Raw genomic sequence first — 57671 nt, forward strand, 5'->3', positions numbered from 1 at the left:
CGCGAGGCCCGAAGGTCCCCCGCTTTCCCCCGTAGGGCGTATGCGGTATTAGCATGAGTTTCCCCATGTTGTCCCCCACTACCAGGTAGATTCCTACGCGTTACTCACCCGTCCGCCGCTCTACTCAACCCCGAAGGGCCTTTCGCGCTCGACTTGCATGTGTTAGGCCTGCCGCCAGCGTTCAATCTGAGCCATGATCAAACTCTTCAGTTTAATCTTTTACCTCTACCCAAAGGGCAAGAGGGGTCATTTACGTGGTTACCCCACGGCAACAACCAAATCTCGGCTCAGACACTCGAAAATCAAGAATTCGTAATGAATCAATGAGTCACTTGTGTCTGATAATAGTCGTAGCTATTACCTCAACAAGTGCCCACACATCTGTCTTCGTCTACTTGTTAATCAGCCCCTGATCGCCAGGATTCAGGGTGTCAATCAGGTCGCTTTTCGCTGAGCGGCTTAGCCGCTCTCCCTGACTGAGGACGCGCATTATACGGATCGTTTCGGATGCCGCAAGCACTTTTTGTAAAAAACTTTCAGGCTTCTTACAAACCCGGAAGAGTTCGAAAACCGCTTCCGGGAGCGCCTTAACGCGAGGGGCGCATTCTACGCAAAACCGACCCGCGCGCAAGGGTGTTTGCAAAAAATATTTCAGACTTTTGCCGCCCGGCGCCAACCTCGCTGTAAGCGCCAAACCAGAAGCAGCCCCACCACTACAATATAGACCAAAGCCTCGCCCACGTCGGAGCGGGCCTGCCACAGCAGGTGCAGACAGGCCAGCACCGCGGCCGGGTAGATCAGCCGGTGCAATCGTTGCCAGTTGCGTCGGAGGCGACGCTGCCAGTTGCGGGTCGAGGTGACGGCCAGCGGCACTAACAACAGCCAGGCGGCAAAGCCCACAGTAATGTAGGGGCGCTCTGCCAGCTCCTCCACCAGGATCGCAGGTGACCAGCCCAGGTAGAAATGCCCGAAGGCCAACAGATGGACACAGGCATAGAAAAACGCGTAGAGCCCCAGCATGCGCCGGAGGCGCATCACCCAGGCTTTGCCGCTCCACTGCCGCAGCGGCGACACCAGCAAGGTGAGTGCGAGCAGACGCAGCGACCACTCGCCGGTCTGCAGCATGATGCGCTTGGCCGGATCCGGCCCCAGTCCGCCGCCAACGGCCTGCCACAACAGCAGCGCAAAGGGCACCAAACAGAGAACAAATACCGCCAGGCGGCCGAGGCGCTCGGACATCAATACAGCTTGCGCAGATCCATACCGCGATACAGACCGGCTACCTGCTCCTCATAGCCGTTGAACATGCGTGTCGGGATGCGATTGGGGTTGAACAGCGTCGAGGGCAACCGTCGCTCGTACTTCTGGCTCCAGCGCGGGTGGTCGACATCCGGGTTGACGTTGGCGTAGAACCCGTACTCCTGCGGTGCCAATTCCTGCCAGGAGGTCTCTGGCTGCCGGTCCAGCAACCGGATGCTGACGATGGACTTGATACTCTTGAAGCCGTACTTCCAGGGCGCCACCAGGCGCAACGGTGCGCCGTTCTGTTCAGGCAGTGTTTTGCCATAAAGTCCAACCGCCATCAGCGTCAACGGATGCATCGCCTCATCCAGGCGCAGCCCCTCGCGGTAGGGCCAGTCAATAATGCTGGTCAGAGAGCGGGTCCCGCGCATCTCCTCCGGGCGGTACAGGGTGCGAAACTCGACGAACCTGGCTTCGCTGCGCGGCTCAAAACGCTTGAGCAGGTCAGCCAGCGGGAACCCCACCCAGGGAATCACCATGGACCAGGCCTCCACGCAGCGCAGCCGGTAGACTCGCTCCTCAAGATCAAAGCTGCCGAGTATGTCTTCCAGATGCAAGGTACCGGGCTTGTTTACCAGGCCGCCAACATCGACCGCCCAGGGATCGACGCTCATCTCATCCGCGTAGCGGGCGGGGTCGCTCTTGTCGGTACCAAATTCGTAGAAGTTGTTGTAGCCACTGACATGCTCGTATGGGGTGAGGCTGTCGTCGGCGGCAAGCGGCTGGTCGGTTGCGCTGTACTCGAGTGCAGTTCTTTCCTGCTCCGCTGCGGCGCTGCCCGGCATCGATGCCCCCAGCGCCAGCGCTGCCCCCCCGAGCCCGGCGGCCCGCATCAGGTCGCGGCGCCGAAGGTACACCGACTCAGGCGTAATCTCACTCGATGGAATGGGCGGACAAATCGTACGCTGGGACATGGCGGCAACTCCTTAACGACCCGGTTATCGTTCCCTGACTCCGGCTAATGCGGCGCGTCACGGCAACACCCTGTCTTGTCAGAGGGCTGCAAGGGAAGAAGGTTCCCGCTCTAGTGCCCGGAAGTACGGCGCTGGCGCCAGTTGCGCACCTGCATCACCGGCCCCGAACAGGCGTAGGCCAGGAAGGCCAGCAGGAATACCAGAGGCGGATCGAGGGTCACCAGTCCGAACACGATGACCACCAGCACGATCACCACGAAGGGTACCCGGCCGCGAAAATCCACCCCTTTGAAACTGTAATAGGGGAAGTTGGCGATCATCAGGAAGCCGACAGCGGCTGTGAGGACACCCACCAGCACCGACACTTCCACAGGCAGTGCGGCGCCAACCCAGCCCTGATCATGACAGACCCAGACTGTGCTCGCGATAATGGCAGCGGCTGCCGGACTGGCGAGGCCGGTGAAGTAGTTCTTGTCCGCGGTATCGATCCGGGTATTGAAGCGGGCCAGGCGCAGAGCGGCACAGGCCACGTAGATAAAAGCGGCACTCCAGCCGAACTTGCCGAGGTCTCCCAAAGCCCAGCTGAACATGACCAGCGCTGGCGCCACGCCGAACGACACCATATCCGCGAGACTGTCGTACTCGGCACCGAACTTGCTGGTGGTGTGGGTAAGTCGCGCAATCCGCCCGTCCAGACCATCCAGCACACCGGCGGCGAAGATGGCAATGGCGGCGCTTTCGAAATCTCCACGCATGGCGGCGATGACTGCGTAGAAACCGGCAAACAGGGCGCCGGTGGTGAACAGGTTGGGCAGCAGGTAGATGCCCTGGCGACGCACGGTACGGCCGTTTTCCGATACCTCTTCCTCGTGCTCATCGACCAGCAGGTCGAGAGAGGGAGCAACGCCTGGGGCCGCGACGTCCGGTGCTTCAACATCCTGGTCCGGTGGTTCGTGCTGAGTCATGGTGGCTCCGCCATTCAAAGGGCCGACAGTGTATCAAACTGCCGGCGCAAAAGTGCTGGCGGCGACATCCCAGAAGGCCTTCACCCGCGGATCCTCCAGCGACGCCCGCGGTGCGCACAGCCCGATACCGAGGGCGGGCAGCGGTCGCCACACCGGCATGGCACTGACGCGCCCCGCCAGGCCACTGGTGCGTACTACCAGCTCCGGGGCAATACCCACGCCAAGACCCAGCCCGACCATCGCCACCACTGCCTCGTGACCGGCGACCTGGGCGTACATATTCGGCTGGATACCCTGCTCTTCAAACCACTGCTCCAGCATATCCCGTGTCGTTCCGCGCTCCGGGAAAATAAAGGGCAGGCGGCTCCAGTCAAACTCCGGCGCCGCACTATCTCCACTGACCGCCAGGCGACGCACCGCGCAGTCCGCCGCAGGCATACACACCAGCATCGGGCTCTCCAGCAACTGCAGGTAGCTCACCCGGCGGGGAAGACTGGTGGGTCGACCGGTCACCGCCAGGTCGTGCTGACCACTGAGCACATTGTCGACAGCGTCGGCCGGATCCCCGGTATGAAGCTGAATATCCACCCCGGGATGCCGGCTGCGAAAGGCCTCCAGAATCGGCGCCAGAATGCTGTAGGTAGCGGTGACCGAGCAGTACAGGCTCACCTCGCCAACCAGTTCCTCACCGGCCCCCAGCTGGCGCCGGGTTCTGTCCCAGTCGGCAACCGCGCGACGCGCGTAGTCGCGGAAATCGCGCCCCGCCGGCGTCAGTTGCACGGTGCGCTTGTCCCGCGCCAGCAAGCGGTGCCCCAGCAACTCCTCCAGCCGCTGAATACTGCGGCTGACGGCACTGACACTGAGATGCAACTGCCCGGCGCTGCGACTAAAGTTAAGGGTGTCTGCCACAGACAGGAATACCTGCAGGCTGCGTATATCCATCGGCGAGGATTTCACTGCCAGAATTTATTGCAATATACGCAATACTGTTTTCTATATATAGCGTTTTACGCAAATAAAGATTTGGCGTATCGTGCCCACCTTTCCAACTCCCAATACCAGAGGTAATACCATGGGCCAGAACTACTTCAACACCCTGCCACTGCGCCTGCAGCTCGAGGAACTGGGCAAATGCCGTTTTATGGATCGCAGTGAGTTTGCCGACGGTGTGGAAATCCTGCGCGGCAAGAAAATCGTCATCGTCGGCTGTGGCGCGCAGGGGCTCAACCAGGGCCTCAACCTGCGCGACAGCGGCCTGGACGTAGCCTACGCCCTGCGCGAGACGGCTATCAGCGAGCAGCGTCAGTCCTGGAAAAACGCCACCGAGAATGGTTTCACTGTCGGCACCTACGAGGACCTGATCCCCACCGCCGACGTGGTGATGAACCTCACCCCCGACAAGCAGCACACCAGTGTCGTCAACGCTGTCATGCCGCTGATGAAGGAAGGCGCCTGCCTGGACTACGCCCACGGCTTTAACCTGGTGGAAGAAGGCATGCAGATCCGCAAGGACATCACTGTGGTGATGATGTGCCCCAAATGCCCCGGCACCGAGGTGCGCGAGGAGTACAAGCGCGGCTTCGGCGTGCCCACCCTGATCGCCGTACACCGTGAAAACGACCCCAATGGCAATGGCCTGGACATCGCCAAGGCCCTGGCCGCCGGTACCGGCGGTCACCGCGCCGGTGTACTGGAGTCATCCCCCATCGCGGAAGTGAAATCCGACCTGATGGGCGAACAGACCATTCTCTGCGGCATGCTGCAGACCGGCTCCATCCTGTGCTACGACAAGATGGTGGAAAAAGGAATCGACTCTGCTTACGCCTCAAAGCTGATCCAGTACGGCTGGGAAACGGTCACCGAGGGCCTCAAGCACGGCGGCATCACCAACATGATGGATCGCCTGTCCAACCCGGCCAAGGTGCGCGCCTTCCACCTGGCCGAGGAACTCAAGGGCATCATGCGCGCCCTGTACGAGAAACATCAGGACGACATTATGTCGGGCCACTTCTCCACCACCATGATGGAAGACTGGGCCAACGACGACGCCAACCTGCTCAAGTGGCGCGGCGCCACTGCAGATACCGCCTTTGAACAGTCCACCAACACCGACGCCGATATTTCCGAGCAGGAATACTACGACCACGGCATCCTCATGGTGGCCATGGTTAAGGCTGGTGTGGAACTGGCCTACGAGACCATGGTGGCTGCCGGCATCAAGGCCGAGTCCGCCTACTATGAGTCACTGCACGAAACGCCGCTGATCGCCAACACCATCGCGCGCAAGAAACTCTACGAAATGAATGTGGTGATCTCCGACACCGCGGAATACGGCTGCTACCTGTTCGATCACGCCTGTCGCCCGCTGCTGAAAGATTTCATGGCGGGTGTCGAAACCGATGTGATCGGCAAAGGCATCGCTGGCGACAACGGCGTCGACAATCAGGAACTAATCGCCGTCAACGAAGCCATTCGCAACCATCCGGTCGAAGTCGTGGGCAAAAGGCTGCGCGGCTACATGACGGCCATGAAGCGCATCCTCTAGGCGGCGCTATACTCGACCAACAGGGGCCTGCGGGCCCCTTTTTCGTTCCCGGATGGGCAAGCAGGCTATCGCCGACCAGGCGCGCACCCACCTGTGTGCTGGCGGGCTGGGGATTTGCTCAGGCATGCGTTAACCTTGCCGCTTTTCAGCCTGTGGAGTAGACATGCGTTTTTCACTGACTCAATGCGCCCTTGCCGGCGGATTCATACTCGCCACCAGCGTCAGCGCCCTGGCTGCGGACAACCTTCAGCGCGCCAGGGAACTGACCGCAAACTATCTGCTGGTCGACACCCATATCGACGTTCCCTATCGCCTGCACGATCACTGGGAGGACGTGACCCAGGCCACCGAGAAGGGCGAGTTTGATTACCCCCGGGCGGTCGCCGGGGGCCTCAATCTGCCCTTTATGTCTATCTACACGCCGCCCTCGGCTGAGCTGGATGGCAGCGCCTACAACCTTGCCAACAACCTGATCGACCAGGTGGAGGCCATCGTGGCCCGGGCGCCGGACAAATTCGGCATCGCCGCCACACCGGCAGAAGCCGAGCAGCAAGTAGCTGCCGGTAAAATCGCTATGGCCCTGGGCATGGAAAACGGCGCCCCCATCGCCGGCGATCTGGACAAGTTGCGACATTTTCGTAAGCGCGGTGTCAGCTACATCACCCTCGCCCACGGCCTGTCGAATCACATCAGCGACTCATCCTACGATGACATTCGCTTCTGGAACGGGCTCAGCCCATTCGGCGCGGAGCTGGTGCAGGCCATGAACCGGCTCGGCGTGATGGTGGACATTTCCCACCTGTCCGATGCCGCCGCGGCACAGGCCATCGCCCTCAGTACAGTGCCGGTGATCGCCTCGCACTCCTCCATGCGCAAATTCACCCCCGATTTCGAACGCAACCTGGACGACAAGCTGACGAAAGCCCTGGCCGAGCGCGATGGCGTGGTGCTGATCAACTTCGGCTCCAGCTTCATCACCCGGGAAGCCAATGCCTACTTCAAAACCTACGGCGAAGCCGCCGATGCCTATGCCGAGCGCTACGGTGTTGATGAACATGCCTCAGAGATGGAGGCCTTCGAGGCCGACTACCGCAGCAAGCAGGCCTTCCCCTTCGCCACCGTCAGTGACGTGGCGGATCACATCGACCATGTGGTCAAGATCGCCGGGATAGACCATGTCGGTCTCGGCTCGGACTTTGATGGCGTGGGCGACAGCCTGCCTGTGGGGCTCAAGGATGTATCCACCTACCCCAACCTGGTCGCAGAGTTGCTGGATCGTCGCTACAGTGAAGCGGATATCGAGAAATTGCTCGGGGGCAATTTGATGCGGGTCTGGGAGGCGGTTGTCGCCGGCGCCACAGCGCCTGTCAATTGATGCCACGGGCATTAACGGTGCAAGCCCTCGCCGCCGGCCAGGCCGCGCGGCGAGTGAATGCAGGACCTGGCACCGTCGCGAGTGCCAGACGGCCTGGCAGCACCCGCAGCAAGTACCGGGCTACCTAACCAGGCAGGGTGACGTTCAGCTCCAGTACCGAGCAGTTGCCGTTCTCGTCGACCTGCACGTGCACGTCGTCCTGCTCAACCGGCACGTATTTGCGGATCACTTCGAGGATTTCCTGCTGCATGCGCGGCAGGTAGTCCGGCTGGTTGCGCTGGCCCCGCTCGTGGGCAACGATGACCTGCAATCGCTCCTTGGCGGTGGACGCAGAGCGGGGGCTCTGTTTGCTGCGGAAGTAATCGAGAAGACTCATCCTCGCCCTCCTCCCAGCAGCCGCTTGAGGAAGCCCTGCTTTTGCTCGTCAAGAAAACGGTGGGCGCGATCTTCACCAAGCAGGCGATCAACCGCATCGCTGTAGGCCTGTCCGGCCTGGGCATCGGCGTTGAGAATGACCGGCTCGCCCTGGTTGGAGGCCTTGAGCACATCCTGCGATTCCGGGATCACACCAAGCAGGGGGATCGCGAGGATTTCCTCGACGTCCGCCACACTCAGCATTTCGCCAGCGCTGACCCGCGCCGGGTTATAGCGGGTGACCAGCAGGTGCTCCTTTACCGGCTCCTGGCCTTCGCGGGCACGCAGGGATTTGCTCTGCAGGATACCCAGGATACGGTCGGAATCGCGCACCGACGAAACCTCCGGATTGGTCACAACGATGGCTTCGTCAGCGAAGTACAGGGCCATCTGGGCGCCCTTCTCGATGCCCGCAGGTGAATCGCAAACAATGTAGTCGAAACGCTCCTTGAGCTCTTCCAGTACCTTGCTCACGCCCTCTTCGGTCAGGGCGTCCTTGTCGCGGGTCTGGGAGGCCGGAAGGATGAACAGGCCCTCGGTACGCTTGTCCTTGATCAGGGCCTGGTTAAGCGTTGCCTCGCCATTGATCACATTGACGAAGTCGTACACCACCCGGCGCTCACAGCCCATGATGAGATCCAGGTTACGCAGGCCGACGTCGAAGTCGATAATGACGGTGCTGTGGCCGCGCTGGGCCAGGCCGGTGCCAATGGCGGCGCTGCTGGTGGTTTTACCGACCCCACCCTTGCCGGAGGTCACTACGATGATTCTTGCCACAAAATGGCTCCTGTAGATGTTGGAAAAAGTTAGGGGGTTGCTTACAGCGCAGAAACACTCAGTACATCGCCATCCAGGGCTACCTGGGCCGGCTTGCGCAGCACAGTGTCGCCGAGGGCATCACTGAGCAGAAAATGGCCAGCCACCGAAATCAGCTCGGCATCCATATGCTGGCAGAAAATACGGGCGCTGGCGTCGCCGTGCACCCCGGCCAGGGCGCGCCCGCGCAGGGGGCCGTAAATATGGATGTTGCCGTCGGCCAGGACTTCCGCCCCCTCAGACACCGGCGCCAGTACAATCAGGTCACCGCCTTCCGCGTAAATTTGCTGGCCCGAACGGACCGGGCGAGTAATGGTACGGGTGGGTCGGCCAGCGGTCACAGGCTGCTGCTCGGTATGCACCTCCAAATCGGGTGCAGGCTCCTCTGCCGGCACTTCAATGGAACGCCCGCGGCCGCCACCCGGCGGCAGCACTGCCAGGCCGGTCTGGGCCGCCTTGTCCTGGAGGCCCTCCGGCACAGCGCGGAAAGCGATAGGTCGCAATCCCTGGTCGCGACAGTGATCGAGCATGCCGGCCAGGTTAACCGCGTCGCTTTCTGCCCGCAGGGACTCCAGGCTGATGACAACGGGCGAGCCCTGAAACAGTCCCGGCGCGCGGGCAACTCGCTCCGAGAGCAGGGAGGGGAAAGCCTCTGAATCGTATTGATGGAGTTCGAGAACAACAACAGTGACGGTACTGCCCTTCAGCAGGAAGTCGGGGGTGCTCATACAGCGCAGAACTACTTCTTTTACAGCAGATGAAGGCAGCCATTATGGGGCGGCTCTGGCAGGAGTCAACAATCATCAGCCAGTGCGAATCACCGCAGCCACCCGGTCGGGGCAGGCTGGACTACACTGGAGCCAAAGCGCCGGCAATTGACCGCTGTGCAAAAAATGATCAGGGGGATGGATTTGACCAGTACGCTACGCACAGCACTGAAGATGGTTGTCGCTTACGCGGTAGCCGGGACCCTGTGGATCGCCCTGTCTGACGCCGCACTACAGGAACTGGCGGGGAGCGATGTCGAGCAGCTCAGTCGCCTGCAAAGTTACAAGGGCTGGTTCTTCATCGCCCTCACCTCGGCACTTCTCTTCCTTCTCAGCTACTATTTTCTCCGCCAGATCACCCGGCTGCAGGAGCTAGATCCGCAAACCAACCTGCCTCGCCACGCCCTGTTTCTCACCCACCTCGACGATGTGCTACAGGCGCCTGACGGCTCCATACGCCCCTTCCTTGTTTTGTTCCTCGACATTGATCGCTTCAACGACCTGACCGCCCGCATTGGCCGCGAACCGGCCGACGACTTCACTATCCGCTTTGGAGAAGCACTGCGCGCCGGGCACAGCGCCGACACATTGCTTTCGCGCCTAGGTTCCGACGAATTTGCCGTAGCCATCCCGCTCGACAACAGTGGCCGGCCGCACAAGTACCACACTACACGCCTGCGCGCCCTGTTCAACCGGGCCGCCCGGGAGGCCGGGCTCGAAGTCAGCTGCTCGATCGGCGCCGCTCTTGCGCCTGACGATGGCCAGGAGGCGTCAGCCCTGCTGGCCGCCGCCGGCAAGGCACTGCGCGCATCGCGGCCTCTCGGTGCCGACCAGATCAGCTACTTCAATGAACAGTGGGACAAACTGGAGAAGAACCGGCGCTCGCTTCTGCAGGACCTGCGCCGCGCCATCGACAACGGTGACCTGCAGGTACACTACCAGCCGCAGCTACACCTCGAGCGCCAGCGCATCAGTGGCTGCGAAGTGCTGGTGCGCTGGCACTGTCCGGAGCGCGGCACTGTGCCGCCGGATGAATTCATACCGCTTGCGGAGGAGCACCGCCTGATCGCCCCGCTCACCAAGCAGGTGATACTTAAATCCTGCACCGAACTGGGCGAGGTGGATCTGCTGGGTTCGACGCTGGACAGAGTATCGGTCAATATATCTGCTCAGGAGTTTACTGATCGCGACTTCCTGCCCCAGATGCAGGCCTTGCTGGGAGACCTGAGCTCGCTACGCCCCTACCTGCAACTGGAAATCACCGAGCGCGCCGCGCTGCTGGATATGAAGCGCAGCATTCATTACATCCGCAGCCTGCGCGAACAGGGCCTGCGCTTCTCCATCGATGATTTCGGTACTGGCTACTCAGGCCTGTCGATGCTGCGCGACCTGCCTGTCGACGAGTTGAAAATCGACCGCAGTTTTATTGTCGACCTGAACTCCCAGCCTCGCAGTGCCGCCATTGTTAGCGCCGTCGTCGGATTGGCCGATGTTTTTGGGCTGTCAGTGGTGGCCGAGGGGGTGGAAACCGACGGGCAACTGGAAGCCCTGCGGCGCTGTCGTTGCGAGGAGGTCCAGGGCTACTTGATAGCCCCGCCGCTGGATATCCAGAGGTTTCAGGCATTTCTCACCGGGCACTCCCTGCAGCATCCGGCCCGGGCCTGATACGAGGCCCGGCCCCAGGCATTCGATTCTGCGCCCGCAAAGGCTTTCGCAAAGCGCGCTACGGCGCCTCACCGGCATAGGGGTCAGCGCCGCCAGCGGCGATCCAGCTGTCCAGCTCCGACTCCAGCACCGGCAAGGGCACCGAGCGCAGCCCCAGGATCACGTCGTGGAAATAGCGCTGGTCAAAGTCAGCCCCCAGGGCCTCTTCCGCCTCCGCCCGCTTGCGACGTATCAGCATCTCCCCAAGTTTGTAGGCCAGCGCCTGTCCGGGCCAGGAGATATAGCGGTCCACCTCTGTCGTAACCTCGTGGGTGGACAGCGCCGTACGCTCGCCCAGGTAGGCCAGGGCCTGTTCACGAGTCCAGCCGAAGTAGTGTACGCCGGTGTCGATGACCAGACGACAGGCACGCCACATTTCATAGGACAGGCGGCCGAAATCCTCGTACGGCGTTTCATACACCCCCATCTTCGTGCCGAGCCACTCGGTATAGAGGCCCCAACCCTCCCCGTAGCCCGAGAAGTAGTTGTCGCGGCGAAAGCGCGGTATCTCGCCCGGCGCCTCCTTGGCGATGGCCGCCTGCAGGGCGTGCCCCGGGGCGCACTCGTGCAGGGTCAGGGCCGGCAGGTTGAACAACGGTCGCGACGGCAAATCATAGGTATTCATCAGGCAGCTGTTCAACCCGCCGCGACCGCTGGTATAGAAAGGAGCAATAGCCTCCGGCACCGGCAGGATGGTGAAGCGCCGGCGGGGCAGGAAGCCCAGCACCTCACCCATGTAGCCGTCCGCCTTTTTGGCGACATAGGCGGCATAGGACAGCAGCTCGCGCGGGGTCTTGGCGTAAAACTGCGGGTCAGTGCGCAGGAACTCAATGAATTCCTGCAGATTGCCCTCAAAACCCGTTTTGGCGATGACCGCCTGCATTTCCGCCTCGATTCGCGCCACTTCCGCCAGACCGCGCTGGTGAATCTCCTCAGGGGTAAGGTCCAAAGTGGTAAAAGCCCGGATCTGGGCCCGGTAGAAAGCTTCTCCATCGGGAAGGTCCCGGGCCGCCAGGCTGCTGCGCGCCTGCTGCAGGTAGTCGTCCCGCATAAAATCCAGAACACGGCTATAGGCCGGCACAACCGCCTCATTGATGGCCGCGAGAGCCTGCTGCTCAAGCGCCTCCCTTTCACTGCCGACGATGTTCTCCGGCATGTCCGCCAGCGGAGTCCAGAATGGGTTGCCCTGCCCCGGCACCAGGTAGGCCTCCAGCGACTTTTCACGCCCCGCCAGGGTCACCCTGGGCACGCTGTAGCCACGTTCCAGGCCGGCACGCATGTTGCCGAGGTTCTCGTCGAAGTACCGCGGGAGATCCCGCAGGCGCTCGATGTAGCGCTGGTAAGCGGCGATGTCCTCAAACCCCCCCATGCGGGGAAACAGGCCGGTCCAGAAGAAACTGTCGGAATTCAGTGGTGCCTGGAAGGTTTTGAAGCGAACCTCGTCGGCCAGTGTGGTGACAATCTGGCGGAAAGTCGCTGCGTTGATCTGCTCGTTGTGACTGAGCTGCTCCACCGGGATGGCATCCAGTTCGGCCAGTACCTGCTCCCAGTACGCCAGGTTCTCCCGCTGGGTGGCGGGATCAACCCTGGCCCAGCGTGAACCGGCCTGCCATTCCCCCTCGTCATCCAGCACCTTGCCCAACATGGCCTGGCGCCAGGCGTACTCACGCTCGTACAGCGCCTGCAAGCGGCCATCCGCAGTTTGTTGCTCTCGCTCCGCTACCGCGGATGCCTGCGCCAGTGTGGCTGGAGACACCAGCGTGAGGGGAATCGCTCCCAGCGTGAATGCCAGGGCCAGTCGGGAAAGGGTATGCACCGGGGGAATCTCCTGTGGGCGGACAGATCCGGCACTGTGAGGCCGGCAGAAAGTGGGCTTATGGTAGGACGTCGCGGATACCTGTCAACACAGCAGGTAGTGGTCGGGTCGCTAAAGAGACCGCCCGCCCACCGGGCCATTGCGGATTTTTACCAGAAATTTCCGGCGCGCCGGTTCCGTGTATCCATCCACAGCCCAGTCACTGCCGAACCAACCCTTGCGCACCAACATGGTGCACCGCATATGCCGGGCGACGAAAAAACAGCCGAAATATGCACCAGCAGTTCACACAGGTCGTTACGACGTGTAACACACTGGTGCCAGCTGCGAAGGGTCGCCGCCTTATCATTTAAACTGAGACCGAAATCCAGGTTTCATGCGGCCTTCAGGGGCTTGCAATCGACATGCAAAGTGTGGATATTGGTAACACATCGCGGTAACGCGATCATCCGGGACCTTCCCTACCACCGCTTTAGACCGAGGTAACACCCATGAAACAGCTACTTGCTATCCCCGCTCTTGTCCTGGCCGCCGGCGCCATGGCCGAATGCCCTGCCCAATTCCCCAGCGACGCGCCGGCGGTACCCAGTGGCCAGGCTGCTACCCACGAACAAATGTACGAAGCCCAGGTAGCCGTCAACGCCTATGTTGAAGCCATCGAAAACTACCTGGACTGCCGCTCCGAACTGCACCCCCTGCAGCAAAGCCGCAGCCTTTACCTGGCTGAATCTGTTGCCGATAGCTACAACGCTGAACTGGCCAAGTTCCGCGCCCGGGAAAACATGCTCGCGACCAACTGAGCTTGCCCCGATTCGACGCTGGACCGCGATAACCATATAACGAGCGGTCTGCGCCACCCCTCCCGAATACCTCAGTACTACCCGACACTCCCGCTAACCAACAGCGTTCCCATCCTCCACTGAAGTCACACCACCCGACGCCTCGCGCGGCAGCACCTGCGGCACAGTCAGCGGATTGCCATCGCGCACCGAACGGTAGGCCGGCGACGTAATTTCCACCTGGTGGCCATGAAACTCATCCAGAATATTGGCGTGCAGCTCGGAATAGATCCGCGGCAATAGCTCTGGCTTGAGGGTCCAGCCATTCACCTCGTAGCTGACGTAGTTGTCTTCCAGCGACAGCTGCAGCACAAAGGGCTCGGGGTGAGCGGAGATATGTTCAGTGTGCTGCGCCGCAGCCAGCAACAGCGCATTAACCGTCTGCCAGGGCACGTCGTAGCCAATGGTGATGCCGGTGTGCACCAGAATGCCCGATTGCCCCAGGTTCTTGCTGTAATTGACCACGTTACTGTTCAGCACCAGCGAATTAGGAATCGAGACCGTCACATTTTTCAGCGTCTGGATACGGGTGACAAAGGTACTGCGCTCGACGATGCGCCCGCGCACGTCCCCCAACTCGACCTGATCACCAATCTGGAAAGCGCGGGTGTAAGTCAACACCACGCCGGCCACCACATTCGCCACCGCTGTCGTGGAACCGAGGGAAATCAGCACACCGACGAAAATGGAAATGCCCTGAAAGGCCGGGGAACTGGAACCCGGAAGGTAGGGAAAAATAATCACCGCGGTGAGCGCATAGATCAGCAGGCGAATAATGCCGAAACTGGTGTGAGCCCACTCTGGATAGAAGTTGCGCAGATAGATGCGCCGGCTGGCAATGCCCTCGAAGATCAGGCCAATGGTACGCACCGTGTAGCGCGCCACCACCAGAATCACAATGACAGTGGCCAGGTTGGGCAAGTAGCCTACAAAGCCGTTCCACACATAGAGCAGCGCATGCAGCACCATCACCATCAGGTGGGCCGCCAGGCTCATGGTCCACTCCGAAGTCAACAGCAGGCCGATCAACGTCGCTACCCCGAAGATCAACGATAACACCCAGCTCAGGCCGCGCCAGACATTCATCCAGAACTGCTTCATTTCTTCGGCGGTGACAAGGTCCTGGGCCTGCCAGCGCAACGGGCTGAAGCTGGTCTCGGGCATACCCGCCATACCGTGCAGGCGCCGGCTGATCAGGAACCGGCAAGTGAGCAACAGCAAAAATGAAAGCCCGGCAATGGCCCCGGCGATCGCCAGTCTGATCAGTGGGTCGGCGGCGTCCAGGCGAGAAAAGAATGCCAGCAGGGAATGCACTTCAGGCAGCGTGTCGACCAGTTCCGCCGGGGTGATAGGAGATTCGGTTTCCGCCATAGCGCCTGTTGCCACTGCATTGAAGGTATGTTCATCTTAGCAGCCGATTCCGGCCCAAACACGCTGCAGGGAGAATTCCAGCCATGAATTACTGGCTGCTCAAAACCGAGCCTGACGAATACAGCCTTGACGACCTGCGCAGTGAACCCTCCGGGCAGGCCAGGTGGGATGGCATCCGCAACTACCAGGCTCGCAATCTGCTGCGCGACGCCGTGCAGCAAGGAGACCAGGTGCTGATCTACCACAGCCAGTGCCGTCCTGTTGGCGTCGCCGGCACAGCCGAAGTGGTGCGCGCAGGCTACCCCGACCCTGCCCAGTTCGACCCTCAAAGCCACTACTTCGACGCCAGGGCCAGCCAGGAAGCGCCGCGCTGGTACTGCATTGATATCCGCTTTGTCTCGGCCTTCCCGCACACCGTCACCCTGGCCGATATCAAGAGCGAGCCCGCGCTGGAAGACATGGTGTTGCGGCGCCAGGGCCGGCTTTCGGTGCAACCCGTCAGCCCGCAGGAGTGGCGGCACGTCCACGCCATGGCCGGCGGCGGGAAATAGTTCCGCACTCAGGCATTGTCATTGCCGTTCCTTTTAGCCTAACCTGATACATAACCCGGTGGTGGCGCCTCATCCCGCCGGGCAAAAGCTATAAAAATCAAACAAGAGGGATCGTCCATGTCAGTGTTCTTTCACCGTGCACCACTGGTTGCAGCCGTTGCACTCGCCAGCGCCGCCAACTTCAGCCACGCCCAGCAACTCGAGGAAGTGATCGTCACCGCACAGAAGCGGGCAGAGAGCCTGCAGGACGTGCCGATATCCGTTTCCGCTGTGCAGGGCAGTAAATTGCAGGAGGCGGGCATTCCCAATATGGCCGCCCTCGCCGACTATGTCCCCAACCTGCATATCGCCTCCGCCTCGGTCAACACCAACATCTATATGCGCGGTGTCGGTTCAGGTAATAACCAGGGCTTCGAGCAGTCGGTGGGCATGTATGTGGACGGTATCTACATGGGTCGCGGCCGCCAGTATCGGGCGGGCTTCCTCGATATCGAGCGGGTGGAGGTTCTGCGTGGCCCCCAGGGGACCCTGTTCGGCAAGAACACCGTGGCCGGGGCAGTGAACATCATTTCTCGCTCACCAGACCCCAGCGACGAGCTTTCCGGCGATGTCGCGGTGTCACTGGAGTCGTTTAACGGCAAGCAGATCGAAGGCGGCATAGAGACACCCATCGGCGATACCTTCGCCGCCCGCATCGCCTTCAAGCAGCGCGAAACCGACGGCTATGTGGAAAACACCCTGCTGGACGAACCTGAAGGCCAGATCGACGAGACCTCCTACCGGGTCACCCTGGTGTGGCAACCGACAGACACCCTGGACATCAAATTCAAATACAGCAATACCGAGTTTGAAAGGATCGGCGCACCGTCCTCCACCAAATACTACCTGCCGGCCGCCGACCGCGACGCGCTGTTCCCCAATCGCTCCGCCTTCGCCAGTATCGGCTACCTGCTCACCGACTTCTTTTACCCGGAACTGGTGGCCGAAGGCGAGAAAGAGTTTGTCACCTTCAAGGACAACGGCTACGGCACCAGCCAGGCAGACGGCATTGGTATCGGCATCAACCCCGACTCCAACGACGAGGACTACGACAACTACATGCTGGATGTGAACTGGGATGTGGGCGGCGGCACCCTGACCTCCATCACCGGCTATTCCGAATACCAGTACATCGACGGCGTGGATGTGGACTGGCTGCCCCTGCAGTTCATCCACCGCGACGACGACCAGCGCTTCGAGCAGGTCAGCCAGGAATTCCGCTTTACCTCACCGGGTGGCGAGTTCTTCGACTATGTGGCCGGCGTGTACTACGAAAAGAGCGAACTGGAGTTCGACCGACGCGTGACCATCGACACCAATATGGACGGACTGGTGCCCCAGTTGCTCGGCGCCAACAGCCTGTTCACCGTCCTCACCAACGGCGCCTACACCGCCAACCAGATCGCCCGCAATCACTACTACAAACTCGATTCGGACTCCTACGCGGTGTTTGGCCAGGGTACCTTCAACCTCTCGGACACTTTCCGGGTAACCGTCGGCGTGCGCTATACCGAAGAGAGCAAGGACGTAGTCAGCAGCCAGTTCCTCTCCGACGACCTGACCGGTATCGACAACCCGTCCGATAACTTCTTCCTCGGTTTCATTGAGGCCACCAGCTTCAACACCTACCGCTATAACTTCAACGAGGATCGCACCACCGACAAGTGGATTCCCTCCCTCAACGTACAGTGGGATGTGGGAGATGACAGCATGCTCTACGCCAGCTTCTCCCAGGGCTTCAAGAGTGGCGGTTTTACCGCGGCGGACGATCAGGAACCGGGGCAACTCGACATTGCCACCTACCCCTGCGTGCCGGGCCAGCCCATCGAAGCCTGCTACGACCCGACCGTACCCAACGACGATTTCGAGTTTGAGGATGAGGAAGTGGACGCCTTCGAAATCGGCGGCAAACACACCCTGTTCGACGGCAGCATGAACATCAACTGGGCGGCTTTCTACACTCTCTACGACAACCTGCAAACTTCCATCTTCAAGGGTGTCGGCTTCGGTGTGACCAACGCCGGTAAATCCGAAGTGCAGGGCATTGAGGTGGACATGCTGTGGCAGGCCACCAACAACCTGCGCATCGGCCTGAACGGCGCCTGGCTGGACGCCACTTACGATGAGTTCGAGAACGGACCCTGTACCGCGATCCAGCTCGACGTCGATCCTTTCTGCGGTACGCCCCAGGGCTTTACCAGCAACGACCTGAGCGGCGAGAAAACCCTCTACGCCTCGGACTGGAGCGCCACGGCCTTCTTTGACTATCTCTACACCTTCAACAGCGGACTGGAGCTCTTCCTGGGTGGCGAAGCCAACTACCGCGACGAGTTCAGCTCTTCAGGCGACAACGATCCTCTCGATTACATCGACGCCTACACCAAGGTGAACCTGCGCGCGGGGCTGCGCGGCGAGCACTGGGAGATGATGGCCTACGGGCGCAACATCTTTGACGAGGAAGCCTTCGCCCAGAGCTTCGACACGCCGGTGCTGGCGGGTACCCACACCCAGTTCATGGAAGAGGCGCGGGTCTACGGGGTGAGACTGAGGTTCATGTTCTGAAGCAGTGGCCAGCCCTCTGGGCAGAACGCATAAAAAAACCGCGCCCCTCCCGGGGCGCGGTTTTTTTTACGGCTGACAGCGACTACATGGGGGCGCCGCCATCCAGTACCAATTCCACACGACGGTTGCTGGCACGGCCCTCGGCAGTGGTGTTGTCCGCTATGGGGCGGGTTTCACCGTAGCCGATGGCAGTGATCTGCTCCGGATTCACACCGTGTTTGTCGATCATCATCTGGCGCACCGCATTGGCGCGGCGGTCCGAGAGCCACTGGTTGTAGGCATCGTCGCCACTGCTGTCGGCGTGACCTTCCACACTGGCCACCACGCCGGGGTTCTGCGCCAGGAAGGTAGCAGCTCTCGAGATTTCCGTGTCGAAATCGTGGGTGATGATGGATGAGTTGTGGGCAAACTGCACCGCCAGTTCCACCGCCACTTTGCCTTCGCCGGCATCGCGATAGCGGGCGTTGCCTGCGGTGAGGCTGGCAAACAGGGCTTCCTTGTCAATTTCAACCGGCGGCGGCGGCTCCGGCGGGCACAGGGCCTGGCCGTTCTCGTCGTCCGCATCGCGGGACAGGTTCAGTCCCAGGCTGGCAATTTCCTCGGCATTGATGCCCTGCATGTCCAGTGCGGCCAGCAGCAGGCCCATATTGGCCAGGGTGCGAGCCTGGGCAGCGGCGAGGTCGGTGCGGGCGCTGATGTAGGCACGCTGGGTGTCAAAGTACTCGTTCTGGGAATCCAGCAGATCCAGCAGTGTGCGCTGGCCGAGATCGAACTGATCCTGGTAGGCGCGGCGGGTCTTGTCCTGGGCCAGTTGGTTGCGTTCCAGGTACACCACCTGCTGTTCCAGCGCCTGGATGTCGTTGAAAGCGATCATGGTGTTCTGGCGTACATTCAGGCAGGCCTGCTTGCGCTGTTCAATCGCCGAGTTGTAGCGATTGTAGAACTCTCGCTTGCGCGCGCTGTCGGAGCCGCCGCGAAACAGGTTGTAGCTGGCCACCAGTTCAACCGCTTCCAGATCGTAGCGACCTTCCAGGCCGTCGGTGTCGTGCTCGATCTCGTTGCGGTAGCGCAGATCCACCCGCGGCATAAAGGGCGCATTGGTGGCATTCATCGCCGCCTGGGCGGCGCGCAGGTTTTCGATCGCCGCATCGATTTCCGGGCTCCGCTCATAGGCGAGGTCCAGCGCGGCGGAGCGCAGCTCGGGAATCTGGCCGGCGGGCATGGCGGGAATGTCCAGTTCATCGGCCGGCAGATCACCAATCACTCGCTGGAAGCGAGCCTGCACATCGTGCAGGTTGGTCATCTCGGTCAGCAGATTGGATTCGGCCAGCGCCACACGTGCCGCAGCCTGCTCCAGGTCCACCCCCTGGCTGACACCGCCGCCGGTACGCTCGGCGATCTTGTCATAGACCTCCCGATGGACGATGTAGTTGTCCTCGGCAAACTTCACCAGATTCTGGAAGCGTGCAGTGTCCAGGTAAGCCTGGGTGGCCTCCAGGGCAATTTCCTGTGACGTGCGCTGCAGGGTGTAATACTGGGACAGCTTCTCGTAACCCAGCCGGCGCACATCCTCCCGGGTGGCGAAACCGTCGAACAGCATCTGGGTGATACTGAAGCGGGTGGCGTCGCGGGAGTAGTCGTCGAAATCGATCAGGGGAGTTTCCCGATCTTCACGGCCTATATCCGCGTTGATATCTACACTCGGATAATAGCCGCCCTCGGCAGCACGCTGCGCTTCGCGGCTTGCTTCAAAGTCGTACCAGTTGGCGACCACACGCGGGTTGGTGGTTACCGCCTGCTTGACCGCTTCCTCAAAACTTGCAATTGGTTCCGCCTGTGCCGTCAAACCCGCTGTTCCCAGCACAACGGCTACCGCCCCTACCAATATCTTGCGATGACCTTTCATGGGTGTCTTCCCTGTTCCTGGATGCATATTTTTGTTTTGCAGCGTCCTGCCGCAAAAGAGTATTCCTCGCCGGAGGATAAGCGATTCCCTGTAAATCGCTATCAAATTGCAGAGAGATATGAAGTAGATCACAAATATTCACGTCTTTTCGACCCAGGCGGGCCAAATTACCCAAACTTCAATCTTTCACTACACTAAACTAGCGCCACCCATGGCCCCGGCCGCGGACAGATTATTGTTTTTACCAGTTGAGGCAGACCACATCACGCACCGGGTTTCAAAGCGACAGCCAATACGCTGGATCCACCTCGGCATCCTGGCGCTGGTCTGTTCTGCCCTGTCTGTGGTGGCCCAGGTCAACCTGGACCGGATGCAGCAACTGGCGACGAGCCGCTATGGCGCCAACACCGCCAATACCGTAGCCGAGTGGCGCGAGCTTATTGATGCAATTGCCACGCTGCCCGACGACAAGAAGGTGGAAAAGGTCAACGCATTTTTCAACCGGCGAGTCCGCTGGCAGCAGGATATCGATATCTGGGGGCAGGACGACTACTGGGCGACACCACTGGAAACCATGGCCAGACGTACCGGTGACTGCGAGGACTTCAGCATCGCCAAGTACATGACGCTACTGCTCGCCGGCACCCCCATCGACAAGCTGCGCATTACCTACGTCAAAGCCCAGATGGGGGGCAACCTCAGCAACCGCTACGAGGCACATATGGTACTGGCCTATTACCCGACACCCTCTGCCGACCCGCTGATCCTGGACAACATGGTCGATATGGTGCGGCCGGCATCGAAGCGCCCCGACCTCAAGCCGGTTTTCGGCTTCAACAGCAAAGGCCTGTGGGTGGGCGGCGCGGCGGCTCCCGCCACCAAGGACCCGGGGGCAAAACTTTCAAGATGGCGCGATCTGCTGCAGCGGATGAGTGCCGACGGTCTGGGATAGGCCCAGTCAGCAAACGGAGCAACTATGTCACTCTTCAAACAACTCTGGCTGGCAATCATCTTCCTGTTGATTCTGGTATTCGGCGGCAGCTTTGTGGTGAACAGCCTGTCGGCCAAGCGCTACCTGGAGCAGCAGCTCTACATGAAGAACTCGGACAACGCGACCGCGCTGGCGCTCTCGCTTACCCAGCAGGATGCCGACCCGGTACTGCTGGAATTGACCCTGTCGGCGCAATTCGACACCGGCCACTACGAAATGATCGAGCTTATCTCCCCCGAGGGAGACGTCATCATCCGGCGCGAAGACAAACAGACCATCACCGATGCCCCCGGCTGGTTCATCAAGCTCCTGCCCATCGAGGTGGAGGCGGGTCGCGCCGACGTGCAGAAAGGCTGGCAACAGGTAGGCACCCTGACCCTGCGCAGCCACTCCCGCTTCGCCTACCGCGAATTGTGGCAGAGCACCGAGAAACTGGCTCTGGTCTTCCTGGTAGCGATGATCGTCGCCGGCCTGCTCGGCAACTACCTGCTGCGCATCATCCTGCGCCCGCTGGATGACGTTGTCACCCAGGCCGAAGCCATTGGCGAGCGGCGCTTCATTACCACTGACGAACCCTACACACTGGAGTTTCGCAAGGTCGTTGCGGCGATGAACAACCTTTCTGTGCGTATCCAGAAAGTGCTCACAGAGGAAGCCCGCCGGCTGGAAAAATGGCAGCGCCAGGCGCATGTGGACAAGGTGACCGGCCTGACCAACCGCGAGCCCTTTATGCAAACCCTGGAAGCGGCACTGGAGAGCGACGACGTCAACGCCACCGGCACCCTTTCACTGTTGCGCATCAGCGGCCTGGCCCAGATGAACCAGATTTACGGGCGCCGCACCATCGACGGACTGCTCGGCGATATCGGCAAGGCCCTCAATGGCATCGTCGCTACCCACAGCCGCTGGGCGGCCTCGCGCCTCAACGGTTCAGATTTCGCGCTGTTGGCGCCCCGCTCCACCGAACCCGAGAAAGTCGCCCGCAACGTGCAGGAGGCCATCAACGACGTCTTCCGCCATCGCAGCATGGACAGCGATGTCAAACTACCGGTGGCTACCACGGTGTATGTCCACGGCGAGACCATCGGCGAACTGATGACACGACTGGACGGCGCCCTGCTGGCCACCGAAAAGCAGCGCGAATCAGGTATCAGCGTCGCCTACAAGGGCGACATGCAGATGCTGCCCATGCGCGAGCAGATGGCCCACTGGCGCGGCATTTTCGAACGCGCGCTGCAGGAGGATAAATTTACCCTGGCCACCTTCCCGGTTCTCGACCTGAGGAAAAACCTGATCCACTTCGAGTGCCCGGTACGACTGGAGTGGGAGGGAGAAACCCTGTCCGCCGGCGCCTTCCTGCCGTGGATCAACCGGCTGGAGATGTCCAGCGTACTGGACCAGCATGTCATCGACCTCGCCCTGCGCATGATCTCGGTGCGCAACAAGCCGATCTGCATCAACCTGTCGGTGGCAGCCGTGGTCGAGCCCGGCTTCCCCATGTGGATGAGCGAACGCCTGTCCCCGCACCCGGAAGCCGCCAAGCTGCTGTGGATGGAAGTACCCGAAGCCATGGCCTTCCGCCACCTCGACAACTTCAAACGCCTGTGCCAGCGCGCCAAGGCCTATGGCAGCAAGATGGGTATCGAGCACGTGGGGCACCAGCTTTCGGATATCGGGCAACTGCACGACGTGGGCCTGGACTACCTGAAAGTGGACGCGTCCTTCGTCCGCGACGTGGATACCAATGTCGCCAACCAGACCCTGCTGCGCACCCTGTGTACTGTCGGCCATTCAGTGGGCGTGAAAGTGATCGCCGAGGGTGTGCGCAGCGAAGCGGAACGGGACATGCTGCAGGAACTGGGCATCGATGGAATTACCGGGCCGGTAGTCACCATCGAGGAAAACTGATCAGCTTCCGCCAGAATCCCTGCCGGCGGTTAAGGCGCTCAGTCGTCGCCCAGTAAATCCAGGTCGTTGCGCAGGTCGCTGCGCAGTGACTGGCGGCGAAGCACTTTCTCCTGGGCTGACTCGGGAAGTTCGGTGAAGAGGATGACGCCTTTCTGGACCAGCAGTTCGACCAGGTCCTCCAGCACACGGACCATATCCAGATCCGAGGCAGACAAATGATCTATCATGCCGGCACTTTTCGCGATGAATACCCGCAACTCTGCATCGTCACTGGCAATCCACTCGTACCCTTCCAGCAAGTCATTGCTCAGGGCAGAAATCTGTCCGGCGCGGGTTCTCAGGACGTAAGGCAAGATGGTTGTTCTCCCGGTGGGTAAGCTTACTGCGCCAAACGTTCAGTGTAGCGCTGGAACTCAGAGTCTTTGAAGTACGTGGAGTGACCTGCTTCTATGCACTCCTTGATTGCCTTGACGGGTGCTTCCAGCCCCTCTCTGTCTTCAACACTCGCGGACTTTGCCAGACGTTTCGCATCTTCCAGCGAATGCGCCTGAATTTCGAGATACGCATCGCTGCCGGTTTCAGACACCAGCTGGCACTTGTATGAGTGGCGCGGTATCTCCTTGACGGCAGCGGCTTCAAATGCCACCAGAAGAAGCCCGACAATCACCGACAGACGCATCACATGTCCTGACATATCCAATCTCCTGTTACCAGCATTCCTGCTGGCGGGTACCCGTTGCGGTCTTTCTACCGCTGGAGTCCAGGCGCAGTATACCGCAGCGGCTATCGTTTGCCTGTGCACCACCGGCTATCGGCGTTGCTGAGACAATGTAACAAGTGGCGATAGTCCCTCCCGTACAGGGCGCCGCATCAACTGAATAATGACCTTCTTCCGAAACCATTGGGTCTACTTGAAACCCGAGCTCCCTCATATCCGTGGTGTAGGTATTCTGGTCAAGCAGAAACTGCTCTTGCCGGTTGGCCACATCAAATAACGCGGACATGCCATCGCTGCGCCGGCCTTTGATCAGGCTGTTCTGGTAGGCGGGCAGAGCTACCGCCATCAAAATACCAACAATAACAACAGCGATCATCACCTCAATCAGGGTAAATCCGGAATACCTGCCCGGCAAGGCTGTCCCTGAGCGGAATGCGGTCACAGCTGTATTCACTAGAACTCCTCCTGGAACCAGTAATTACCGTACGGAGCGGGCAGTGTAGCGTCGACATCACATACGCCGCCTACACAATTGCCGCCGTCGCCGTCGCCGTCGCCGTCGTCATCATCAATATCACCGGGCGGCGTACCGGGGGGCAGTAGCATCCTGACTTTGCCATCCGAACCAAAATGCACCGACGGAGTGTCTGGAATCACGCCTCCCAGCGCGAGAGTACTACGGGCGCCATCATATAGATCAATGACATACATCATACCGTTACCGGATTGAGGCTCGCATACATTGATATCACTCAACAGATTCGACGGTGTAAAGGTGGCCGCAAACACTTTGCCATTGATAGTCAGCGTCTTGGCCAGACTTTTCTCACCCGCACCCTGCAGGTTCAAATACCAGCCCGCGGCCCCCTGCAGGGCAGTTTCGGCATCCAGGCGTTCCTGTTCATCATCGGATTGCAGCAGGCCACTGGTTATGTTGAATAGGTCGCCATCGGAGACCGGCAGGCTGCACCGGAAATCCGTCAGCTCCTCATCTTCACACGCAGAGATAGAGGGGCGTGTAGTGGTATACAAATTCACGGCATAGTCACGGAAGAGGTACAAACGGTCCTGAACATCAGTGGAGACCGGGTTGGTGCGATCGCCACTTCCAATAATCACCGCATCAACTGGCACACCGTCAATTCGGACTTTAACTACATCAGGCGCATTGAAGAACCGCCGATCTTCCGATGCCAGCCCCGGATTAAAATCAGCCAAACGGGTCACATACCAGGAATCCTGAGCGGAATCCGGCAGGCTGTTTCCGGCAAGATCCACCCGCCACAAATTACCCCCGGTATCCCCGAAATAAATACGATCCGTCAGTTCGTCCGCGTTACTGTCTATTACCGTCACCTCCGCCGGAACTGAGTGTAGTAGGCCTGGCTCAACCATATGCGTTGCCGTGTTTGTACCTCCTGGGGACACGCTCCATATGAGACTTCCCGTCTCGGCGTCTACGATAAACAGGCCGCGGCCGCGGGTATCTACACGTCCAACTCCATCACTATCCTTATTGGTGTCATAACCTGCACCGAATATGAGAACCGGCTTTGAATTACCTGCGTCATCAACGTAGCCGGGTATCCGCGTCACCACCGGCTGCGACCAGGACTGACCCAACTCGGAAAAGCCACCGACGTCCGGACCAATGCGCCACATGAATTGAGGCGAGTCGGGATTGGAGACATTCAGTGCATAGTATGACCGCCCACCCCGCCGCTGGCCGATAAAGAGCCACGCTTTGTCACCAGCGCCCGAGTCCAGTGTGCCGTCAGCATTCTGATCAACGGTATACACAACGGGTGTCAGGTCCATGCCATAAATATTGTCGTTGCTGATACGATCTGCTTGCCTCGGCACCAATATGCCCGCCAGCTCCTTCGGGAAAAACGCCCAATCCTCCTGTCCGTTATCATCCCCAAACATATGGATAAAACCGGAGTTGGTACCGACAACGATGCGAAGGTCCGGATCACTGGCACTGAAACCAGTGCGAGCCCCATAGTTAATAATGGCCGGCTGGCTATGCAGGATATCGCCCAATGGCCACTTGCGGGTGTCATCTATACGGCCATCATCGTCGTCGTCGTAGGCATCGTAACCCTGGGCCCAGGCGAGTATCCGGCCAAGCCCGGTCGAATTGGACACGTTGAAGCGCCGATACAGATCATCATTCGTGGCCACTCCCATCGCTGCGGGTGTCACATTTGCGCTATTGAACCGTTCCAGCGCCCCTGACGCACCGATGTTGGAGTAGATATTTCGCGTAGCCGGCGACCGGGCAGCCAGAAGCCCTCCAACCCCACCTTTATCCACAAAGCCACCATCCGCCTCTCCACTCCAGTAAGTCGTAGCAGAGTCTTTGATGTAACCGGTGGTGCTGTCAATCGCGTCATAGCCACGGCTATCCACCAGAACGGCTTCGCCGTCCTGTATCCGCAATCGGAGCTTCTTGATATTGCCTATCCAGTCTACTGAGCTACTGGGCTTGAACATGGCATAGAACACCTCGTTGCGGCTCTGTGTCCTGGTAAATGTATCCACAGCGACAGCCGGTGAAGTAAACGTGGTATCTGTCGACAGGATGCCAACCAAAGCTCCCTGAAATGCTTCTGTCAGTTCCTGGGCATTATTTGCCAGATAGTACTTGCCCTTACCTTTCGCCGCGGCGTCCTTGAGCAAATCCTGGTCCTGGGTAAAGCCGATCGTGTAGGTAATGCCAAGCTGGTCACCATTGCTGTCGTCGCCGTCAAGGTCGGTCGTCGCCATATACTCCGCGAGTTCCGGCAAACAGTTCTTGGTGTTATCGCCGTCGGCATCCTGATACCGACTGCAGGTCTTGCCGGTCAATGTCTCTATGGCACTGTTTGCACCAGTATCACTCTGGGGGAAACCATCGGTGAGAAAGATGACATAGGTATACGCACAATCCGTATTTGGCGAAATATAAGTGCCATTGCTCTCTGCCGACATATCCCGGCTAAGCACATCATAGGTGCCGCGGCTGTCACTACCGGATCTGGCGTCATCGCCATACACGACACCCAGCCCGGCAATGTAGCGATAGGCCTCGTACATGGACTCGCAGATAGGCGTACTGCCGGCATGGTCAATGCGATTGACCATGTCGATCAGGTTAGTACGGTCATCCGTGTCCATGTTCTGGATAATTCGCTGAACAATCCTTCCCCCTTCGTTGTAATTGAACTCCATCAGGCCAAAGTCAATGCCTGGATTGGTCCTGATTAATGAGGTCAGCACTTCCTGCGCAATCTCAAGGCGCGACTTGTCTTCCTCGAGGCTGTCGTCATAGTGGTAGTCAAGCCAATGGGAGGTATAGAAGGTGTAAGCCTGATTACCCCAGTCAACGCCATTATCAGGCTCGGGGCCGTATTCCGAACCCGTCGCAACGTTGTCTTGCGGGTAGCCATTGGGCATGCCGCTACCATTCCCATCGTTGCGGTCGGTAACGTCATTCAGACACTCTACGTGAGGCAGGTCACTAACCGATTCGCCCGGCTCCAGGTTATGCACACCGGAGCTCAGGGAAATCCACTCGCCCGGGACAAAAATGTCCTCACACTGGCGGGTGGCGTCACCTTTGCGGACGTCGGCAACATCGATTTCGTTTTGTGTGCCGGTGGTGTAATCCCAACAACTGTCACCGGCCTCGTTGGTTGGCAAACTATCCAACTCGATATTGCGATCACGACCACAGCTCCGGTATGTACCCCAATGGCGGGTATAGTAGTAACCGCCAGTGCCGGAATCGTCACGTTCGTAGGAGTAACAGTTGTAGCGTCGGCTATCCCAGTCATAACCAACATAATTGCCATCATCACGGCAGTTGTTCCTTTCCCATCCGCGATTCGCTTGGTAGAGATAAACCAGTTTAAAACGTGGAACCGCCGTTTCCTCCCGGGCATAACACCCTGCACCGTCGGAGCCCTGATAGTCATTCAAATAAAACTGCCCGGCGGGGCACTGCCACGCGCCACACTGATCCTGTATCGTCTCTGAATCCTTCCAGCGCAGCGCACGGTTTGCCGTAAAGGAACCAAGATCGTCCAGAGGATCGTACGATGACGCACAACGATTCTGGCTGGCGTAAAACCAGTTGGGGTTGTCCTGCCAACTGCCATTGATGCGCACGCGCTCGTCGGGAATACTGCCATCGGTCGACCAGTAAATACGATTGGGATCAAAGGTCTCCTGGTAACTGCCATTAGGGTCGTACTCAGGCTTTTGCTGGGACACCATGGTGCTCATACTGCCCGAGTCATCAAATACAACCAGCACTTTCGGGCGCCCGCCTGCCTCGGCACTGAATTCAGCCTGATAGATTTCTGTGTCATCAGCAGCTGCCGGGGAAATACGAAGCGCACACACCAGCAGCAATGCCAGTGCTATTCGCAGAAAATTGAAACAGTTTTTCATCTCAGCCACCCAATCAGACGGTACAGGCACTATCGCGATACGCATGACAGATTCCATTGCAATCAAGACATGCCTAACCGCTTTCTCCCACTACTGTTTTTACCACTCCCAGTTCAACCTGAGTTCGCGCCCTTTCGACCACCTCATGCCGCGAAGTCACCCGGTAATAATCGCAATCAAAGGTTCCAACACTACTTCCGCCACGGTCAGATGCTGCCCTCGGGCAGTCCCGTCCAAACGCAATGAGAAACACATCGACATCGACACTGGGGGAATTCGGATCGATGACATTACGCAATGGATGAGGAGAGACTCCGTCAAACGGTTCCAGAACAACTTGCCGTCGGTTGAATGGATCCTTCGCGCCGTTCGCCAGCCCCAGCGCCGCATAAATGCCCGCCTCGGCAGCCTGAAACGACTGATACCCATCCTGAAGATTCGCAGAAATCTTAAGACCCAGAGAGCTGTTGTTTGCCGCCGTGATACTGATAATCGTAACAACCAGCAAAAACAGCAATGACACTACCAGGGCAACGCCCTGCTCATAGACACCATGCCTTTTACCCACAGGCCTCATGTTAACCTCCAGCACGCAAGGTCAACCCGGGATTACGCAGATTGACGCTACCGCTTAACAAAACCCGGTGAAAACGGGCGCCCAATGCCGCGCCGCTAAGACTGCGATCGGCAACCTGGTAGGTCTTTTCATCTGTGTGCCTGGGGTCTTCGCGCAGCGTGCGCATCAGCAGGAATATCTCTGCCACAACCACCCGATCCCAGTCGCCCCCGACGCCAGCGGCATTGGTGTAAGTATCTACATTTCCGTTGCCGGTGGTGTCCATACCAAAACGAAAGTTCATGGCCTCGACACCGGGCACCAGTTGCTCTTTTCGCAAGCTCCAGTTTGCACCATTGCGCTCCAGCACCAACCGGGTCAAGGTCGGCTCAGCCAGGTTTTGCACATAGAATGCTTCAAACACATAGGGCCAAGCCACAGCTAGCGCCATGGGGCCTCCCACTGACACATCGGGCTTCGTCACATCATCACCATCAATCAATACGCCGGCTTCGCTGTTGGCAATTAGGTAGGCCTGATCCGCCTCAAATACGTTGCCACCGCCGCGTACAAAGGAGATAACTCCATCCTTCGGCTGGTTGGGGTCAGCCGGGTCGGCATCGTACCGCGGTGAGGGTCTCGCACTTTTGATGACAAGCACGTCAGAGTTCGTGGCAGCATCACCAATACAGGAGAAGGCGTTACCATCCGTTGACCGAAAGGCAATCAGGTTGTCCGTGGTATTGAATACTGAAGCGTCCGCCCCGCTACCAGCCCCACAATCACCGGACACACTGCCGAGGTCCGGGCCTCGGCTGATATCACCACCCTTGGCGGCACCAAAGAAGCCACCGTGACGCAGGGAATAGGTCATCAACTGAATGGCAAACCTGCCATTCTCGGATAATTCGGAAAATTGCTCGACCTCGGTATACGATCGCTTGGATCCCAGGTAAACAGAAACCGCGCCCGCAATGACAATGGCGCCGAGAAGAATGGCAACCATAAATTCGACCAGTGAAAAGCCCCGGCTTCGGTGAAATATCCACACTGTCTGCTTCACAGGTCCCCCGCGTCGACAATATAACTACTCACAATTACCTGGCGGCGACTCCTGTCATTTCCTGCACTTGCACCTCCGCAGGTTCTCCCTCCAGCTACCACTGCATCGGTGGTCTCCTCCAACCCACGCCACTGAACAATGATGTTCAGAATACCAGTATTGGTCTTACCACTATCGGGGGTAAACACAATACAAGCCTGAGGTTGCACAAGCCCTCCCACAGAGCGGGTGGCACCACCGGAAACTACGGTTTCACCAGCGCCATCCAGTGCCTGCTCAAACTCCCAAAGATCGTGTGTCGCCAGTTCCACAGTTGTACATGACGCTGTATTGCAATTGGCGGCCGGTGCCGAGAGAGTGCTTCCACCGTAGACCACACTCCCGGCGGTATACGTCGTCATGCCCTGTGGGTTTGCGCGAATGCGTTCCAGCAGGTCATCCGCCACCGTCACAGCACGAGTACGCTGCATTGACTGGTGTTGAGACACTTTCGACAGCGCTTGCAAACTCACAATCCCCAGCAGGCCGATCGAGAGAATAACAAAGGCGATCAGCACTTCAATCAGGGTAAATCCACCCCCGGCACGCAATCCACTTCCCTGCACCCGGCGTAAAGAATGTGTTTTGAAGCTCGCGTTCATGGGCAATCCGCTGCTGCTATATCGTTAAAGGTTCCATCCGCCTGTGGGTGGGCATTAACGATATTGTTCCCATCGGTATCCGTTGCCGAACGCACAGAACCCACTGGCGATAGAATCAGCGAACTTGCGTGTTCTTCTCCCCGCTGATCACAAAACGTAAAGGCACCGTCAAAACCGAGGGCATTCCCCCGCTGGTCAAACCTGACCTGGTTACCGCCATCGAATAGCACGGCAATAGCATTTGATTCCAGATTCTTGACCTGGAATGGCTGATTCGGGTCTGCCAGAAAACTCTTGTAGCCCGAACTCCAATCACTGCCCACTAAACAATTTTGAGCACTATCAATAGGGCATACAGTAACCGCTGCCCTGCGCGCCATCGCTTCGGAGCGGGCATTGGCGAGGGTGGCCCGCAGGGCATACACCTCGGATACCAGTCGATTGTTACGAATCAGGTCCTGAAACCCCGGCGCAGCGACAAACAGTAAAATCGCCAGAATCGCCAGCACCACCATCAGTTCGATCAGGGTAAAACCCCGCTCGAGCAGGCGACCATCCAATGCTGTGTGTTGTCCTGCCATTACCCCGCCGTTTTTTTCAGCGCCAAGAGAAAATCCCTCAGCACAGCCTAATCGACTGCATCCGGCAAGCAAGCCGGCGCTGGACGAACGGCCGGAAAGTCAGATAACCGGTACTCCCCGGCGCGGAAATGTGAAATGCATCACACAGCAAAAGGCCCCGGCGCCTTGCGGCAGACCGGGGCCTGGAGATTGTTACTGCTGGTTGAGCTACTGGTCGATATTCAACTTGCCGCTATCCAGCATGCCCTGGATGACAGACTGCATGCTGTCGTGGCCGCTCACCAGGTCAACGCCCGTCAGGGTAATGGTCTGGTCGACATGGGTCGGTTCAGAGCCGCTGCCAAACTCGCCTGCACTGCTGACGCGAATGACAGTATCCGTGCCGTCAGAGGTGATATCGAGGTAGCTGGTCAGGTCCGCGCCCGGGGCCTCTTCACCGATCAGCAGGTCGCGCAGGTCGAGGACGTCCTGGCCTTCGTCACCGAAACCGATAATCGAGACATCGGCTTCGGCGTCGCCGGATTCGTCCAGCGCGAAGGCGAATACATCGTCACCCTCCGACGCCAGCAGGACAGGCGCATCGCTTACATGCTCCTCGAACTCGGTGACACCGCCTTTCTCCTCGAGCACTTCGCGCACGTGGGCCATGGCGTCCGCCTCGGAGACCGGCTCGTAGCCCGCGTCGGTCAGTGCAACAGCGAGTTCCTCCCCGCTCATTGTGGCCAGGTCGAAGCTCGCACTGCTGAAGTCCTGGTGAGCCTGCGCGGTGATCTCAATGCCGTTGTCGGGGTTACCGTCGGCATCCAGGGTCTGCAGGAACACAGCCATGTTCTCGACATACTCGTCGTTGAGATCGCCAAGTTCAGTACCTGCAATTTCCTGCAGGAAAACCTGACCGTCGGCGACCACGTCGTCTACCAGCATGGTGCCAAGGACGATGCTGCCAACGCTCAGGGTCACCCGGTCACCGGAGCGATAGTAGAAGCTGCCGTCCGCCTCGGTTTCGCCCACCAGGCCAGAGGAGGTTTCGTAGCGAATACCTGCCACGGCACTGTCCTGGAAGGTGGCGTTGTCCACCCCGGTCAGGTTGAGGGTGAAGGACGATTGCACTTCGTCACCGTCGCTGTCGCGCAGGGTGTAGGTAAACACTTCGCTGAGCTGATCATCGACACTGAAGGCATCGCGCGCCTCACGGCTCAGGGTGTAGTCGTAAGTGCCGTCGGCGTTGATGCGGATGGTGCCGTAGGTGCCGACAATCTCTCCGGAACCGTTGATGCCGTCCCAGATACGCTCGCCATCACCATCGGGGCCGTCGGCACCGAACTCATCGCCGCCGAGGGGGCCGCTAATGGTCGGCAGGTCGTCGGTGGATTCCAGCCTGGCGAAGAGGTTGAAGGAGTTAACCGCGCCTTCATTGGTGAACACGGTATCCACCAGGTTACCACTGCCGTCCTGGAAGCCCTCGATCGACAGGGTGAAGGTGCGCCCGTTGACTGAAATCTCCTGCGACGACACACCGGTGTTGAGGATCTGCATGATGTCACGCGGGTCTGCGCCATCATTGGGAGTCTCGGTGTGCTTCAGCTGGATGGTAGTCGAAACCGGCACTGACACGCCGTCGATCACCAGGTCGAACGACACGACCAGATCGGCCGAGCCCAACGAACCGGTATTGGTATTGATCGAGAAGTTGTTGTGCGACAAGGTCCCGAGAACAAACAGGGAATCCGTTTCGATGCCGACACCGGTCGTGGTGCCGGGCTGGAAGCCGAAATCATAGCCGGAGCGATCGGTGTTGCCGGAGGGGGTGCCCCACTCCAGATACACGCCATTGCCATCGGCAGACTCGATCAGGGTGCCGCCGTTGTCGGCATTGACCACATTTTGCCAGTCGGCCACAAGGCCGGAAACGCGCTGCTCACTCACCGGAATCAGCAGGGTCTGGCTATCGTCGTCGATACTGGCGGGAATATCGTCCTGGATATCTACGGTGACGGTGGTCGTCGTCGTGTTGCCCAACCCGTCGGAGACCAGGATATCGAAGGTCTCGACATTGTCTTCCACGGTGATACCGTCGTTGATGCCCGGGGTGTGCTCGAACTTGCTGGTCAAGGTGTAGGTAAAGGCGCCTGTCGCGGAGTCCAGCACAAGGTTGCCGTAGGTGCCGGTACCGTCGCCGCCATTGGCAAAGCTGAAAGTGTAGTTGCCATCACCGCCACTGGCGCCAATGGTTCCCTCGGCAACCTCGGTATCCAGACCTGGGTTGCTGCCAATAACATCCAGCGCTGCCTCGTCGACCAGCACGTCGGCACCGGTCACACTCAGGTCAGAAGCGGTGTGCGTAATGGTCAGCGTCGTCGTCGAGGTATCGCCATCGCTGTCCACCACGGTGTAGACGAAGGTGTCTTCCGCACCGGGCGGCACCGTATTCGGGTTGGCCTGGTAGGTGTAGCCGCCATCACTGGCCAGCACCAGAGTACCGTGGGCACCGGCAATGGCCACGCCGACGCCACCCGTTACCGGGCTGGAGGTATCGCTGCCACTCGTCACGCCCACGACTTTATCAGCCGCGAAGCCATCGGCGCCGGCAATGTCGTTGTCGGTCACGTTGCCGCTAACCGTCGCACCTTCCACTACGCTGGCCGTATCCGCAGTGGCGACCGGGACGTCATCGACGATATCGATGGTAATTGTGCCAGAGGCCATATTGCCGCTGGTGTCCTGCACCTGATAGCTGAAGCTTTCCGCCGCCAACTCGGTATGCGGACCCTGAACACTGGCCGAGGTCGGCCCTACAGGAGCGGTCAGTGTGTAGATATAGCTGCCATCGGCAAACACCTGCAGCGTGCCGTAGGTGCCCGTAAACGTTCCCGCGGTGTAGGTCAGTTCATCGCCGTTGGGGTCCGCCGCGTCGAGTTGCCCGGAAACCGATTCCCCCGTGCTGCCAGGGTCGCTGCCGGTGACCGCCGCAGGGGCGAGGTCGCCCTCGTCCTGAACCGTGTCCAGCGCGCTCTCGAAAACCGTGGCGCTCTCCGCCGGCGCGTTGGGCGAGCCATCGGTGACATCGATTGTCAGCACCGCGGTGGAGGTATCGCCGTCACCATCGGTCAGGGTATAGACAAAGGTATCGCTGTAAGTCGCGTTGGTTGCGGCCACGTAAACGTAACTGCCATCGGCATTCCAGGTGATCGAGCCCTGGTTGCCCTCAGCGGGTTCCAGCGCAGTCACCACGGCGTCATCTGCACCCAGCGTATCATTGGCCAGCAGGCCGCTTTCGGCCGCCACGTCCAGGGTACCGCCGGAAAGCACCACACCGGAATCGTCTTCGGCCTCCGGCACATCGTCGGTAATATCGATGGCCAGGGTGCCCACCTGGGTATCACCGTCGGCGTCGGACACAGATACCTCGAAGATATCCTGGGTCGTGTCGCCGCTGGTGTTGTCAGCCAGGGTATAGGAATAGCCGATGCTGCCGGCGGCAATACTGGTGACGGTCAGGACGCCAAAGCCGTTCTGGCCGGAGAAAGTCTGGCCAACAGCGGTCACTTCCTGACCGTTGATGGTGACACTCAGTGGGCTGTCTTCACCGCTGAAGGCGATGATGCCGGCGGTGGTTTCACTGTCGTCACCGGCAGAGCCGGCAGGTTCTTCACCGCGCACCGGCAGGCCGGCCTCGCTGACCAGGGTACCCGCTTCACCGGCGGCTGGCAGATCCAGTTCCACCGGGTTGTCGTCGATGGTGATGGTCACGATTGCAGTATCGGTACCGCCCTCACCATCGGTAATGGTGTAGGTGAAGGTATCAGTACCGTCGAAACCGTCGTTCGGAGTGTATTCAAAGCTGCCGTCGGCATTGACCACCACGGTGCCATTCTGCGGGTCGGTGTTGCCAGTGACTGTGAGCGGGTCGCTGTCCGGGTCGCTGTCATTGGGCAGCACGTTGCCAGACACCGGCGTGTTCACCGCCGTGGTAAAGGCGTCGTCCACCGCGTCCGGGGGATTGTTCTCCGGCGGGGGGGGCGGAGGCGGCGGGGGCGGCGGAGGTGGAGGCGGCGGTTCCGTGCCGTCCACAATCTGCACAATGCCCTGCGGATCCGCGATGGTGGCATTGGTGGCATTGCTCAGGTTAACGAAGAACTGCTCGGTCAGTTCCTCGATATCGTCTGCGTTGGTGGCGAACTGCACGGTAACTTCCGTGGTGCCGGGCGCAAAGGTAATGGTGCCACTGTTCGGGTCATAGTCCCCCCCGACAACGGTTGCGCTGTCGTCTGCCGAAGCGAACTGCACGGTGACCGGCTGGTCAACGGCGCCTGACAGGGTCAACGTTACGCTGGCGGTCTGGCCCTCGGTGACCACCACATCGTTGATGGAGATTTCCGGCACAAAGTCATCGACGATGGTGACGACACCTTCGCCATCGGCAATCGTCGCGCCACTGGCGTTACTGAGGTTAACGGTGAAATTCTCCGCGCCTTCCTGCAGGTCATCTTCATTGGTGGCAAAAGACACGGTGACCTGGGTGGTGCCGGGAGCGAAGGTGATTGTGCCGGTGCCGGGGTCGTAGTCACCCCCTTCCACGGTAGCGGAGCCATCGGCGCTGGCAAACTGGACTGTCACCGGCGAATCGCTTGGACCGGACAGGGTAATGGTGAGCGTCGCCGTGTCGCCTTCGGTTACCGTCACATCATCGATGCTCAGGAACAATTCGGGCGGGGGCGGCGGAGGGGGCGGCGGAGGCGGCTCAGGTATGGTCACCGTCACCGTGGCGGTATCGGAAGCATCGCCATTGGGGCTGATCGCGGTGTAGGTGAAGGTATCTTCACCGAAGAATCCGGGGTTCGGAGTATAGGTGACGGTGCTGTCGGGGTTAATGACAACAGTGCCGTTGGTGGCCTGGGTCACACTGGTGACAATCGCGCCCTCGACAAAGATATCGTTGTCGAGCACCTCAATCACCACCGGCTGTCCGGGTTCCGTGGTTTCAGCATCGTCAATGGCATCGACGGGCAGCAGGCTCGGATCCTGTTCGGACACCCCTTCCTCGCCAGTAAAGGCGGGGGCCTGGAGGCCGGAAAATTCGTCAGTATTCTCGACAATCCTGCCCAGGCGAATCCAGCTGTGGCCACCGCCCTCGGCACCGCCACCACTACTGGAACCGGCAGCAGTCGCTTCCAGTACGTCGCCGATATCACCGTCACCTTCAAGGGCGGCCAGTACGGCGTCGATGGATTCGTCTTCCACCGCACTCTCGTCGGGGCCGGCAGCGCGCTCGGCCAGCAGGTCGCGGGTCAGCGCCATTTCCTCTACGTTGGAAATGACAAACGGGTTGCCATCGGACAGGGACAGTTCCACATGGGCGCCGTCGGGGGTGACAACGGTCTCGCCCTCCATGATGACGTCGCCGGGGCGAATTTCGCGTAACTCGCCATCCTCATTGCGGGCGAAGGCCTTCCCGACTACTGCCACCACGGTTGCGATTGCTTCGTTGGCCATGAATCAGTTCCTTTTGTGAGCAGGCCCGACAAGGTTGCGGGCCACATCCGATACTGGGAATCTGCATACTAGGCCAGCCCGCGGGAAGAGGCATTGGACAAAAGGGCAGGATGTGCGGGGAATGTTGTGAGTCAGTTCACAGATGTATAAGTGGGGATGTTATTCATGGCCAGGGCGAGCTGGACCCGGTCCCGCACCCCCAGCTTGTCGAAGATGGAGGACAGGTGGGCTTTAACGGTGCGCTCACTGATATCGAGGGCCTCCGCAATTTCCTGGTTGCTGGCGCCGCGGGCCACACGCCCCGCCACCATCAGCTCCCGGGACGTGAGGGTATCCAGCTGGGGATGGGCCGGCGCCGGCGTCGGCACCACCCGCAGGGACAGCCCCATCAGGCGCTGCACCAGCTCCGGCAGCATCCACAGGCCGCCGTGTTCCACCACCAGGGCTATCTCGCGCAACTGTGAAGGCGCGGCTTCCACGTGGCAGTAGCCTACGGCGCCTTGGTTCAGCGCCTCGAAAGCCTCCGCTTCGCCGGGCACCGCAGACATCAGCACGACGCGGCTGCCGGTCGCCACGGCCTCTCGCACCCGTTCCAGGCACGCCGTGCGATCGAGACCGCTGGCATCCAGCCACAGGATTCGCGGATCCCGCGGCGCCAGCGACACTGCATCCGCCACGCGCAGGGCAGCGCGGGCATCGGCAAAAGCCTGCATCCAGCGCTGACGCAGCTGTCCACTCGAGGTTACAAAGAGTTGTTCCATCAACGCTCCGTCAACGCATACTGCTTGGCCCTGAGCACCGGCTTCATCAGGTAGGCAAGTATGGATTTCTTGCCGGTAAGAATATCGGTCTCCACCGTCATCCCGGGGATGATGGGCAGGTTCTCGCCAAGGGAGGTCTCTTCGGTGCGTACATTGATCTCGTAGAAGGGATTGCCCTCCTCGTCCATGATGGTATCGGCACCGATGTGCTCAACCACCCCCTCAAGGCCGCCGTAGACCACGAAATCATAGGCGGTAAATTTCACCAGCGCTTTCTGCCCAGGCACCAGGAAGGCAATGTCCTTGGGCCGGATGCGCACCTCCAGCAGCAGGGTGTCGTCCAGAGGCACCACTTCCACGATTTCCTTTCCCGGCAGCACCACCCCGCCAATGGTATTGAAATAGAGCTGCTTGACGGTGCCCTTGACTGGCGAACGCACTTCAGTCTGCTGCACCCGGTCGGACAGGCCGGTATTGGCCGCCTCCAGGCCATTGATACGCGCCAGGGTTTCAGTCAGTTCGGTGCGGGACTCATTGGCAAATTCGATTTCCACTTCGAGCAGCTTGCGCTCTGCCTCGGTGATGGCGGAGCGGATACGCTTGACCTGGGCCTGGGCCTGCTCGTACTCGCCACCGAGGCGGTTCACCTCACGTTCCAGGCGTAATATTTCCACTTGGGAGACTGCCCCGGACTGCACCATCGGCCGGGTAACACCCAGCTCCTGCCGCGCCAGCTCCAGGGAGCGGCCAAGCTGGCGAGAGCGCGCCGTCACCTCAGACAGTTCCTCCTGTCGCTGCAACAACTGCTCACTGGCGATTTCCTTTTGCACCGCCAGTTTTGCCTTGCCGGACTCGAACAGTGCCAATTCCTCGAGAACGATCTCCGGCACCATCTCCTGCCACTCCGCCAGCGGTGTGAAGTCCTCACCGCGCACTGCGGCGCGCAGGCGAGCGGCTTTCACCCGCATGGCCCTCAACTCCGCCATGCTCTCCCGCAGGCTGGATTCCGAGCGGGTCTGGTCCAGGCGCACCAACAGCTGCCCTTGCTCGACAATGCCCCCCTCCTTCACCAGGATTTCAGTCACCACACCACCATCCTGGGACTGGATCACCTGCACCTTGCGCGAGGGAATTACCTTGCCCTGGCCGCGGGTCACCTCGTCGATTTCCGCCAGCGCCGACCAGGCCACCAGAACGATTACCGTTACCGCCAGAAAATATAGTAGCGCCCGGGCCCGCAGCGGCTGCTGGGACAGGAAGGCGTTGTGGGCGTCCTGCTGCCAGTTGCGCGGCACATCGTCCGGATCTTTCAGCCAGGGGCCAAACAGTAAATCGGCCAGGGAGCGCTTCTTTTTCTCCGGGGCCGGTTGATCGAGTGGCAGTTTGGACAGGTCGTTCATTTGGCCGCCCCGATCTTGCCCTGCTGCAGGGCCTGGATCACGCTGTCGCGGGGGCCATCGGCCACCAGCTTGCCGTTGTCGATCACAATGATGCGATCCACCATCTCCAGCAGGGAGTTGCGGTGCGTGACAACCACCCAGGTGCGCCCTTTCACGTATTGCTGTAGCTGCTTCTTGACCGCAACCTCGGTGGAGTGATCCATGGAACCGGTGGGCTCGTCCATCAGCAGGATCGGCGGGTCGTGGATGACAGCCCTGGCCAGCGCCACGCATTTGCGTTGGCCGCCGGACAGGGAATCGCCGCGCTCCCCGATCAACATATCGAAACCCTGGGGGTGGCGGTTGATGTACTCGCCGAGGTTGGCGATCTCAGCCGCCCGCACCAGGGCGGCGTCACTGACATTGCTGTGGGACAGGGTGAGGTTGTCCCGCAGGCTGCCGTAGAACAGGGTGACATCCTGGGGCACATAGCCCACGCGGGAACGCAACTCAGTGGGATCAAGTTGCCGCAGGTCGATGCCATCCACCATGATGGCGCCGTCAGTAGGCTGGTAAAGCGCCATTGCCAGCTTCTGCAGAGTGGATTTACCCGAACCCACCCGCCCGAGGATGGCCACATGCTCGCCGGGTCGAATACGGAAAGACACATTATTCAGGGAGGACATCTCGCTGCCGGGATAGGCAAACGACACATTGCGGAACTCGATATCTCCCTGGAACATCTCCCGCGACAGGAACTGGGCGCCCTCGCTGCGCTCCATTGGCTGTGCCATTACATCGTCCAGGGACTGCAGCGCCACCCGGGCATTGTGATAGGCGGAGATCAGGCCGGCCACCTGGCCGAAGGGTGCCATTACCCGACCCGCCAGCATGGTGCAGGCGATCAGCCCACCCATACTCAGTTCGCCGGCGGAGATCAGGTAAACACCGGTGACGATAACAAACACGGTGACCATCTGCTGACTCCAGAGGGTCAGGTTCACCGTGGAATTGGACACCAGCCGCAGTTGCACCCCAACATGGGCCAGGAAGGAGGTGGTTTCCTCCCACTTGCGCTGCATCCGCGATTCCGCGCCCATCGCCTTGATGGTATCCAGGCCCACCAGACTCTCGATCAGCGTGGAGTTGCGCAGCGCCCCGGCGCGATAGGTGGTTTCCGTCAGCTCCTTGAGTTTGCCCTGGGTGGCCAGGGCGTAACCCAGTACGATCAGCAGGCCTATACCAATGGGGATGAGCACCAGGGGCGCAATCCAGGCGATCACGCCGATAAAAATCAGGGCGAAGGGCACATCGATCAGGGTGGTAATGGAAGCCGAGGTGATGAAGTCACGCACGGTTTCAAAGGAGCGCAGGTTCACCGCATAGGAACCCACCGATACCGGCTTGCTTTCCAGCCGCGAGCCCAGCACCCGCTCCATAATCTGGGAAGACAGCCGCATATCGACCCGCCGGCTGGCGAGATCGAGAAAGTAGGCGCGCATGGTGCGCAGGGTGATATCGGCGATCATGATGATCCCCACCCCCGCCGCCAGCATCCACAGCGTTTCCACCGCGTAGTTGGGCACCACGCGGTCGTAGACATTCATGGTGAACAGCGGCAGCGCCAGGGCAAAGATATTGATGAACAGCGCCGCCAGCAGCACATCCCGGTAGATGGGCGTATTGGCGCGTATGGCGTCCCAGAACCAGTGGCCACGGCTGGATTCTGTCTTGCGCGGCGTGCGCTGGTCAAAGCGAAAGCGCGGCCGGCAAACGATAGCCCGGCCGGTGTCCTGCTGGCGCAGTTTTTCGCCAGCCACCTGGACTGCCGCTTCATTGAGCTCCGGGTAGATCACCGAAGCGGTATCGCTGTCGCGATCCCAGGCCAGCAACAGGCAGGCGCGGTCCTGTTCCAGCAATACTACCGCCGGCAACAACTCGGCCTCGATCTCCTGCGCCGGGCGTTCGACGATCCGGCTCACCAGGCCCACACGGCTGGCCGCCCGCTCGAACAGCGTTGGCGTAAGGCGCCCGTTGACCAGCGGCAAGCCACCGGACAGGGCCTCGGGTGTGGAGGCACTCCCGTGGTAGCGACACAGTGCCAACAGGCACTGCAACAGGCTGTCGTCTTTCACAGCTGAATTCAAAGAGTCTGCCCCTACTATCTATCCTGCAAAACGCGCTTGGCCAAGCATCTGAAGAGGAAAGAATTATTGTCGCCGGGGAGCATAGGCGACTTGCCCGGCAAATGCCATCGGGGGAATGCGCCACCAGTCACAGTTCCCGCGCCGACTCGCCTCGCCGGGTCAGCGGAAAGGGCAACTGTGACCCGGCTCACACTCTATCGGGGTGTTGAAAGAGCCCGCTATAGCGCCAGTTGAGTGCGCGCCCGGCCGAAGGCCTCCAGCGCAAACTCAACGTCGTCGCTGCTGAGGGCGGCCGACATCTGGGTGCGGATACGGGCCTTGCCCCTGGGCACCACCGGGTAGGAGAAAGCGATGACATACACCCCCTGGGCCAGCACCGCCTCGGCAAACTTCGCCGCCAGTGCGGCATCGTGCAGCATCACCGGTACGATAGGGTGTTCACCCGGCAACAGTTCAAAACCGAGTCGCTCCAGCCCTTCCCGAAACTGGGCGGTGTTGCGGGCCAGTCGGTCGCGCAGGCTCGGTTCTTCCGCCACCAGTTCAATGGCCCGAATAGCGCCGGCGACCACCGGCGGCGCAACGGTGTTGGAAAACAGGTAGGGCCGGGAGCGCTGGCGCAGCAGGTCAACGATTTCGCTGCGAGCGGCGGTATAGCCGCCGCTGGCCCCACCCAGCGCCTTGCCGAGGGTGCCGGTGATGATGTCTACCCGGTCCATGCAGCCGCGCAACTCGTGGGTGCCGCGGCCGCCGGCGCCGACAAAGCCGGTGGCATGGCAGTCGTCGAAATGCACCAGCGCACCGTAGCGCTCGGCCAGGTCGCAGATTTCGTCCAGGCGGGCGATATAACCGTCCATGGAAAATACACCGTCGGTGGTGATCAGCTTGAAACGCGCACCGTTTTTATCGGCGGCCTGCAACTGTTCCTCCAGGTCCGCCATGTCATTGTTCTTGTAGCGGTAGCGCTGGGCCTTGCACAGGCGCACACCGTCGATAATGCTGGCGTGATTCAACTCGTCTGAGATCACCGCATCCTCCGGCCCCAGCAGCGTTTCGAACAGGCCGCCATTGGCGTCGAAGCAGGAGGGGTAGAGGATGGTGTCCTCTGTGCCGAGGAAGGCGCTGATCTTGTCTTCCAGTTGTTTGTGCAGGGTCTGGGTACCGCAAATAAAACGCACCGAGGCCATACCGTAGCCCCAGTCCTGCAGGCCCTTTGCCGCAGCGGCGTTCACTTCCGGGTGCTGGGCCAGGCCGAGGTAGTTGTTGGCGCAGAGATTGAGCACCTGCGCACCGCCTTTCACCCCCACCCTGGCGCCCTGTGCGGTGGTGATGGCGCGCTCTGACTTGTACAGGCCGGCCTCGCGGATGTCGGTGAGTTCTGCCTGCAGGTGTTGCTGGAATGGTCCGTACATGGTGAGTTCCTGTTTGGCGGGTGAAAAATGGATCCCCGCCTGCGCAGGCAGGGGTCCACTGAATTGTCACTAGATCAACAGCCGGGTCGTTAGTCCCAGTTAAGGATGACCTTGCTGGCTTCGCCGGCGTTCATCACCTCAAAGCCTTTCTCGAAGTCCTCAAAGCCCATGCGATGGGTGATTACCGGGGAGATGTCCAGCCCGGAGTCGATCATCACCGACATCTTGTACCAGGTTTCGTACATCTCGCGGCCGTAGATGCCCTTCAGCGTCAGCATATTGAAGATCACTGTATTCCAGTCGATCGCGGTATCTTCAGCGGGAATACCGAGGATGGCGATCTTGCCGCCGTGGCACATGTTAACCAGCATGTCGTTGAAGGCCTTCGGGTTGCCCGACATTTCCAGGCCGACATCAAAGCCCTCTTCCATGCCCAGGGATTTCTGCACGTCGGCAAGGGATTCGCGGGAGACGTTGACAGTCCGGGTGGCACCCAGCATCGCCGCGCGCTCCAGCCGGGCGTCGATCAGGTCGGTAATCACAATATGGCGCGCGCCCGCGTGTTTGCACACCGCGGCAGCCATGGCGCCGATGGGGCCTGCGCCGGTAATCAGCACGTCCTCGCCCAGCAGGTCGTACTGCAGCGCGGTGTGCACGGCATTGCCGAAGGGGTCGAACAGGGCGGCGACATCGAGATCGATGCCGGGGCTGTGCTCCCATACATTGGACATGGGCAGCGCCAGGTATTCGGCGAAGGCGCCGGGGCGGTTTACACCGATGCCCGAGGTGTGGGCGCAAAGGTGGCGACGCCCGGCCATGCAGTTGCGGCAGCGACCGCAGACCACATGGCCCTCACCCGAAACGATCTGCCCGGGGCGGAAGTCAATGACATTCGAACCCACGTCGACAATCTCGCCGACAAACTCGTGCCCCACTACCATCGGCACAGGAATGGTCTTCTGCGCCCAGGCGTCCCAATTGAAAATATGCATGTCGGTGCCGCAAATCGCGGTGCGCCTGACCTTGATCAGGACATCGTTGATCCCGACCTGCGGCTCAGGCACGTCCTCCAGCCAGAGCCCTGTACCCGCTTCTTTCTTGACCAGTGCTTTCATCTGTCATCCCATGCCTGCGCAGAGGCATTCACTATGGTGGAAAATTTCCGCTATAGTAGACGCCACTTTTCTTTCATACAAGACAAAATTCCCGGATAGCGGATATCGCCATGACCAAACCCGCCACTGACCCCGCCAGCAAAGTGCTCTGCGAGCGGGTGACCGAGCTGCGCCAGCGCAACAACTTCACCCTCGAACAACTGGCCGCAGCTTCGGGAGTCAGCCGCTCCATGCTCAGCCAGATCGAGCGCGGCCAGGCCAACCCGACGCTGGCGGTGACCTTCCGCATTGCCCAGGCCTTTGGCCTGAGTATAGGCGAACTGGTGGACGACCCCTCCGCGGGAGGGCACATTGAGATTGTGCACGGGGACGACCCGGCCCACATTTTTCGTGCCGACAGCGAATGCCAGATTCGCACCCTGTCGCCACTGCACATGGAAAAGGACGTGGAGTTTTACGAGATTGTGATAGCGCCCGGCGCCAGCCTGGAGAGCTCTGCCCACTTCGACGGCACCCGTGAACTGCTCACCGTGGCCAGCGGCAGCGCCGCCGTCACCGCCGGCAGCACCCACTGCAAACTGGGCGAGGGCGATTCCGCCCACTACCGGGCGGACACCCCCCACTGCATTGCCAACAGCGGCGAGACCACTCTGCGCGGCTACCTTGTGGTGACTTACCGCAGCTAGCGGCGCAGGGTGTGGGCGAGAAAGAGAGCCGCCGACAGCAGGATCACCGCCCCCCCCTGGTGGGCAGCCGCCAGCGACACCGGCACATGCAGCAGCAGGACGCTGATACCCAGACCGAGCTGCAGCAGCAGGGCCAGCACAAGCAGCAGCACCGCCAGACGCACCCGGGGCCGGGGCGCCCGGCGCCAGGCCAGGACAGCAAAGACGGGAATCAGCACCGTCAGGCAGTAGGCGAAAATGCGGTGATTGAACTGGATAGTGGTGATGTCCTCGAAGGCGTCCAGCCAGGGCGGCACGCCGCTATAGAGTCCGGGTGGCACAAAACCGGTGCCCATCAGCGGCCAGGTATTGTAGGCAAAGCCCGCCTTGGTGCCGGCCACCAGCGCACCCGACAGGATCATCAGGTAGACCAGCGCCACCAGCACCAGTGACCACCCCGCCAGCGGGCCATTCGCGCCGCCTTTCGGCGGCCGGGCAAAGCGCAAATCAAAGATCAGCCACAGCATGAAGGCATAGATCAGCACCGCCAGCCCCATGTGCGCGGTCAGCCGGTACTGGCTGACATGGGGGTTGTCCACCAACCCGCTCTTCACCATGTACCAGCCCAGCAGGCCCTGGCATCCGCCCAGCAGGAAAAGCAGCCAGAGCTTCGGCTGCATGCCCGCCGGCACCCGCTGGCGCAGCATGAAAAACAGCATGGGGAAGAAAAACAGCACGCCGATGGTGCGCCCCAGCAGACGGTGCAGGTACTCGTACAGGAATATCGACTTGAAGCCGTCGAGGTCCATGCCGCGATTGATCTTCTGGTACTCGGGGTAAGCCTTGTACTTGTCGAAGGTCTGCTGCCAGGCCTCGTCGCTGAGGGGCGGGATCACCCCCATCAGGGGCTTCCACTCCACCATGGACAGGCCGGAGTTGGTGAGGCGGGTGACGCCGCCGAGAATGATCATGCCGAATACCACGGCGGCACAGAGCATCAGCCAGGCGGCAATCTGGTGGTCATACTGGCGTTGCTGTTGGGACAGGAGCATAGTCGTTCAGCATTGGAAAATCGGGGCCGCATGATAACCAAAAGCGGCCGCCAGCGCAGTTCATCGCCGCCACCCCTCCTTGCAAACCCTAAGCCGCCGATTCCCCCAGCACCGCCAGCATGGCCTGGGCGGCCACCGACAGCGGCGCCCGGCGGCGTGTTAACACACCCACTTCCCGCACCAGCGCCGGCGAGCCGATCGGGCGAATGGCCGCTCCCATCTCTTCCACTTGCGCCGCGCTCAGCGACGGTACTACCCCCACGCCCAGTCCCGCCGCCACCATGCGCCCGATACTCACCAGCTGGTGCGCCTCGAAGGCCGGCGTCAACTGAAGGCTGCGCTCCGCCAGTGCATTGTCCACCATGCGGCGGATACTCGACGGACGCTGCAGGGCGATATAGGGGAAGGGCAGCAGGTCCTCCCAGCTCAATTCACGCTTGCCCAACAGGGCGTGTCCCGCAGGTAGTGCCAGCACCAGCTGGTCGCGAAAAAGGGGCTTGAAGGTGAGGTCCTGGGCCTCGCCGGGGTCGAAACTGACGCCCAGCTCTGCCCGTCCCTGGCGCACCATTTCCACCACGCTTTCGGCCACCACATCGTGCACTGTCACGTTGATATCGGGATATGTCCGGTGAAAGCGGGCCAGCAGCGCCGGCAAGCGGCTGGCGGTAAAGGTGGGCATGGCGGCGACATGGAGCTTGCCGCGGCGCAGGGCAAAGCGGTTGTGCACGTCCTCCAGCGCCCGGTCCCAATCCGACAGCAGGCGTTTGACCACCGGATAAAAGGCTTCGCCTTCCGGGGTCAGTGCCAGGGAGCGGGTGGATCGAGTGAACAGGCGTCCGCCCAGGGTGTCCTCCAGCTTGCGAATACTGATACTGAGGGCCGGCTGGGACAGGTGCAGCAGTTCGCAGGCCTCGGCGAAACTCCCGGAACGGGCCAGGGCGGCAAAGGCCCTGAGCTGCCTCTCACTCACATTCATTTATTTTTCCAATCAATTAATAGATTAATGAAATTTGTTAAATATAAGCGCCGAGGGCATGCTTCGGCAATGTTGCGGGAACGGCGGCGCGCCGTCCCGACTACACTTTTATCGTGCACCCACGCCAGTAAAGGAGACAGCCATGTCCGGATTCGACAAGGTGGTAGGCAGCTACGAGGAAGCGATGGACGGCCTCGAAGACAACATGACCATCGTGGCCGGTGGCTTTGGTCTCTGCGGCATCCCGGAGAATCTCATCAAGGAGATCAAGCGCCGGGGCACCACCGGACTGACCATCGCCTCCAATAATGCGGGCACCGACGGCAACGGCCTCGGCATCCTGCTGGAAGACAAGCAGATCAAGAAAATGATCGCGTCCTACGTGGGCGAGAACGCCCTGTTCGAAGCGCAGATGATGAGCGGCGAACTGGAGGTGGAACTTACCCCCCAGGGTACCCTGGCGGAGAAAATGCGCGCCGGCGGCGCCGGCATTCCCGCCTTCTTCACCGCCACCGGCTACGGCACCCCGGTGGGCGAGGGCAAGGAAGTGCGGGAATTCAACGGCCGCCACTACATTCTGGAAGAAGCCATCCAGGGCGACTTCTCCATCGCCAAGGCCTGGAAGGCGGATCGCATGGGCAACCTGATATTTCGCATGACCGCGCGCAACTTCAACCCCATGGCCATCACCGCCGGCAAGATTGCCGTGGTGGAGGTGGAGGAAATCGTCGAAGTCGGCGAGCTCGACCCCGACCAGATTCACCTGCCCGGCATCTACGTGAACCGCCTGATCCAGGGCACTTTCGAGAAAAACATTGAAAAGCGCACCGTGCGCAGCGCATAAGGAGACGTCACCATGGCTTTGACTCGTGAACAGCTCGCCCAGCGCGTAGCGCAGGAATTCCAGGACGGCTACTACGTCAACCTCGGCATCGGCATCCCCACGCTGGCCGCCAATTACATCCCCGACGGCATGCAGGTCATGCTGCAGTCCGAGAACGGGCTGCTGGGCATGGGGCCCTTCCCGCTGGAAGAGGAAGTGGACGCCGACCTGATCAACGCCGGCAAACAGACCGTGACCATGGTCAAGGGCGCCTCGATTTTTTCCTCCGCCGAATCCTTTGCCATGATCCGCGGCGGTCACGTCGACCTGACCGTGCTGGGCGCCTTTGAAGTGGACTGCCAGGGCAACATTGCCTCCTACATGATTCCCGGCAAGTTGATCAAGGGCATGGGCGGCGCCATGGACCTGGTGGCCGGAGCGGACAACATCATCGTTGTCATGACCCACGCCTCCAAGCACGGCGAGTCCAAGCTGTTGCCCGAGTGCACCCTGCCCCTCACCGGCAAGGGCTGCATCAAGCGGGTGCTCACTGATATGGCGCTCCTCGACATCGAGGGCGGCAAATTCATCCTGCGGGAACGGGCACCGGGCGTGAGCGTTGAGGAGATCGCCAGTCTCACCGCCGGCGAGCTGGTGATTCCGGACAGCGTGCCTGAAATGCAGGTCTGAGACCCAACCCGGACCTCCACGGACCGGCCTCTCGAGCCCCGGCGATGACAGTCGCCGGGGCACTGGCGTAGAATGCGGCCCCTCATTTATCCCCAGGCAGCCCCATGCCCCTGCTCAAGCTCGATCAAGTCCAACTCCAGTTCGGCACCCACAGCCTGCTCGACCACGTCGACCTCACCATCACCAAGGGTGAAAAGCTGGGCCTGCTGGGCCGCAACGGCATGGGCAAAACCACACTGCTGAAAGTACTGGCAGGCGAGATCAGCCCCGACGCCGGCGAGCGCTGGCTACGCCCCGGCGTGAAGCTGGCACGGCTGGAACAGACTCTGCCGGAAGCAGACGACGCCACGGTCTATGACGTGGTGGCCGGTGGCCTGCCAGAAGCGGGAGAGCACCTGAAGGCCTACCACCACCTGCTGCAGCAGGGGGCCGAGGTGGATATGAATGCCCTCGCCCGGGTGCAGCAGAAGCTGGAAGCGGTGGACGGCTGGAACCTGCAACTGCGGGTGGAAACCACCCTCAGCCACCTGCAGCTGCCCGCCGACGCCCTGATGCGGGAACTCTCCGGCGGCTGGCGGCGCCGGGTGGCACTGGCCCGGGCACTGGTGTGCGAGCCGGATATCCTGCTGCTGGACGAGCCCACCAACCACCTCGATATCCCCGCCATCGAGTGGCTGGAGGAGCAACTGCAACAGTTCCGCGGCGCCCTGATCCTGATCACTCACGACCGCCGCTTCCTGCAGAACGTGGTGAACAGTATCGCCGAACTGGACCGCGGCCATCTGTCAGTATGGCGCGGCGACTACCGCGGTTTTCTCGAGCACCGGGAACAGGAACTGGCGGCCGAGGAGCGCGCAAACGCCCTGTTCGACAAAAAGCTCGCCCAGGAAGAAGTCTGGATCCGCCAGGGTATCAAGGCCCGGCGCACCCGCAACGAGGGCCGCGTGCGCGCCCTGAAAGCCATGCGCGAAGAGCGCGGCCAGCGTCGCGAGCGCGTGGGCAAGGCCACTTTCGCCCTGGAGGACGCCAGCAGCTCCGGCAAGATCGTGGCCGAGCTGCAGGGCGTGAGCAAGGCCTACGGCGACAAGACCCTGCTCAGGGACTTCTCCACCATCATCCAGCGCGGCGATCGCATTGGCATCGTCGGCGCCAACGGCGCCGGCAAATCGACCCTGGTAAAGATTCTGCTGGGGCAGCTGGAGCCCGACAGCGGCAGCGTCAAACTCGGCAGCAAACTGGAGGTGGCCTATTCTGACCAGCTGCGCGGCGCCCTGGACCCGGAACAGAACCTGATCGACAACGTCTGCGGCGGCCAGGAGTTCATCGACATCAAGGGCAAGCGCAAGCACGCTATCTCCTACCTCGGCGACTTCCTGTTCAGCCCGGAGCGGGTACGGACGCCGGTCAAGGCCCTGTCCGGCGGTGAGCAGAACCGCGCGGTGCTGGCCCAGCTGTTCAGCAAACCCGCCAACCTGCTGGTGCTGGACGAACCCACCAACGACCTCGATATCGAGACGCTGGAACTGCTGGAGGAGATCCTGCTGGACTTCGACGGCACCGTAATCCTGGTCAGCCACGACCGGGACTTTATGGACCGGGTGGTCACCAGCCTGCTGGTGGTGGAAGGCAATGGTGTCGTCACCGACCAGGCCGGCGGCTACAGCGACTGGGAAGCGCGAGGCGGCAAGCTGCGTGAAATCACCGAAAAGCCCCCCGCCGCCAGGACTGCGGAAGCGGCCACTGCGCCTGCCAGCAAACCCGCGGCGCCCCGCCCCAAACTGTCCTATAAAGACCAGCGCGAGCTGGATGCCCTGCCGAAAAAAATCGAGGCGCTGGAACAGCGCCAGGCCGAACTGGAGGCCGCGATTGCCGACCCCGGCTTCTACCAGCAGGAACGCGAGGTCACCGAGCCGGTACTGTCCGAACTGGCTGACGTGCAGGAAGCGCTGGAAGCGGCCATGGAGCGCTGGATGGAGCTGGAAGAAGGCTGATCGGGCACGGATGGGCACCGGTCTTCGCGGCGCCCCGGCCCCTACTCTGGCAACACCAGCGCGGCAAGCGCCTCGCGTTCAAAATCCATCACCAGCGCCGTCTGCGCCCGCTCCCAGGCGCGCCGGGAGTGCAGTCGGGCCGCCGCTTGCAGCTCTGCATCCGGCAGCGCCGCAAGCGATGCCAGCGCCTTCTGCAGGCGCACCTGAACCGACAGCATGGCCGCCCCGTCCCGGGACAGGGGCGTCACAATATCGTCGAGCAGATCGAAGGGATCCAGGGCCGGCAGCCAGACCCGGGCCTCGCAGCACTCGTCTTGCCCATCGTCTTTCCCTCTCTCATCGCCGTCAGCCACCTCCGCCCGCGTCTGCACCCAGCGCGTCAACAGGCGAGTCGCGCGACCGATGATATCGATGGCCGTACCGGGATCATTGATTCCCGGCGACAGTGCCCGCGAGGCGATCTCGGCCAGTACGATAAGACCGAAGCGGGGGTCGAAGTCGAAGGTGCGGGTGGCGCCGATGGCAAAGGCTTCCCGCAGAGCATCCTCATCCGCACTGCCGCCCCCGGACACGGCTAACAGTGCAGTGCCACTGTCGACAAAGGTTCCCGGCACCGCACAGACAAACAGCTCGACATCGCTGTTTTGTGCCACCTCGATCAGCGCCGGTATATCAATGTGCCGTACGTAACCCACCTGGCCGGCGCTCACCCGGCGGGCAGTCTCCGGTATCTGTTCAGCCAGCTGCCCGCAGGGCCGCGCCCCGAGCCCGGGATAGCGGGCCCGTTCCAGCAGCGCGTCCAGCGTTGCATTCTCCACCCTCTCGGTGGTCTCGCTGACCCGCACCAGGTGCGAGAGATGGTCGATCCAGCGCAGCAGGGCCACCACAATCAGCACAATCACCAGTGCGGTGAGGGCAAACAGCACCACGTGGCCGCGCTCGCCGTAAACGCCGGCATTCAGTGCCACCAGCCCCACCAGGCTGAACAGGAAGGAGCCGATAAACACGCCGAGGGCGTGGCGGGTAATCTCGTTGTCGAGCACCAGGGTCGTGGCGCGGGGCGAAGTATTACCGGTCACTGCGCCGTGGGCAGTGACCATGGTCGCCAGTGAGAAGGTGGTGACCGCCAGCATGCTGGAGGCGAGAATGCCCAGCACCCGATCCGCGGCTTCCGCGGTAACGTACTCGGCGGTGCCGGGGGGAATGAGCGGCGCCAGCAGCGCCGCCAGAAACACCGAGCCCACCGCGGCCAGCGCGTACAGCAAGGCCGTCAGCCACAGCTGCCTGGCCAGTTGGCGCAGGGCCCAGTGCCAGTGGGTCGAGAGACTCACGTGGAGCCCCGGCGCAGGTCAGCCTTTAACCACCTGCCCGACAGCTGCCGCCAGGGCATCGATATTGCGCGCATTGACTCCCGCCACGTTGATGCGTGAAGAGTCCAGCATATACACACTGTGCTCATTGCGCAGCTTCTGCGCCTGTTCCTTGCTCAGGCCGAGGAAGGAGAACATACCCTTCTCCCGCTCGATAAACCCGAAATCGCGATCAGTAGCGGCTTCCAGTTGGTGGCGGATCTGGCTGCGCAGGGCGTTGATACGCTGGCACATGCCCTGCAATTCCGCCTCCCAGCTGGCGCGCAGCGCCGGGTCGGTCAGCACCTTGCCGGCGATAATCGCACCGTGGGCCGGGGGCATGGAGTACACCCGGCGCGCAGCCACCTGGGCCTGGCTCTGCAGGGCCGCCGCGGAGTTGCCGTCGCGGCACAGGAACAGGGTGGCGCCGGTGCGCTCGCGGTACAGCCCCAGGTTCTTGGAACTGGAGGCGGCCACAATCATCTCCGGCAGGCGGGCGGCCAGCAGGCGCAGGCCGGCGGCGTCGGCGTCGAGGCCGTCCCCCAGGCCCTGGTAGGCGATATCGATAAAGGGCAGGAAGCCCTGGTTCTCCGCCATGTCGGCAACCACGCCCCACTGCTCCAGCGACAGGTCGGCGCCACAGGGGTTGTGACAGCAGCCGTGCAAGAGCACCACGTCGCCGGCCTGCGCCTGCTTCAGGTCATCGACCATAGCGTCGAAGTTCACCCCGTGGCTATCCGGCTCGTAGTAGCGGTAGTTCTCGAACTTGAGACCCACGCTGCCCAGCAGGGGAATGTGCACCGGCCAGGTGGGGTCGGACACCCACACCTTCGCCCCCGGCACCGCGGCGGCAATCACCTCGGCGCCGATGCGCAGGGCGCCGCAGCCCCCCGGGGTCTGGATGCTGCTGATACGGCCCGCCAGCAGGGGCGCGCTGTCCTCACCAAACACCAGCTTCTGGATGCCGGTGTTGAAAGCGGCGTCTCCGGATGCCGGCATATAGGCCTTGGTGGTCTCTTCCTCAACCAGCTGGCGCTGGGCCCGCTGCACGGCGTCGAACACGGGGCACAGGCCCTGTTCGTCCATGTAGATACCGACAGTGAGATCCACCTTGTTCGGGTTGTCGTCGGCGCGGGCGGCGGCAGCCAGGCCGAGAATGGGGTCGGCGGGCAGCAGGGGCAGTTGATCCAGCATGAAGAGTTCTCCGTCAGGGTCGGGTCTACATCTCCGCCAACAGGGCGGTGAGCAGGGTCCAGAAAGGGGCTACGGTGTCGATCTGCAGGCGCTCGGTGGGCGAGTGGGCGCCGCGGATGGTGGGGCCGAAGGACAGGATGTCCACATCGGCCTTTTTGCTCTTGAGAATGCCGCATTCCAGGCCGGCATGGATGGCCTTCACTGCGGGCACTTCGCCAAACAGGCGTTCATGCAGGGCCTTGCCCCGGGCCAGCAGGGGGCTGTCGAAGTCCGGCTGCCAGCCGGGGTAGCCGCCCTTGTCGGTTAGTTCCAGGTCGGCCATGCGCGCCAGCGCGGCCATCTGGCGCCGCAGGGGATGGCTCTGGTCCTCGTTGAAAAAACGCAGGCTGGATTCAATATACAGGGCGCCGTCCTGCAACTCGCAGCGCGCGAGGTTGATACTGAGGTCCACCAGGTCCGCCGGCTGGGCGAGATTGTAGGATTGCGCGCCGTGGGGAAACACCGCCAGCACATCCAGTAAAGCGTTACTGTCGGCGGCACTGAGCACCGCTTCCGGCTCTGCCGCGCTCAGGGTCGTCTGCAATCCTTCGTCCGCCGCCGGCAGGTAGCCGCGCCAGTGGCCGAGCAGGGTGTCGAGGCGCGTCTGCAGGCTATCGGCCAGGTGCGAGGGGCAGGCAAACCAGACATCGCCCTCCCGGGGAATCACATTGTGAGCCACCCCGGCGTGGAAACGCGCCAGTTGCAGGCCCTCAACACCCTGCAGGAAGTCCACCAGCAACTTGATGGCGTTACCCAGTTGCTCGTGAATCTGGATGCCGGAATGGCCGCCCGACAGTCCCTTCAGGTTGAGGTGGAAATGGGCCAAACCCTCGGTAAAAGCACTGGCGTACTGCCGGCGGAAGGTGTGACTGTGGCCGCCGGCGCAGCCGATATAGAGCTCATTCCAGTCCTCGGTATCCAGGTTCAGCATGCGGGTGCCGCTGAGCATGCCGGCGTCCAGTTCCTGGGCGCCGCCGAGTCCGGTTTCTTCATCCACTGTGAACAGCAATTCCAGCGGCGGGTGGGACACGCTGTCGTCAGTCATCACCGCCAGCGCCGCGGCGCAGCCCATGCCGTTGTCGGCGCCGAGGGTGGTGCGGTCGGCCTTGAGCCAGCCGTCCACCACCTGCAGGTCCAGCGGGTCGCGATGAAAGTCGTGCTCCTTGTCCTCGGTTTTCACGGTCACCATGTCCAGGTGGTTCTGGATGATGACCGCCCCTTCGTCTTCGCGCCCCGCACTGCCGGGCACATAAACCACCAGGTTGCCGACGGCATCCGTCTTCCAGCTGCAGCCCGCGGCCTCGGCCTGGTCGATGACGTACTGACGCACTGCCGCCTCTTCCTTGGAAGGGCGGGGAATCTGGGTGAAGTGGTAAAAGTGCTCCCAGATATGGGCGGGAGCCTCGGGGTAGTGTTCGGGTTTCATGGGGCCTCCAAAAGGGGCCGGCATTATACCCGAGGCCGGGCTGCCATGACACGCGCCCGGCCGCCCGCAAACAGCCTACATGAAAGCGAACTTGGCGAGAAAAATGGCCGCCAGGAACCAGGCTCCGGGGGAGATGTCCCGGCGCCGCCCGGCGCAGAGCTTGATCGCCACATAGCTGATGAAGCCCACGGCGATGCCGTTGGCGATGGAGAATGACAGGGGAATCATGACGATGGTAATCAGCGCCGGCACCACTTCGGTGCTGTCCTGCCACTCCAGGCCCTGCATGCCGGTGAGCATAAGCATGGCGACGTAGATCAGGGCGCCGGCAGTAGCGAAAGCGGGCACCATGCCCGCCAGGGGGGCGAAGAAAATGGCGCCCAGGAACAGGGTACCCACGGTAACGGCGGTCAGGCCGGTGCGACCGCCGGCGGCCACCCCTGCCGCGCTCTCCACGTAGCTGGTAACGGGTGCGCAGCCCAGAAAGGCACCGAGCACACTGGAGGTACTGTCGGCCTTCAGGGCGCGATCCATGTTCTCGATATTGCCCTGCTCGTCCACCAGATTGGCGCGACTGGCCACCCCGAGCAGCGTGCCCGCGGTGTCGAACAGGTTGACGAACAGGAAGGCGATCACCACGCTGGTCATCGCCACATCCAGCGCACCGAGGATATCCAGCTGCATAAAGGTCGGGGCGATACTCGGCGGCGCCGCCACCAGGCCGTTGTACTCCACCTGCCCCGTCAGCAGTCCGATCACCGTAATGGTGAGGATTCCGAGAATGATGGCGCCGTGCACCTGGCGGATCGAGAGTATGGCAATCAGCAGAAAGCCCAGGCAGGCCAGCGCCGGGCCGGGCCGGGTCAGATCACCCAGGGTGAGGAAGGTCGCCTCGGAGGCGACGATAATGCCGCCGCTTTTGAGACCGATAAAGCCGACAAAGAGGCCGACACCGGCCCCCATCGCCACACGCAAATCGAGGGGAATGCTGTCCAGCATCCAGCGCCGGATGCGCGTCACGCTCATAATCACAAAGAGGATGCCCGCGAGAAATACCGCGCCCAGCGCCACCTGCCAGCTGTAGCCCATATCGGCCACCACCGTATAGGTGAAGAAGGCGTTCAGCCCCATCCCCGGCGCCAGCCCCACCGGCCAGTTGGCATAAAACCCCATGATGTAGCAGGCCAGCGCAGAGGCGAGGCAGGTGGCCACAAAGCTGGCGCTGGGGTCCATGCCCGCCGAGGCCATCATCTGCGGGTTCACGAAGATGATGTAGGCCATGGTGACAAAGGTGGTGGCGCCGGCGATCAATTCGCCGCGCACGGTGGTGCTGTGCTCGGACAGCCTGAAATATCGCCCGAGCAGGCCCTGATCCGGATTCTCCATGCGCGTTCTCTTCCCCTGGGTTCGCTATCGGGCGAGTTTACGGAATCGGCCTGCGGGGCACCATAGCCGCCGGGCCTGTGATAATCTTTCGGCTCTCTCCAGAGGAGCCAATGCCGATTCTCGCTGATCGGATTTGCCTTTAACCGCCGCGCAGGAACCCTTTTCATGGACAAGCACTACATCAGCGCCCAGCAACTACTGGAAGACTCCTTCCGCCTGGCCTGGCAGGTCTACGAGAGCGGTTATCGCCCCAATTACATTGTCGGTGTGTGGCGCGGTGGAGCCCCGGTAGGCATCGCGGTGCAGGAATTGCTGCATGTGCTGAAGGTGGATTCAGACCACATCGCCATCCGCACGTCTTCCTACACGGGCATCGACCAGCGCAGCCGCCACGTGCAGGTACACGGCCTCAATTACCTGATCAAGCGCCTGGAGTCGGAGGATTCGCTGCTGATTGTGGACGACGTGCACGACTCGGGCCTGTCGATCGACCAGACGATCAGGGATCTGGAAGCGGCCTGCAAGAAGAATACGCCGGAGATCCGTATCGCCACGCCCTATTTCAAGCCGGGGCGCAACAAGACGGGGCGCATTCCGGACTACTATGTTCACCAGACGGACGAGTGGCTGGTGTTTCCCCATGAGCTGGATGGGCTCACCATGGTAGAGCTGCGCGAGCACAAGCCGGAACTGGCGTTTATGGTGGATGCCATGGAAGGGATTCGGGGGAAATAGAACTTCCATCCAGTGTGGGAAATTGTCGCCGAGTGACGAAGAGTGCGACTTTGTAGGCCGGTCGCGAACTGGCGGTGTGCCTACCCGGACACGCTACGAGCACGTCCATGTGCGCTCTTCAGCGGCCATCCATGGCCGCTGACGGTCCGGGTAGGCACACCGCCACCTCGCTCCCTCCAACGGTGCAAGTGCCCCACTGGGAGCCGTAGTGAGAAAACTTAACAATCCGCCGAGAGAGCGCGCAGGGTGCCCGAAGCCCTTCCGGGACCGTCAGCGGCATGGATGCCGCTGAAGAGACTACATGGATGTATTCACGGCGTGTCCCGGAAGGGCTTCGGGCATCGTGTGTGCGGCTTAAGTGCGCAAAGCCAATCCAGACCCGCGCTGGTTCGGCTGCCGCAATCCAGCAGCACAGCCGAACTGGATATCACTCCCGCGTATAAGCCCTGACAATTTCCTCGTGCTGCGGAAAACGCTCCAATAGCAGCGCCCGCTTGCCCAGCGTCATATCCTCGTACTCAAACCCCGGCGACACCGCCTCCGATATCAGGCCGTAATCACCAGCCGGCAGATGTGACGCCTTCCACACGCCTCCTTTCACCGTGAGCTGCAAGCGCTGCCCCGCCGCCAGGTCAGGCCCCAGCACCGCGGTTTCCAGACGCCCGTCCGGGTGAATCATGTAGTAATGCACCGGAGCACCGAGGTGCCAGTAATGGACGATATCCGAGCGGTTGAGATGCCAGTGGCCGATGGCGGAGTCCGCCGTCAGCAGGTAATGAATGGAGCTGAGGCTGTAACGCTCGCCTGCAGGCGTTTTAACCCGGGGCTGGTCATCCGCCTGGTAGGTGCGCCGGAAGTAGCCGCCCTCCACATGCCCTTCCAACTGCAGTTCACGTATCACGGTGTCCTTGTCGGGCATGGTCAGACCCTGTGCCATGTTGCTCTCCCCCTGTGACAAACTGGTCGCCAGCAGAACAGCCAGCGCCAGCCCGGCGCGTCCCCTAGCCAGATTCCTGGTTTTTACGGTTGCCATTCAATCGTCCTCCTTTGCTGCCAGTGCCGCGCGGATTTCGGCGCTGCGCTCGGCCACCTGCCTGCGCAGGGCCGCCTCGTCCATGCTGAGCACTTTGCGATCCTGCATCAGCACCTGGCCGGCCACCACGGTGGACACCACATCGGTGCTGTCGAGCACATAGACCAGGTGGGAGGTAATATCGTAGAGCGGCTGGTGGCGGGTCTTGTCCACCGCCACCTGGATCACATCGGCCTGCATGCCGACCTTGAGCTGGCCGATTTCGCCGGCCTTGTGAATGGCCGCGGCACCCAGGCGGGTTGCCATCGCCAGTGCCTGCCCTGCCGGCAACTCGGTGGGGTCGCCGCTGTTGACCTTGTGCAGCAGGGCCGCCATGCGAATCTCTTCCCACATATCCAGGTCGTTGTTGCTCGCGGCGCCATCGGTGCCCAGACCCACGTTGACCCCTGCTGCCAGCATCGCCGGCACCGGCGAGATACCAGCGCCGAGTTTCATATTGGAGGTGGGATTGTGAATGGCCCCGACCCCCGCCTGCGCGGTCAGGGCAATGTCCTCGGCGTTGAGTTGCACCATGTGCGCAGCGATCAGCGGCTGGTCGTACATGCCAATCTTCGCCACATGCTGCACGGGCGTGGTCTGGTACTGCTGCGCCACGAACTCGCTCTCGGCAGGCGCCTCGGCCAGGTGCATGGAGATCGGCGCCTTCAGCTCGGCGGCCTTTTCCACCGTGGCGCGCAAGTGCTCCGGCACGACGGTATAGGGCGCGTGCGGCGCGAACGCCGGGGTAATGCGCGGGTCCTTGCCCTGCCAGCGTCGCACGAAGTCTTCCGCGGCGGCGAAGGAGTCGTCCCAGCCCTTGAAGCCCGGGCTGGGGTAGTCGATATGCGGGGCACCGATCACCGCACGCAGGCCGCAGTCCTGCACCACGGCGGCGATGTCGTCGGGGTAGAAGTACATATCGACAAAGGTGGTGGTGCCCCCCTGGATCATCTCCCAGCAGGCCAGGCCGGTGCCGGCGCGGATAAATGCCGGGGTGACAAAGCGGCCCTCCATGGGAAAGACGTACTGATTGAGCCAGGTCATCAGGTCGAGATCATCCACCATGCCCCGGAACAGGGTCATGGCGGTGTGGGTGTGGCCGTTGATCAGGCCGGGCATCACGACCCTGCCCGCGCCAGGCAGGGTGCGGCTGGCCACGTAACGGGCGTCGATTTCCTGGTGCGA

General features: G+C 61.1%; 45 protein-coding genes and 1 rRNA gene (1 of these 46 running past the window's edge). 13 read left to right on the top strand and 33 right to left on the bottom strand.

Going from position 1 to position 57671, the window contains the following annotated elements; translation table 11 throughout:
* From FVW59_RS15010 to ilvY, 5 genes are all read right to left on the bottom strand, one after another.
* Positions 1 to 213, bottom strand: a 16S ribosomal RNA gene (locus tag FVW59_RS15010); the annotation flags it as partial.
* Between the two features lie 438 nt (positions 214 to 651).
* A complete protein-coding gene (locus FVW59_RS15015) occupies positions 652 to 1239 on the bottom strand; it encodes a protein-methionine-sulfoxide reductase heme-binding subunit MsrQ (protein WP_148065184.1) in 588 nt (195 codons plus the stop codon).
* Complete coding sequence (gene msrP / locus FVW59_RS15020) at positions 1239 to 2216, bottom strand: protein-methionine-sulfoxide reductase catalytic subunit MsrP (RefSeq protein ID WP_148065185.1); 978 nt, start codon at positions 2214 to 2216, stop codon at positions 1239 to 1241. The genes FVW59_RS15015 and msrP overlap by 1 nt, the downstream gene beginning before the upstream one ends.
* 110 nt (positions 2217 to 2326) lie before the next feature.
* The gene (gene pssA, locus FVW59_RS15025) at positions 2327 to 3181 is read right to left on the bottom strand and encodes a CDP-diacylglycerol--serine O-phosphatidyltransferase (protein WP_148065186.1); all 855 of its coding nucleotides are present in this window, start codon (positions 3179 to 3181) and stop codon (positions 2327 to 2329) included.
* A gap of 33 nt (positions 3182 to 3214) precedes the next feature.
* Complete coding sequence (ilvY, locus tag FVW59_RS15030; RefSeq protein ID WP_148065187.1) at positions 3215 to 4123, bottom strand: HTH-type transcriptional activator IlvY; 909 nt, start codon at positions 4121 to 4123, stop codon at positions 3215 to 3217.
* 130 nt (positions 4124 to 4253) lie between these two features.
* On the opposite strand from ilvY, the gene ilvC reads away from it, so the two are divergent.
* On the top strand, positions 4254 to 5726 hold the full coding sequence (ilvC, locus tag FVW59_RS15035; protein ID WP_148065188.1) for a ketol-acid reductoisomerase: 1473 nt from the start codon (positions 4254 to 4256) through the stop codon (positions 5724 to 5726).
* Positions 5727 to 5889: 163 nt separating this feature from the next.
* Positions 5890 to 7101 (top strand): dipeptidase, encoded by a 1212-nt coding sequence (locus FVW59_RS15040; protein WP_148065189.1) that lies wholly within the window; start codon positions 5890 to 5892, stop codon positions 7099 to 7101.
* A 124-nt stretch (positions 7102 to 7225) separates the two neighbouring features.
* On the opposite strand, the gene minE is transcribed toward FVW59_RS15040, so the two are convergent.
* The 3 genes from minE to minC are packed head-to-tail and all read right to left on the bottom strand — an operon-like array spanning position 7226 to position 9059.
* Positions 7226 to 7477 (bottom strand): cell division topological specificity factor MinE, encoded by a 252-nt coding sequence (gene minE, locus FVW59_RS15045; RefSeq protein WP_148065190.1) that lies wholly within the window; start codon positions 7475 to 7477, stop codon positions 7226 to 7228.
* The gene (minD, locus tag FVW59_RS15050; protein ID WP_148065191.1) at positions 7474 to 8292 is read right to left on the bottom strand and encodes a septum site-determining protein MinD; all 819 of its coding nucleotides are present in this window, start codon (positions 8290 to 8292) and stop codon (positions 7474 to 7476) included. The genes minE and minD overlap by 4 nt, the downstream gene beginning before the upstream one ends.
* A 41-nt stretch (positions 8293 to 8333) precedes the next feature.
* Complete coding sequence (gene minC / locus FVW59_RS15055; protein ID WP_148065192.1) at positions 8334 to 9059, bottom strand: septum site-determining protein MinC; 726 nt, start codon at positions 9057 to 9059, stop codon at positions 8334 to 8336.
* Positions 9060 to 9242: 183 nt separating this feature from the next.
* Here minC and FVW59_RS15060 point away from each other — a divergent pair, with 183 nt between their 5' ends.
* Positions 9243 to 10763, top strand: a complete 1521-nt coding sequence (locus tag FVW59_RS15060) for a putative bifunctional diguanylate cyclase/phosphodiesterase (RefSeq protein WP_187275920.1) — start codon at positions 9243 to 9245, stop codon at positions 10761 to 10763.
* Between the two features lie 58 nt (positions 10764 to 10821).
* Here FVW59_RS15060 and FVW59_RS15065 read toward each other — a convergent pair whose 3' ends face one another.
* Entirely contained in the window at positions 10822 to 12618 is a 1797-nt protein-coding gene (locus tag FVW59_RS15065; RefSeq protein ID WP_246139750.1) for a DUF885 domain-containing protein, read from the bottom strand.
* Positions 12619 to 13109: 491 nt separating this feature from the next.
* Between FVW59_RS15065 and FVW59_RS15070 the strand changes: the two genes are divergently transcribed.
* Positions 13110 to 13418 (top strand): hypothetical protein, encoded by a 309-nt coding sequence (locus FVW59_RS15070; protein WP_148065195.1) that lies wholly within the window; start codon positions 13110 to 13112, stop codon positions 13416 to 13418.
* A gap of 93 nt (positions 13419 to 13511) precedes the next feature.
* On the opposite strand, the gene FVW59_RS15075 is transcribed toward FVW59_RS15070, so the two are convergent.
* On the bottom strand, positions 13512 to 14828 hold the full coding sequence (locus FVW59_RS15075; protein ID WP_148065196.1) for a mechanosensitive ion channel family protein: 1317 nt from the start codon (positions 14826 to 14828) through the stop codon (positions 13512 to 13514).
* 83 nt (positions 14829 to 14911) lie between these two features.
* On the opposite strand from FVW59_RS15075, the gene FVW59_RS15080 reads away from it, so the two are divergent.
* Together FVW59_RS15080 and FVW59_RS15085 are read left to right on the top strand one after the other, a co-directional pair.
* Positions 14912 to 15379, top strand: a complete 468-nt coding sequence (locus FVW59_RS15080) for an EVE domain-containing protein (RefSeq protein WP_148065197.1) — start codon at positions 14912 to 14914, stop codon at positions 15377 to 15379.
* Between the two features lie 117 nt (positions 15380 to 15496).
* Positions 15497 to 17980, top strand: a complete 2484-nt coding sequence (locus FVW59_RS15085) for a TonB-dependent receptor (RefSeq protein ID WP_148065198.1) — start codon at positions 15497 to 15499, stop codon at positions 17978 to 17980.
* Between the two features lie 82 nt (positions 17981 to 18062).
* Here the strand turns inward: FVW59_RS15085 and FVW59_RS15090 are convergent, their stop codons facing one another.
* A complete protein-coding gene (locus tag FVW59_RS15090) occupies positions 18063 to 19886 on the bottom strand; it encodes a TolC family outer membrane protein (RefSeq protein WP_148065199.1) in 1824 nt (607 codons plus the stop codon).
* Between the two features lie 235 nt (positions 19887 to 20121).
* On the opposite strand from FVW59_RS15090, the gene FVW59_RS15095 reads away from it, so the two are divergent.
* Both FVW59_RS15095 and FVW59_RS15100 read left to right on the top strand, forming a co-directional pair.
* Complete coding sequence (locus FVW59_RS15095; RefSeq protein ID WP_246139751.1) at positions 20122 to 20838, top strand: transglutaminase-like cysteine peptidase; 717 nt, start codon at positions 20122 to 20124, stop codon at positions 20836 to 20838.
* A 24-nt stretch (positions 20839 to 20862) separates the two neighbouring features.
* Positions 20863 to 22785 carry an EAL domain-containing protein gene (locus FVW59_RS15100; protein ID WP_148065201.1) on the top strand — a complete coding sequence of 641 codons (1923 nt, stop codon included), beginning with the start codon at positions 20863 to 20865 and terminating at the stop codon, positions 22783 to 22785.
* A gap of 38 nt (positions 22786 to 22823) precedes the next feature.
* Here FVW59_RS15100 and FVW59_RS15105 read toward each other — a convergent pair whose 3' ends face one another.
* The 14 genes from FVW59_RS15105 to tdh form a co-directional block, all read right to left on the bottom strand.
* A complete protein-coding gene (locus tag FVW59_RS15105) occupies positions 22824 to 23138 on the bottom strand; it encodes a tryptophan synthase subunit beta like protein (protein ID WP_148065202.1) in 315 nt (104 codons plus the stop codon).
* Between the two features lie 26 nt (positions 23139 to 23164).
* Positions 23165 to 23479, bottom strand: coding sequence for a hypothetical protein (locus FVW59_RS15110; RefSeq protein ID WP_148065203.1), 315 nt, complete (start codon positions 23477 to 23479; stop codon positions 23165 to 23167).
* Positions 23480 to 23492: 13 nt separating this feature from the next.
* Complete coding sequence (locus FVW59_RS19795; RefSeq protein WP_281290181.1) at positions 23493 to 23957, bottom strand: type IV pilin protein; 465 nt, start codon at positions 23955 to 23957, stop codon at positions 23493 to 23495.
* Positions 23957 to 27988 carry a pilus assembly protein gene (locus FVW59_RS15120; protein ID WP_187275921.1) on the bottom strand — a complete coding sequence of 1344 codons (4032 nt, stop codon included), beginning with the start codon at positions 27986 to 27988 and terminating at the stop codon, positions 23957 to 23959. The genes FVW59_RS19795 and FVW59_RS15120 overlap by 1 nt, the downstream gene beginning before the upstream one ends.
* A gap of 28 nt (positions 27989 to 28016) precedes the next feature.
* A complete protein-coding gene (locus FVW59_RS15125; RefSeq protein WP_148065205.1) occupies positions 28017 to 28520 on the bottom strand; it encodes a PilX N-terminal domain-containing pilus assembly protein in 504 nt (167 codons plus the stop codon).
* A gap of 1 nt (position 28521) precedes the next feature.
* On the bottom strand, positions 28522 to 29562 hold the full coding sequence (locus tag FVW59_RS15130) for a PilW family protein (RefSeq protein ID WP_148065206.1): 1041 nt from the start codon (positions 29560 to 29562) through the stop codon (positions 28522 to 28524).
* Entirely contained in the window at positions 29559 to 30203 is a 645-nt protein-coding gene (gene pilV, locus FVW59_RS15135) for a type IV pilus modification protein PilV (RefSeq protein WP_148065207.1), read from the bottom strand. Before pilV ends, FVW59_RS15130 begins: the two co-directional genes overlap by 4 nt.
* Positions 30200 to 30784 (bottom strand): GspH/FimT family pseudopilin, encoded by a 585-nt coding sequence (locus tag FVW59_RS15140; RefSeq protein ID WP_148065208.1) that lies wholly within the window; start codon positions 30782 to 30784, stop codon positions 30200 to 30202. The genes pilV and FVW59_RS15140 overlap by 4 nt, the downstream gene beginning before the upstream one ends.
* Positions 30785 to 30991: 207 nt before the next feature.
* The gene (locus FVW59_RS15145) at positions 30992 to 36277 is read right to left on the bottom strand and encodes a retention module-containing protein (protein WP_148065209.1); all 5286 of its coding nucleotides are present in this window, start codon (positions 36275 to 36277) and stop codon (positions 30992 to 30994) included.
* A gap of 131 nt (positions 36278 to 36408) precedes the next feature.
* Positions 36409 to 37038 carry a response regulator transcription factor gene (locus FVW59_RS15150; RefSeq protein WP_148065210.1) on the bottom strand — a complete coding sequence of 210 codons (630 nt, stop codon included), beginning with the start codon at positions 37036 to 37038 and terminating at the stop codon, positions 36409 to 36411.
* Entirely contained in the window at positions 37038 to 38438 is a 1401-nt protein-coding gene (locus tag FVW59_RS15155) for an HlyD family type I secretion periplasmic adaptor subunit (RefSeq protein ID WP_148065211.1), read from the bottom strand. Before FVW59_RS15155 ends, FVW59_RS15150 begins: the two co-directional genes overlap by 1 nt.
* Entirely contained in the window at positions 38435 to 40564 is a 2130-nt protein-coding gene (locus tag FVW59_RS15160; protein ID WP_187275922.1) for a type I secretion system permease/ATPase, read from the bottom strand. The genes FVW59_RS15155 and FVW59_RS15160 overlap by 4 nt, the downstream gene beginning before the upstream one ends.
* Positions 40565 to 40782: 218 nt before the next feature.
* Positions 40783 to 41973, bottom strand: a complete 1191-nt coding sequence (locus tag FVW59_RS15165) for a glycine C-acetyltransferase (RefSeq protein ID WP_148065213.1) — start codon at positions 41971 to 41973, stop codon at positions 40783 to 40785.
* Positions 41974 to 42062: 89 nt separating this feature from the next.
* Complete coding sequence (gene tdh, locus FVW59_RS15170; protein WP_148065214.1) at positions 42063 to 43088, bottom strand: L-threonine 3-dehydrogenase; 1026 nt, start codon at positions 43086 to 43088, stop codon at positions 42063 to 42065.
* Positions 43089 to 43198: 110 nt separating this feature from the next.
* Here tdh and FVW59_RS15175 point away from each other — a divergent pair, with 110 nt between their 5' ends.
* Entirely contained in the window at positions 43199 to 43774 is a 576-nt protein-coding gene (locus FVW59_RS15175) for a helix-turn-helix domain-containing protein (protein WP_148065215.1), read from the top strand.
* Here the strand turns inward: FVW59_RS15175 and FVW59_RS15180 are convergent.
* Both FVW59_RS15180 and FVW59_RS15185 read right to left on the bottom strand, forming a co-directional pair.
* Positions 43771 to 44805: a COX15/CtaA family protein gene (locus tag FVW59_RS15180; RefSeq protein ID WP_148065216.1), complete on the bottom strand. Its 1035-nt coding sequence runs from the start codon at positions 44803 to 44805 to the stop codon at positions 43771 to 43773. The two genes, FVW59_RS15175 and FVW59_RS15180, sit on opposite strands and share 4 nt — an antisense overlap.
* Positions 44806 to 44893: 88 nt before the next feature.
* On the bottom strand, positions 44894 to 45781 hold the full coding sequence (locus tag FVW59_RS15185; protein ID WP_148065217.1) for a LysR family transcriptional regulator: 888 nt from the start codon (positions 45779 to 45781) through the stop codon (positions 44894 to 44896).
* Positions 45782 to 45923: 142 nt separating this feature from the next.
* Here FVW59_RS15185 and FVW59_RS15190 point away from each other — a divergent pair, with 142 nt between their 5' ends.
* The 3 genes from FVW59_RS15190 (at position 45924) to FVW59_RS15200 (ending at position 49285) form a co-directional block, all read left to right on the top strand.
* Complete coding sequence (locus tag FVW59_RS15190; RefSeq protein WP_148065218.1) at positions 45924 to 46625, top strand: CoA transferase subunit A; 702 nt, start codon at positions 45924 to 45926, stop codon at positions 46623 to 46625.
* A gap of 12 nt (positions 46626 to 46637) precedes the next feature.
* Entirely contained in the window at positions 46638 to 47294 is a 657-nt protein-coding gene (locus FVW59_RS15195) for a 3-oxoacid CoA-transferase subunit B (RefSeq protein WP_148065219.1), read from the top strand.
* A 104-nt stretch (positions 47295 to 47398) separates the two neighbouring features.
* Positions 47399 to 49285: an ATP-binding cassette domain-containing protein gene (locus tag FVW59_RS15200; protein WP_148065220.1), complete on the top strand. Its 1887-nt coding sequence runs from the start codon at positions 47399 to 47401 to the stop codon at positions 49283 to 49285.
* 41 nt (positions 49286 to 49326) lie between these two features.
* Here FVW59_RS15200 and FVW59_RS15205 read toward each other — a convergent pair whose 3' ends face one another.
* The 4 genes from FVW59_RS15205 to FVW59_RS15220 all read right to left on the bottom strand — a co-directional run bounded on the left by FVW59_RS15205 (position 49327) and on the right by FVW59_RS15220 (position 54679).
* A complete protein-coding gene (locus FVW59_RS15205; protein ID WP_148065221.1) occupies positions 49327 to 50616 on the bottom strand; it encodes a DUF2254 domain-containing protein in 1290 nt (429 codons plus the stop codon).
* Between the two features lie 18 nt (positions 50617 to 50634).
* Entirely contained in the window at positions 50635 to 51828 is a 1194-nt protein-coding gene (locus tag FVW59_RS15210; protein WP_148065222.1) for an amino acid aminotransferase, read from the bottom strand.
* A gap of 25 nt (positions 51829 to 51853) precedes the next feature.
* Positions 51854 to 53293 (bottom strand): beta-Ala-His dipeptidase, encoded by a 1440-nt coding sequence (gene pepD, locus FVW59_RS15215; RefSeq protein WP_148065223.1) that lies wholly within the window; start codon positions 53291 to 53293, stop codon positions 51854 to 51856.
* Positions 53294 to 53368: 75 nt separating this feature from the next.
* A complete protein-coding gene (locus tag FVW59_RS15220; RefSeq protein ID WP_148065224.1) occupies positions 53369 to 54679 on the bottom strand; it encodes an NCS2 family permease in 1311 nt (436 codons plus the stop codon).
* Positions 54680 to 54844: 165 nt separating this feature from the next.
* Here FVW59_RS15220 and FVW59_RS15225 point away from each other — a divergent pair, with 165 nt between their 5' ends.
* The gene (locus FVW59_RS15225) at positions 54845 to 55414 is read left to right on the top strand and encodes a phosphoribosyltransferase (protein WP_148065225.1); all 570 of its coding nucleotides are present in this window, start codon (positions 54845 to 54847) and stop codon (positions 55412 to 55414) included.
* A 427-nt stretch (positions 55415 to 55841) separates the two neighbouring features.
* On the opposite strand, the gene FVW59_RS15230 is transcribed toward FVW59_RS15225, so the two are convergent.
* Together FVW59_RS15230 and FVW59_RS15235 are read right to left on the bottom strand one after the other, a co-directional pair.
* Complete coding sequence (locus FVW59_RS15230) at positions 55842 to 56447, bottom strand: cupin domain-containing protein (protein ID WP_246139752.1); 606 nt, start codon at positions 56445 to 56447, stop codon at positions 55842 to 55844.
* Positions 56448 to 57671, bottom strand: the 3' portion of a protein-coding gene (locus FVW59_RS15235) for an amidohydrolase family protein (protein ID WP_148065226.1). 198 nt of this gene lie beyond the right edge of the window; the window shows 1224 of its 1422 coding nt (coding positions 199-1422); its start codon lies beyond the right edge, outside the window; the stop codon is at positions 56448 to 56450.

The sequence above is a fragment of the Parahaliea aestuarii genome (assembly GCF_008064635.1).
GTDB lineage: Bacteria > Pseudomonadota > Gammaproteobacteria > Pseudomonadales > Halieaceae > Parahaliea > Parahaliea aestuarii.

What these genes read in the sequence shown, in the direction of transcription:
- FVW59_RS15225 (WP_148065225.1), top strand. Translation starts at nt 54,845, where the DNA reads ATGGACAAGCACTACATCAGCGCCCAGCAACTACTGGAAGACTCCTTC.
- FVW59_RS15210 (WP_148065222.1), bottom strand. Translation starts at nt 51,828, where the DNA reads ATGCTGGATCAACTGCCCCTGCTGCCCGCCGACCCCATTCTCGGCCTG.
- minC (WP_148065192.1), bottom strand. Translation starts at nt 9,059, where the DNA reads ATGAGCACCCCCGACTTCCTGCTGAAGGGCAGTACCGTCACTGTTGTT.
- FVW59_RS15230 (WP_246139752.1), bottom strand. Translation starts at nt 56,447, where the DNA reads ATGGCAACCGTAAAAACCAGGAATCTGGCTAGGGGACGCGCCGGGCTG.
- FVW59_RS15140 (WP_148065208.1), bottom strand. Translation starts at nt 30,784, where the DNA reads ATGGCAGGACAACACACAGCATTGGATGGTCGCCTGCTCGAGCGGGGT.
- FVW59_RS15090 (WP_148065199.1), bottom strand. Translation starts at nt 19,886, where the DNA reads ATGAAAGGTCATCGCAAGATATTGGTAGGGGCGGTAGCCGTTGTGCTG.
- pssA (WP_148065186.1), bottom strand. Translation starts at nt 3,181, where the DNA reads ATGACTCAGCACGAACCACCGGACCAGGATGTTGAAGCACCGGACGTC.
- ilvY (WP_148065187.1), bottom strand. Translation starts at nt 4,123, where the DNA reads ATGGATATACGCAGCCTGCAGGTATTCCTGTCTGTGGCAGACACCCTT.
- FVW59_RS15180 (WP_148065216.1), bottom strand. Translation starts at nt 44,805, where the DNA reads ATGCTCCTGTCCCAACAGCAACGCCAGTATGACCACCAGATTGCCGCC.
- FVW59_RS15190 (WP_148065218.1), top strand. Translation starts at nt 45,924, where the DNA reads ATGTCCGGATTCGACAAGGTGGTAGGCAGCTACGAGGAAGCGATGGAC.
- FVW59_RS15015 (WP_148065184.1), bottom strand. Translation starts at nt 1,239, where the DNA reads ATGTCCGAGCGCCTCGGCCGCCTGGCGGTATTTGTTCTCTGTTTGGTG.
- ilvC (WP_148065188.1), top strand. Translation starts at nt 4,254, where the DNA reads ATGGGCCAGAACTACTTCAACACCCTGCCACTGCGCCTGCAGCTCGAG.
- FVW59_RS15075 (WP_148065196.1), bottom strand. Translation starts at nt 14,828, where the DNA reads ATGGCGGAAACCGAATCTCCTATCACCCCGGCGGAACTGGTCGACACG.
- FVW59_RS15040 (WP_148065189.1), top strand. Translation starts at nt 5,890, where the DNA reads ATGCGTTTTTCACTGACTCAATGCGCCCTTGCCGGCGGATTCATACTC.
- FVW59_RS15220 (WP_148065224.1), bottom strand. Translation starts at nt 54,679, where the DNA reads ATGGAGAATCCGGATCAGGGCCTGCTCGGGCGATATTTCAGGCTGTCC.
- FVW59_RS15175 (WP_148065215.1), top strand. Translation starts at nt 43,199, where the DNA reads ATGACCAAACCCGCCACTGACCCCGCCAGCAAAGTGCTCTGCGAGCGG.
- FVW59_RS15085 (WP_148065198.1), top strand. Translation starts at nt 15,497, where the DNA reads ATGTCAGTGTTCTTTCACCGTGCACCACTGGTTGCAGCCGTTGCACTC.
- FVW59_RS15185 (WP_148065217.1), bottom strand. Translation starts at nt 45,781, where the DNA reads ATGAATGTGAGTGAGAGGCAGCTCAGGGCCTTTGCCGCCCTGGCCCGT.
- FVW59_RS15195 (WP_148065219.1), top strand. Translation starts at nt 46,638, where the DNA reads ATGGCTTTGACTCGTGAACAGCTCGCCCAGCGCGTAGCGCAGGAATTC.
- msrP (WP_148065185.1), bottom strand. Translation starts at nt 2,216, where the DNA reads ATGTCCCAGCGTACGATTTGTCCGCCCATTCCATCGAGTGAGATTACG.
- FVW59_RS15125 (WP_148065205.1), bottom strand. Translation starts at nt 28,520, where the DNA reads ATGAGGCCTGTGGGTAAAAGGCATGGTGTCTATGAGCAGGGCGTTGCC.
- FVW59_RS15100 (WP_148065201.1), top strand. Translation starts at nt 20,863, where the DNA reads ATGTCACTCTTCAAACAACTCTGGCTGGCAATCATCTTCCTGTTGATT.
- FVW59_RS15200 (WP_148065220.1), top strand. Translation starts at nt 47,399, where the DNA reads ATGCCCCTGCTCAAGCTCGATCAAGTCCAACTCCAGTTCGGCACCCAC.
- FVW59_RS15070 (WP_148065195.1), top strand. Translation starts at nt 13,110, where the DNA reads ATGAAACAGCTACTTGCTATCCCCGCTCTTGTCCTGGCCGCCGGCGCC.
- FVW59_RS15150 (WP_148065210.1), bottom strand. Translation starts at nt 37,038, where the DNA reads ATGGAACAACTCTTTGTAACCTCGAGTGGACAGCTGCGTCAGCGCTGG.
- pepD (WP_148065223.1), bottom strand. Translation starts at nt 53,293, where the DNA reads ATGAAACCCGAACACTACCCCGAGGCTCCCGCCCATATCTGGGAGCAC.
- FVW59_RS15080 (WP_148065197.1), top strand. Translation starts at nt 14,912, where the DNA reads ATGAATTACTGGCTGCTCAAAACCGAGCCTGACGAATACAGCCTTGAC.
- FVW59_RS15120 (WP_187275921.1), bottom strand. Translation starts at nt 27,988, where the DNA reads ATGCGTATCGCGATAGTGCCTGTACCGTCTGATTGGGTGGCTGAGATG.
- FVW59_RS15155 (WP_148065211.1), bottom strand. Translation starts at nt 38,438, where the DNA reads ATGAACGACCTGTCCAAACTGCCACTCGATCAACCGGCCCCGGAGAAA.
- FVW59_RS15110 (WP_148065203.1), bottom strand. Translation starts at nt 23,479, where the DNA reads ATGTCAGGACATGTGATGCGTCTGTCGGTGATTGTCGGGCTTCTTCTG.
- FVW59_RS15165 (WP_148065213.1), bottom strand. Translation starts at nt 41,973, where the DNA reads ATGTACGGACCATTCCAGCAACACCTGCAGGCAGAACTCACCGACATC.
- pilV (WP_148065207.1), bottom strand. Translation starts at nt 30,203, where the DNA reads ATGAACGCGAGCTTCAAAACACATTCTTTACGCCGGGTGCAGGGAAGT.
- tdh (WP_148065214.1), bottom strand. Translation starts at nt 43,088, where the DNA reads ATGAAAGCACTGGTCAAGAAAGAAGCGGGTACAGGGCTCTGGCTGGAG.
- minE (WP_148065190.1), bottom strand. Translation starts at nt 7,477, where the DNA reads ATGAGTCTTCTCGATTACTTCCGCAGCAAACAGAGCCCCCGCTCTGCG.
- FVW59_RS15145 (WP_148065209.1), bottom strand. Translation starts at nt 36,277, where the DNA reads ATGGCCAACGAAGCAATCGCAACCGTGGTGGCAGTAGTCGGGAAGGCC.